At 41.6% G+C, this 47,187-nt stretch carries 39 protein-coding genes and 1 tRNA gene; 10 read left to right on the top strand and 30 right to left on the bottom strand.

Annotated features, from left to right (window positions below):
- The coding region (locus BLQ05_RS12155) for a PKD domain-containing protein (protein WP_143000952.1) at nt 1–2,228 on the bottom strand (2,228 nt) is incomplete at its 3' end.
- Between the two features lie 11 nt (nt 2,229–2,239).
- Nucleotides 2,240–2,515, bottom strand: coding sequence for a hypothetical protein (locus BLQ05_RS12150; RefSeq protein WP_143000951.1), 276 nt, complete (start codon nt 2,513–2,515; stop codon nt 2,240–2,242).
- A gap of 557 nt (nt 2,516–3,072) precedes the next feature.
- Between BLQ05_RS12150 and BLQ05_RS12145 the strand changes: the two genes are divergently transcribed.
- On the top strand, nt 3,073–3,831 hold the full coding sequence (locus tag BLQ05_RS12145) for a UDP-2,3-diacylglucosamine diphosphatase (RefSeq protein ID WP_023577510.1): 759 nt from the start codon (nt 3,073–3,075) through the stop codon (nt 3,829–3,831).
- On the opposite strand, the gene BLQ05_RS12140 is transcribed toward BLQ05_RS12145, so the two are convergent.
- The 3 genes from BLQ05_RS12140 to BLQ05_RS12130 form a co-directional block, all read right to left on the bottom strand.
- Nucleotides 3,832–4,287, bottom strand: coding sequence for a hypothetical protein (locus BLQ05_RS12140; protein WP_023577511.1), 456 nt, complete (start codon nt 4,285–4,287; stop codon nt 3,832–3,834). It abuts the gene before it with no gap.
- Between the two features lie 177 nt (nt 4,288–4,464).
- A complete protein-coding gene (locus tag BLQ05_RS12135; protein WP_035654994.1) occupies nt 4,465–5,766 on the bottom strand; it encodes an HTTM domain-containing protein in 1,302 nt (433 codons plus the stop codon).
- Nucleotides 5,756–6,700: a bifunctional riboflavin kinase/FAD synthetase gene (locus tag BLQ05_RS12130; protein WP_023577512.1), complete on the bottom strand. Its 945-nt coding sequence runs from the start codon at nt 6,698–6,700 to the stop codon at nt 5,756–5,758. Before BLQ05_RS12130 ends, BLQ05_RS12135 begins: the two co-directional genes overlap by 11 nt.
- 168 nt (nt 6,701–6,868) lie before the next feature.
- On the opposite strand from BLQ05_RS12130, the gene BLQ05_RS12125 reads away from it, so the two are divergent.
- Nucleotides 6,869–10,174, top strand: coding sequence for a zinc-dependent metalloprotease (locus BLQ05_RS12125; protein ID WP_023577513.1), 3,306 nt, complete (start codon nt 6,869–6,871; stop codon nt 10,172–10,174).
- Between the two features lie 352 nt (nt 10,175–10,526).
- On the opposite strand, the gene BLQ05_RS12120 is transcribed toward BLQ05_RS12125, so the two are convergent.
- The 23 genes from BLQ05_RS12120 to BLQ05_RS12010 all read right to left on the bottom strand — a co-directional run bounded on the left by BLQ05_RS12120 (nt 10,527) and on the right by BLQ05_RS12010 (nt 36,193).
- Nucleotides 10,527–12,578, bottom strand: a complete 2,052-nt coding sequence (locus BLQ05_RS12120; RefSeq protein ID WP_051365786.1) for a T9SS type A sorting domain-containing protein — start codon at nt 12,576–12,578, stop codon at nt 10,527–10,529.
- 267 nt (nt 12,579–12,845) lie between these two features.
- The gene (locus BLQ05_RS12115; RefSeq protein ID WP_023577515.1) at nt 12,846–15,689 is read right to left on the bottom strand and encodes a T9SS-dependent choice-of-anchor J family protein; all 2,844 of its coding nucleotides are present in this window, start codon (nt 15,687–15,689) and stop codon (nt 12,846–12,848) included.
- 308 nt (nt 15,690–15,997) lie between these two features.
- On the bottom strand, nt 15,998–16,279 hold the full coding sequence (locus BLQ05_RS12110) for a TM2 domain-containing protein (protein WP_023577516.1): 282 nt from the start codon (nt 16,277–16,279) through the stop codon (nt 15,998–16,000).
- Nucleotides 16,280–16,324: 45 nt separating this feature from the next.
- Nucleotides 16,325–16,723 (bottom strand): VOC family protein, encoded by a 399-nt coding sequence (locus BLQ05_RS12105; RefSeq protein ID WP_023577517.1) that lies wholly within the window; start codon nt 16,721–16,723, stop codon nt 16,325–16,327.
- Nucleotides 16,716–17,117 (bottom strand): hypothetical protein, encoded by a 402-nt coding sequence (locus BLQ05_RS12100; RefSeq protein ID WP_035654996.1) that lies wholly within the window; start codon nt 17,115–17,117, stop codon nt 16,716–16,718. The genes BLQ05_RS12105 and BLQ05_RS12100 overlap by 8 nt, the downstream gene beginning before the upstream one ends.
- Before the next feature lie 142 nt (nt 17,118–17,259).
- Entirely contained in the window at nt 17,260–17,733 is a 474-nt protein-coding gene (locus BLQ05_RS12095) for a hypothetical protein (RefSeq protein WP_023577518.1), read from the bottom strand.
- Between the two features lie 94 nt (nt 17,734–17,827).
- Complete coding sequence (locus BLQ05_RS12090) at nt 17,828–18,427, bottom strand: REP-associated tyrosine transposase (protein ID WP_023577519.1); 600 nt, start codon at nt 18,425–18,427, stop codon at nt 17,828–17,830.
- A gap of 219 nt (nt 18,428–18,646) precedes the next feature.
- On the bottom strand, nt 18,647–19,084 hold the full coding sequence (locus BLQ05_RS12085) for a VOC family protein (protein ID WP_023577520.1): 438 nt from the start codon (nt 19,082–19,084) through the stop codon (nt 18,647–18,649).
- 273 nt (nt 19,085–19,357) lie between these two features.
- Complete coding sequence (locus BLQ05_RS12080) at nt 19,358–20,161, bottom strand: hypothetical protein (protein WP_023577521.1); 804 nt, start codon at nt 20,159–20,161, stop codon at nt 19,358–19,360.
- 112 nt (nt 20,162–20,273) lie between these two features.
- Nucleotides 20,274–20,762, bottom strand: a complete 489-nt coding sequence (locus tag BLQ05_RS12075; RefSeq protein WP_035654999.1) for a hypothetical protein — start codon at nt 20,760–20,762, stop codon at nt 20,274–20,276.
- Nucleotides 20,759–21,667 (bottom strand): hypothetical protein, encoded by a 909-nt coding sequence (locus BLQ05_RS12070; RefSeq protein WP_023577522.1) that lies wholly within the window; start codon nt 21,665–21,667, stop codon nt 20,759–20,761. Before BLQ05_RS12070 ends, BLQ05_RS12075 begins: the two co-directional genes overlap by 4 nt.
- Before the next feature lie 506 nt (nt 21,668–22,173).
- On the bottom strand, nt 22,174–22,677 hold the full coding sequence (locus BLQ05_RS12065) for a hypothetical protein (protein ID WP_023577523.1): 504 nt from the start codon (nt 22,675–22,677) through the stop codon (nt 22,174–22,176).
- 159 nt (nt 22,678–22,836) lie between these two features.
- Nucleotides 22,837–23,811: a 2-hydroxyacid dehydrogenase gene (locus BLQ05_RS12060; protein ID WP_023577524.1), complete on the bottom strand. Its 975-nt coding sequence runs from the start codon at nt 23,809–23,811 to the stop codon at nt 22,837–22,839.
- Between the two features lie 499 nt (nt 23,812–24,310).
- Nucleotides 24,311–25,663 carry a magnesium transporter gene (mgtE, locus tag BLQ05_RS12055; RefSeq protein WP_035655002.1) on the bottom strand — a complete coding sequence of 451 codons (1,353 nt, stop codon included), beginning with the start codon at nt 25,661–25,663 and terminating at the stop codon, nt 24,311–24,313.
- Entirely contained in the window at nt 25,653–26,432 is a 780-nt protein-coding gene (gene rsmA, locus BLQ05_RS12050; protein WP_023577526.1) for a 16S rRNA (adenine(1518)-N(6)/adenine(1519)-N(6))-dimethyltransferase RsmA, read from the bottom strand. Before rsmA ends, mgtE begins: the two co-directional genes overlap by 11 nt.
- Before the next feature lies 1 nt (nt 26,433).
- Nucleotides 26,434–27,231, bottom strand: a complete 798-nt coding sequence (locus tag BLQ05_RS12045) for an NYN domain-containing protein (protein ID WP_023577527.1) — start codon at nt 27,229–27,231, stop codon at nt 26,434–26,436.
- 154 nt (nt 27,232–27,385) lie between these two features.
- Nucleotides 27,386–27,697, bottom strand: a complete 312-nt coding sequence (locus BLQ05_RS12040) for a DUF4286 family protein (RefSeq protein ID WP_023577528.1) — start codon at nt 27,695–27,697, stop codon at nt 27,386–27,388.
- A 135-nt stretch (nt 27,698–27,832) separates the two neighbouring features.
- Nucleotides 27,833–29,611 carry a tetratricopeptide repeat protein gene (locus BLQ05_RS12035; protein ID WP_023577529.1) on the bottom strand — a complete coding sequence of 593 codons (1,779 nt, stop codon included), beginning with the start codon at nt 29,609–29,611 and terminating at the stop codon, nt 27,833–27,835.
- Between the two features lie 176 nt (nt 29,612–29,787).
- Complete coding sequence (locus tag BLQ05_RS12030) at nt 29,788–30,069, bottom strand: F0F1 ATP synthase subunit delta/epsilon (RefSeq protein ID WP_023577530.1); 282 nt, start codon at nt 30,067–30,069, stop codon at nt 29,788–29,790.
- Between the two features lie 76 nt (nt 30,070–30,145).
- Nucleotides 30,146–31,657: a F0F1 ATP synthase subunit beta gene (atpD, locus tag BLQ05_RS12025; protein WP_023577531.1), complete on the bottom strand. Its 1,512-nt coding sequence runs from the start codon at nt 31,655–31,657 to the stop codon at nt 30,146–30,148.
- Between the two features lie 151 nt (nt 31,658–31,808).
- Nucleotides 31,809–33,656, bottom strand: a complete 1,848-nt coding sequence (glmS, locus tag BLQ05_RS12020) for a glutamine--fructose-6-phosphate transaminase (isomerizing) (RefSeq protein ID WP_023577532.1) — start codon at nt 33,654–33,656, stop codon at nt 31,809–31,811.
- A 2-nt stretch (nt 33,657–33,658) separates the two neighbouring features.
- Nucleotides 33,659–35,368 carry a BamH family beta-barrel-assembly machinery protein gene (bamH, locus tag BLQ05_RS12015; protein ID WP_023577533.1) on the bottom strand — a complete coding sequence of 570 codons (1,710 nt, stop codon included), beginning with the start codon at nt 35,366–35,368 and terminating at the stop codon, nt 33,659–33,661.
- 18 nt (nt 35,369–35,386) lie between these two features.
- Nucleotides 35,387–36,193: a glycogen/starch synthase gene (locus BLQ05_RS12010; protein WP_023577534.1), complete on the bottom strand. Its 807-nt coding sequence runs from the start codon at nt 36,191–36,193 to the stop codon at nt 35,387–35,389.
- 108 nt (nt 36,194–36,301) lie between these two features.
- On the opposite strand from BLQ05_RS12010, the gene panC reads away from it, so the two are divergent.
- From panC to radA, 5 genes are read left to right on the top strand one after another with little or no spacing between them, the layout of a single operon-like run.
- The gene (gene panC, locus BLQ05_RS12005; protein WP_023577535.1) at nt 36,302–37,150 is read left to right on the top strand and encodes a pantoate--beta-alanine ligase; all 849 of its coding nucleotides are present in this window, start codon (nt 36,302–36,304) and stop codon (nt 37,148–37,150) included.
- Nucleotides 37,151–37,164: 14 nt separating this feature from the next.
- Nucleotides 37,165–37,515: an aspartate 1-decarboxylase gene (gene panD, locus BLQ05_RS12000; protein WP_023577536.1), complete on the top strand. Its 351-nt coding sequence runs from the start codon at nt 37,165–37,167 to the stop codon at nt 37,513–37,515.
- 2 nt (nt 37,516–37,517) lie between these two features.
- On the top strand, nt 37,518–38,480 hold the full coding sequence (locus BLQ05_RS11995) for a lysylphosphatidylglycerol synthase transmembrane domain-containing protein (RefSeq protein ID WP_023577537.1): 963 nt from the start codon (nt 37,518–37,520) through the stop codon (nt 38,478–38,480).
- 46 nt (nt 38,481–38,526) lie between these two features.
- On the top strand, nt 38,527–39,792 hold the full coding sequence (locus BLQ05_RS11990) for an alpha/beta hydrolase (protein ID WP_023577538.1): 1,266 nt from the start codon (nt 38,527–38,529) through the stop codon (nt 39,790–39,792).
- Entirely contained in the window at nt 39,792–41,153 is a 1,362-nt protein-coding gene (radA, locus tag BLQ05_RS11985; RefSeq protein WP_035655005.1) for a DNA repair protein RadA, read from the top strand. Before BLQ05_RS11990 ends, radA begins: the two co-directional genes overlap by 1 nt.
- A gap of 66 nt (nt 41,154–41,219) precedes the next feature.
- Here the strand turns inward: radA and BLQ05_RS11980 are convergent, their stop codons facing one another.
- Complete coding sequence (locus BLQ05_RS11980) at nt 41,220–41,711, bottom strand: hypothetical protein (protein ID WP_023577540.1); 492 nt, start codon at nt 41,709–41,711, stop codon at nt 41,220–41,222.
- A gap of 151 nt (nt 41,712–41,862) precedes the next feature.
- The gene (gene serS, locus BLQ05_RS11975) at nt 41,863–43,134 is read right to left on the bottom strand and encodes a serine--tRNA ligase (RefSeq protein ID WP_035655008.1); all 1,272 of its coding nucleotides are present in this window, start codon (nt 43,132–43,134) and stop codon (nt 41,863–41,865) included.
- Between the two features lie 169 nt (nt 43,135–43,303).
- Here serS and BLQ05_RS11970 point away from each other — a divergent pair, with 169 nt between their 5' ends.
- The 3 genes from BLQ05_RS11970 (at nt 43,304) to BLQ05_RS11960 (ending at nt 47,041) form a co-directional block, all read left to right on the top strand.
- On the top strand, nt 43,304–45,226 hold the full coding sequence (locus BLQ05_RS11970) for a M1 family metallopeptidase (protein WP_023577542.1): 1,923 nt from the start codon (nt 43,304–43,306) through the stop codon (nt 45,224–45,226).
- A gap of 76 nt (nt 45,227–45,302) precedes the next feature.
- Complete coding sequence (locus tag BLQ05_RS11965; RefSeq protein WP_023577543.1) at nt 45,303–46,895, top strand: site-2 protease family protein; 1,593 nt, start codon at nt 45,303–45,305, stop codon at nt 46,893–46,895.
- Between the two features lie 72 nt (nt 46,896–46,967).
- Nucleotides 46,968–47,041, top strand: a tRNA-Asn gene (locus BLQ05_RS11960).
- The last annotated feature ends 146 nt before the right edge of the window (nt 47,042–47,187 follow it).

Genomic DNA, 47,187 nt, shown 5'->3' with positions numbered 1-47,187 from the left:
GTTGACGAATAAGTTCCACCCGTTGTGAAACCAGCTACTCCCGTTGGTGTCGGATTTGATCCGTTACTACAAACCGGTGTCGGATAACTGAATCCAGTTGTCGGTACTACACTGGAGTTAACCGTAATGGTCCCTGTAGCTGTAGCCGCAGGTGTACATCCTCCGGATGTTGTTACGGTATAATTAAATGTTCCGGCAACTGTAGGGGTCCCACTAATAGTAAAGACTCCTGCAGAATAACTTCCTGTAACACCCGTTGGCAATCCTGAGACGGAAGCTCCGGTAGCGCCTCCACCTACAGCATAAGTTATGGTAGAAATTGGATTGTTAACACAAACTACTTGATTTGTAGTTCCTGCCAATGACGTAAGGGTTAAGGTCGGCAACGATCCTATTGTAATGGGAACATTGTAAGTAGTGGAACATCCGAACAAATCAGTAGCAGTTAATGTATAAGTGGTGTTCGTCGTTGGTGAAACTGTTGGAGACAAAGTGGTACTGTTAACCATATTTGTTGTCGGACTCCATGAATAACCGGTAATGCTGTTAAAATCTCTCAGGGTAACCGCCCAGGAGACCAAACTTCCGGTTCCACCGCCACCTCCTCGGTTATCGGCAACTTTTAATGTCCAAGTAGTATTGGCATTTCCTCCAGCTGCATTTATGGCATCCAAAACCGTTTGCGGAAAACAATAAGTTGCCGTACCGCTAACAACAGGTAATGGAAGTGGTGTGAAATTATAGGTGTTACCGTTTACAGTAATCTGTACGGCTGTTGGGACAGGCCCTCTTCCAATATCACTGTGATCGGTATGGTTAATGGTAAAACAGATGGATTGTACCGAACCTGTTGTTAGCGTCGTATTGACCATTCCGGTTGAAGTTAGCGCATTTGTCAACCCCGTCGCATTATTATTGGGTATGGCTGTATTAACATTATTGGAAAACAATCGGTCATTATATGGTGTCCCTAAAGACAAGACCCCGTTCAAATTTACGCTATCCCCGGCACAAATAGTTGCCGAAGACGGATTAACGACAATTACAGGACCCGCATTCAGGTTTATCCTTTTTGACATTACACTTGTACATCCGTTTCCGGTTACAACAAGAGATATCAGATAATCTCCGGTACTGGTATAGGTATGGGTTCCCGGATTAGGACTTGTTGAAGTTGTACCATCACCAAAATTCCATAAATACGATGAAGCCCCTACAGAACTGTTCGTAATCGTTACCACTAAAGGCACAGAACAGGACGATGCCGGTGTAGCTGTAAAATTAGCCGTAGTCCCCATCTGAAAAGTACCTCCCCAATCCAATGTGAAACCATTGTTGGTCTGACTGTAATTGTCAATAAGCAAAGCATATGTTCTTCCGGCGGTAACCGTTATTGGCGCATTAAATTCGGCCGGACAGGGTTCGCCTGTGGTTGTGGCCAACATCCCAAAAGTAGATCCCGGAATACCACAACTGAAAGGGCCGGCTGAGGCATAATTATAGTTACAGGAAACCAATGTTCCCAAACAACCCGAAGTGACATCATATAATGCCCAATCGTATTCATCGGCAGCAATTGGAGTACCCAAAAACTCTAATGTTCCCGTTACCCCCACCGTAAATTTAACCCAAACGTCTTTTCGTACCGGAGCCGCAAAACATGCGGGTTGAACACCACTGGCACTGAATCCGCTAAGATCAGGATAACTCATACTCGATTTATCACAAACATTTGAAGCTGCACTACAGGTGTTCCCAGGACTGGCTGCCGGTGGTGTTGAATTGATACACACCTGAAAATCTCCAGTACTGGCTCCATTTGACTCAACTGAAACCCAAACCTGGGTACCGGGAACCAAACCTAATGTACTGGTTACGGCATTCGTTCCGGTTCCGGAATTACACATATCGTATGTTCCGGAGCCACAACCTGAAGCAATAAGGGTAACCACCACGTTGGAAAGCGGTGAAGCGCCATTAGGAGTTACCGTAACGCTGTTATTGGCATTGGTAGCGATAAACGTAAACCAAACCTCATTTCCGGGTCCGGCAGTGTCGCAGGTAATTATTCCATCACTGGTAGCGTTGGTATTGGACGAATTAAAACAAATACTACCCGAAGCAGGAAGTGCAACGGCCAACGCATTGCTACAAACATCGTTTGAAGGAGTCTGAGCCCAAGTTCCAAACGACACTAACAGTAAAAATATCAAGTATATTTTTTTCATGACAATTCAATCTAGTAGGTTGAAATTATATCTAATTTTCTTTTCTTTTGGATTTCACTTTTAGGCAAAACCATCAATCTGACTGCAGAACCCAATTGAACATAAGTAACTTGCGTTTCCGTTCTGTTGGCCTCTATGAGCTGATCTATGTTGTAAGGTATTGCCGGTTTGAGTCGGGGGTTTTTAACCTGAATCTGAAAAGTTCCTTCGTATTTTTTTAACTTTTCGGTAATCGTCAAATTGTCTTTTTTAGGCGTCTCCTGACCAAAAATTGTCACGGAAAGCATAAAAAAGCAAATAAGCAAAAACAATTTTTTCATTATAATTAGGAGTTAAAGGGTTGTTATCAGTGTAAAAATGACATGCGAATCCATCGGGTTGTCAAAAGATGACTTCCGAATAAACCGCATTTTTAAAATCTCGATGGAAATCAAAACAAGGATTGCTGTTTTGATCCTATTTTACAGGCTTTCATAGCTTATAAAATACACTAACGCTAAGGAATCTAAAGTAGTTTTGTTTCATGTATGTAGAATATTCATTATTAACTAATTGTTAAAAAATTTCAAATTTGAACAAAAATGATAAATTTTAACACATATTCAAATTTATTTCAAAAATTTTTCACATCATAAAACGTCTTTTGTTAAAAAAATCGACAAAAGCAAATAAAATCGATAAAAACCAGAATCAGCTGCTTTAAAGCATTTCTGTTCTCAATCTTAAATGAAGTGTTCTTCACATTGTACAACGAGGAGTGTTTATCGGATTAATCGCACTTTAAACGAATCCCAAGCGAAAAGTTATTTACATTTCATATATTTGGTTCCACATTTTTTCATTTATGAAACTCCCTAACGTAAAAAAAGCGTATTTCGCCTCCGATCAGCATTTTGGCGCACCCACCGCTGAATTGAGTTTTCCGCGAGAACAAAAATTCGTCGCCTGGCTCGATGAAATCAAGCACGATGCCGATGTTTTGTTTTTATTGGGTGACCTATTTGATTTTTGGTTTGAATATAAAACCGTTGTCCCAAAAGGATTCGTGAGAGTATTGGGAAAACTGGCCGAACTGCGCGACAGTGGCATTCCCGTCTATTTCTTTGTGGGAAACCACGACTTATGGATGTACGATTACTTTGAAAAAGAATTGAACATACCAGTATATCACAAGCCGAAACACTTCACTATCAATGGGAAGGAATTTTTCATAGGTCACGGAGACGGCTTAGGCCCTGGAGACGTAGGGTATAAAAGAATGAAAAGGGTCTTTACCAATCCGTTTTCGAAATGGCTTTTCCGATGGCTGCACCCCGACATTGGAGTGAAATTAGCCCAATACCTCTCCGTAAAAAACAAATTGATTTCGGGAGAAGAAGATGTTAAATATCTGGGAAAAGAGAACGAATGGCTCTACCAATATGCGCAGAAAAAACTGGAAACCAAACACTATGACTATTTCATCTTTGGCCACAGGCATCTGCCTCTTGAAATCTTATTAAAAGAAGAGTCCCACTACTTCAATCTGGGCGATTGGATAGGCTATTTTTCCTACGGTGTTTTTGACGGAACCACTTTCGAGTTGAAGCGTTTCAATCATTAATCATTCATGGGTTAAATGACCATCGCGTACCGTTTTTCCTTTCCAATACTGCATTAGGGTAAACGCTGCAATAGCAGAAGATGCCAACCCTTCAAAAAGTAAACCGGCACAATACTGGTAAACCGATGGGCTTCCTCCAAAAAGGAAAGCTTCAGACAGGGTTTTGATATACTCTTCCCCGCCTTGGATGTGAATGTAAATATTTAGGCCTATGATACTTAAAATTACACCTACAAAAGCCGTCAAGGCCCCTGAAGTGAGATTAAAAAGATAATCATTCTGTCCGCCATAAATATTAGCCTTGATGGTGCGGTTAATTCCGTAGAAAATAATGAATACATTCAGAATTCTCAGAAAGAAATTATCAGACAATCCCAACACCTCCATAAAGAGGAAGTAAATCCCGATTCCCACAAAAATGATAAACCCGTTTATAAATTCTCTTGACTTAAACATAGCATTCCATTTATTAGTTAAAAACCTAAGAACAAATTCGCAGCGAATACGTTAATTCACCGTTCTGACAATCAGACCTTTAACAAATTTATAAAATGTTTTTGAATAAATCACCCAAGACATTCACAATTAACCATTTAAGATAAAAAGAAGCGCAAACCAATCTTCCCTTCCTAATCAATGAAGCAAAATCCAATCGTTATGCCAAAAATAATCCCATTGGGCAGTCGCCAAATCGGTTTCGGGATCAATAAGGGTGATCAAAGGCTTTTGATTGACTGAAACCCTGCAGTCGGCATAAATACAGACTTCCCTACCTTGTCGAAGATAGTGGGATTTTATACGTTGTGCCATCTGCCAAATCATATCGGGTTTAGTGGACATTCCGTCAATCTGCCTGCGGGTCAAATGTTTTTCCAACGGATAATACAGCTGTTCCTTTGTGTGTTTATCAATGATTTTAAAAACAACAAACCCGCTTCGTTCCCGCAGCATCATGCGCCAGCTTAACCGGTGTCCTTCCTCGGTGAACAAAACATCGCCCTTAATAAACCAATGCCGAAGCGGCAAAAGCAACTGAAGAATAAAATAAGGCACGAACAACCAATAAAACAAGGTCTTTCGGGAGTTCATTGCGGAATCAGCCGTAACTACTGGCTTGCGTTTGAAGAAAAAAGCACGAATGGTTTCCGGAGAATAAAAGAACACCGCAAAACTTAAAGCAAAATATGGAAACACCCCAATTTTAAGAAAAACCGAATTAAAAAGATGAAACATCAAAGAGACAATAATTGCTAAAGTACGGGTACGTTTCCAAAGCAGCATCGGGATGATCAAACCATCGAAAGCAATCCCGGCATAGGCAATAAAAACATGAAACGAAGCGTTGGAAAACACCCCGTGCATCCATTGATAATCGCGGATTCCCGTAAAAAGTATTCTGGTATACGTGCCGTCGAGCCAATCGGGATAAAATTTTGCCACGGTGGCAAAGAAATAAACGATAGCCATCTGAAGAATCATCACCAACGAACACCAGGCCGGCATGGAAAGTCGCTTTATTTTTGGATTTAGCCGGGCATCCATCGAGGCGTATTCGTTAGCAGGAAGAAAAAACATAATAAATCCCACCAACATCAGCAGATAGTAATGATTGTTATAGGATGTTTTTTGCATGAAATAAGTTCCGGCCCACAACACCATAAGCCATCCCAAACTGAGACGGTACCTGTACCCCAACATGACCAACAACGACAAACACCCCATGATACCATAATAGAAATACATTCCGTATCCGGGCAACGGCTGCAACCATTCCATCCCAATATGGGAAAACGTAAACTCGGTAACGACAAAATTATTCCTCACCCAACCCGTTATAATCGCACCAAAGGTCTCACAGGCGAACAGGAATCCGAAAAAGATCCTGAACAGAACCAAAGGGGCGTTATCAATCGGTCGGAATAACTTAGAAACCATTCAGAAATCGGTTAGAAATATAAAGCTGTGCGGTCTGCTTATCGGTATCCAACTGCTGCTTCAAGGCATCAACGGAAGGAAACTTTTCTTCGTCTCTAATCTTTTCGTGTATGGACACCGTAATCATTTTGGTGTACAAATCCTGATTGAAATCAAAAAAATGCACTTCAATACTTTGAACATCTCCTCCTACCGTAGGATTAATTCCGATGTTCATCATCCCGTAAAACTTTAAACCGTCAATAACCGATGACACAATGTAAACACCGTTTTTCGGAATCAGCTTGTAAGTATGGTCAACGGCAATGTTTGCAGTCGGAAAACCAAGGGTACGACCAAGTTTTTTGCCTTCAATCACCGTTCCGGAGAAAAAATAATCATACCCCAGATACTGATTCGCCAAGAAAATGTTACCGGCGTCCAAAGCATTTCGGATTTTGGTGGAACTGACCGAAACATCGTCAATCTCCTCTGCGGAAATCTGCTCCACTTCAAAGCCGTAGCGTTCCCCAAACCGAATCAGATCATCGATACTGGCCGTACGGTTTTTCCCGAAACGATGATCGTAACCGATAATGATTTTTTTTATTTTGAATTTGTCGACCAAGATATTCTTAACAAATTCTTCCGCTGTTAGCTGTGAGAAAAGTTCATCAAAGGGATGAACCACCAAATTTCCGATTCCGAATTTCTCAAGAAGCACGGTTTTCTCTTCAATGGTATTCAGCAATTTGATTTCGGCATCCTGCTGCAACACCATTCGGGGATGTGGGAAAAAAGTAAGCACCAGACTTTCACAACCCAAAACCGAAGCGGAAGTCGTCAGCTTTTCCAGGATGCGCTGATGTCCGATATGCACCCCGTCAAAAGTACCGAGGGTAACCACGGTTGCTGAAGAAATGTCGAATTCCTGTATGGATGAAAATACTTTCAATAGTTTTTGTTTGCACAAAGGTAACCAATGCAATCATATTTCAAAAAAGATAAGCAAAAGTTTTTGAATTCATTTTCAATAGATTAGAAGTGTTTTTTTTATCAAAAACGAAAAAAAATGTGAAAAAAAATATATATTTGACACACTAACTAACAAAATAACTTAAAAATGAAAAAAAAACTACTATTTTTAGTCTTGGCTTTCTTTTCCGTTTTAAATTCACACGCACAGGAAAAAAAAGTGTGGCATTTGATTAAGGAAGAGACTGTCCGTCAGGAAGCAAAAGTACGAAGAAGTTCCTTTCCCGAACGTTATTCAATATGGAAACTGGACATGACGTCTTTAAAGAATCAATTGGCAAATTCACCGGTTCGAGGCGAATTTAAGGGAACTTCAAACGTTATCATTGAATTGCCGAACGCTAACGGTGAAATCGAAAAGTATTCCGTATTGGAAACTCCGATTATGGAACCCGAATTGGCAGCAAAATTTCCGATGATCAAATCCTATGTGGGAAAGGGAATCGATGACCCAACTGCAACGGCAAGGTTTTCAGTAACCCAGTTGGGACTGCACAGCATGGTACTTTCCGCCGGAAAAAGCACGGCCTACATTGATCCTTATACCGAAGATCGGAGACACTACATCGTTTACAACAGGGCCTCATTAATTGGAGACAACCAAACTTTTGAATGCCTTACGGATGAATCCAAACATTTGGCGTCATTGGAAAACGACCGCAGAGCAAACGCAAACGAACGGGAAGATACCAACGACAGAAAATTAAGAACCTATCGTTTAGCCCAATCCTGTACCGCAGAATACGGAAATCTTTTCGCGGGAACCGGCACCCTGGCCCAGCAAAAAGCAAACATTCAGGCGCAAATGGCGGTAACCATGACCCGCGTTAACGGGGTGTATGAAAACGACTTGGCCATTACAATGATTTTTGTTGCCAACAACGATGCCATCATTTATTTGGGCGCAACGAACTCCGACCCATGGAACGGTGAATTCAACACGCAAACCGGAATAACAATCGATGCCAACATTGGTTTTAACAACTACGACATCGGACATAACTTCAACACCAGCGGAGGTGGAAATGCGGGATGTATCGGCTGTGTTTGCGGACCGGACACAAATCCTACAGGTAATCACAAAGGAACTGGTATGACTGGAAGATCCAATCCTACCGGAGATGCTTTTGATATTGATTATGTGGCGCACGAAATGGGGCACCAGTTTGGAGGATTTCATACTCAGAGTAGTTCTGGTTGTCGCTCGGGAAGCGGCTTAACAGAAGTTGAACCGGGATCGGGTTCTACCATTATGGCCTATGCCGGAATTTGCAACACCAACGTTCAAAATAACAGTGATGCTTATTTCGCCTATGTGAACATCAGAGATATCATGGAAAATGTGAAATTCGGAATAAGTTCGTCTTGTCCCCAAATCACAAATTTCAGCAACAATCCACCTACCGCAAATGCCGGAAGGGATTACGTAATACCACGATCTACCGCATTTATGCTAATCGGTCAGGGTTCTGATCCGGATGGGGATCCCGTAACTTACAATTGGGAACAAAATGACCCCGGGAACCCTAATTCAACAGCGGCGCCAACAGCAACCAGAGCAGTGGGACCAATGTTCCGATCACTGTGGGGAACAACTTCTCCTATCCGTTACATGCCGAATAAAGCAACGGTTCTTGCCGGAAACACATCCAACACCTGGGAAGTGTGTCCTTCGGTTGGAAGGGATTTAAATTTCTCGCTAACCGTAAGAGACAACAACGCGGCGTTAGGACAAACCGCTACCGACTTAATGAAAGTTACCGTTAACGGAACTGCTGGGCCATTTGTCTTGAACATCCCCAACACAAACGTTTCCTGGCAAGCCGGAACAAATCAAACCGTGACCTGGAATGTGGCCGGCACCGACGTAAACGGAATCAATGCTAAATTTGTGGACATCTATCTGTCTACAGACGGCGGAAACAACTTTTCGACCTTATTGGCAAGCAAAGTTCCAAATGATGGAAGCGAAACCATTACGATTCCAAATACTCCCGGAACCACCAACAGAATAATGGTACAAGGATGGGATAACATCTTTTATGATGTATCCAACACCAATTTCACTATTACCGCACCAGCAACCACATTTGCAGTTGCATTCAATGGGGTTGCAGGAGAACAAAACAAGGCCGCATGTCAGGGTGCAAACGTTACCTACACCATAGACTATAAAGCTTTGGGTGGATTTAACGCTACCACAACATTCAGTGCGACAGGAAACCCTGCTGGTTCAACGGTTGCTTTCTCACCAACCTCGATGAGTGGCACAAACGGAAGCGTAACCATGACAATCAGTAACACCGCAGGAAACACTGCAGGTATGTACAACATTATCGTAACAGCAACTTCAGGGGCAACAACAAAAACGGTTCCTTATTATTTCGAATTGTTCAATTCAAATTTCGGAACAATGTCACTTACTTCACCAGTTAACAATGCCGTGGGACAAGGAACCAGCTTAAACTTGACTTGGGCTGCAAACGTCAATGCGACTTCGTATGATATACAGGTTGCAACAGACGTAGCTTTCACAAACATTATCAGCTCAGGAAATACAACTTCCACCACTTATTCTGTTTCCGGCCTATCACAAGCAACAGATTATTACTGGAGAGTTTTACCTAAAAACGTTTCTTGCAGCGGAACGTATAGTTCGGCCAATAAATTCACAACAGGCACAATTAACTGCGGCACAACGGCTTCAACCAATGTTCCGCTAACAATCGCAACCACTGCAAACGTAACAATCAATTCCACTTTAAACATTCCGGCCGGAGGAACGATTGGCGATGTTAACGTGACTATGAATGTAAGCCATACCTGGATTAACGATATGACCGCCACATTAATAAGTCCTTCCGGAACCCAGGTACAGTTGTTTGCACAACCTTGTACCAGTAACAGCATCCAGAATATCATTGCCACTTTTGACGATGACGGAGCAAACGTTGTTTGCGGTACCAATCCGGGTATTTCAGGAACCGTAAAATCCTCCCAGTTACTGTCTGCGTTCAACGGACAGTCATCTACCGGCACCTGGACATTGCGAATTTTTGATGCCTTTAATCAGGATGGAGGGTCGTTAAACAGCTGGAGTCTGAACATCTGCACCGTTCAAACTGCCGGAGTAGACGAAAACGCCCTTAAGAATTTCGTTATTTACCCGAATCCAAATAATGGTGATTTCAATATCCAATTCGAATCCGCTTCCGGAAATGAAATCAAAATAAATGTCCACGATATCAGCGGAAGAGTTATTTTTGAAAAAACGTATCAGAATACAGGCACCTTCAATCAGAATCTGCGATTAAATAATGTTCAGGCAGGAACTTATTTGGTAACCGTTCAGGATGGTGACAACAAAACAACAAAACGCATTATCATAAAATAATTCCTTTTAAAAAAATGAAAAGCCTCGTTAACGCGAGGCTTTTTTGTTTTTACAACACTACAATCCCATCTTCTTTCAGAGGAAACCATTCGGTATATAAACCAACTTAATGCGTTAAAAAAACAAACGGGAAGAAGGAAGAATACCGAAGACAACCACTATAGCTGTGTTTACACTCTATTCCATCGGGACACACTGAAAGCAATGCCCGCCAAAGCTCAAAATCAGCTTTAAAACTAACCGGAATTCAAAGAACCCCAACAACCTATACTGATAAGAAAACAACCCCAATAAAGCACAAAAAAAGAGGATTGAAAAATCAATCCTCTTTAATAATCCTATTTTAAAACTATTAGTTCTTGATAAAACGCAATGTTTTTGAAGAACCGTCTTTATCAATCTTAACAAAGTAAACACCGTTGGATAATCCGGAAGTATTAACCGTTAGATCCGATTGAGATACTTTTTCTTTAACCATTACCGTCTGACCGATGCTGTTAATGATTGTATAGCTATCCGGTAATCCTAGTTCACCCATATTGATGTTTAAAACACCGTTAGTTGGGTTCGGATACAAACTCACCGAATTATCGCTGTTGAAATCGGCAGCACTTAATACCGCAATCTTGAAGGATTTGGATTCGGATGTGCTAAACTCAGCGCCACTGGCAATCAGTTCATTTGTTGGAGTTCTTAACTCATAGAACCCGTTTCCGTAACTACAGCAAATACCATCACCATAAGAATCATTAATTGTAAAAGTATAACATTCGTTAGTTGCCAATGTCCACGTCTGATTGAAAACTGCAGGCATACTTGGATTCGCATCCGCAGTCGCTGCACCGGAATATAACGTTACGTTAGCACTGTTCTTTAATGTCCATGTAGTCTCGGAACCATAAGAATCTCTTTGCAACGTAAAGTTAACCTGTGTCGAACTGTAAATTGACACGGTAAAGTTAGCCGATTTAGTGTTATTTGCACCATTTTGGTCGGCCACACCATTAACTGTAGATATAGAGGTGTTAAATGTATGAGCACCGCTGGTCGTGGTTAATGTTGGCAATGTAATAACTGTTGAAGCTCCGTTAGCCAAACTTCCGTTCCAGTTATAGTTCTGTGGATTTACACCATCAATGTTATAGGTAATCACAGCACTAGTAAGAGTTGTAGTACCTATGTTCGTTAATGTTAAAGTAGGCGCAAAAGAGTTTTGGCACGCAGCTAAATTAAGATTTGTAATATCCAAAGACCCGTCAAATCCATACACCACAGGAGGGTTACATGCTGTGGAAGCTCCTAAAGTACTTCTTCTGGTGGCATTGGCCAAAACAGTAAGAATTCTCGTTTTCTGATTTTGGGTAAAGATATTCATACAGGTATCATCGGAATAATCCATATAGTTTTCAACCATATCGTTACCGGGAGCAGCCGGACAGGAATTATTTCCTGTTGCGCAACCAAAATTCGGATCGGCAGCCATTGGTGTGTCATTACAATAATCATCAGCCACACACGCTGCCCCGTCTTCTGCCCAAAGGTGACGTAAACCTAACCAGTGTCCTACCTCATGAGTTGTTGTTCTACCTCTGTCATATGGCGCGGCATAAGTTCCACCTGGGTATAATGCACTGGATCCAAAGGCATTGTAAGCCATAATAACCCCGTCTGTAGTAGCGGGACCACCATTAGCATTTAATCCTGTTAATCCTGAATTACTCGGGAATTGCGCATAACCTAACACACCGTTCAAATCACCACTGAAACGGGCGGTCCACATGTTAAGGTAACGGGTAGGATCCCAGATTGTGCTTGGTTTTAAAGTACCCTCAACACCGGACTGGGTCCAACTGGCTGTGTTTAAATTTACACGATTGATACCATTGGTAGCACCGCCGCTTGGGTTTTGCTGAGCCAAACAGAATTCCACTTCAACATCGGCACCAACAGGATTCGTATTGTAACCCGGTGTTCCCAACATTCTTCGGTAATCCTGATTCAAAACCGTAATTTGTGAAATAACCTGCTCGTCACGAATGTTTTCTCCCGCTCCATAAGCATCCCCATTGTGAATTACGTGAACGACAACGGGAATTCTGATAACAGCGTTAATCCCTCTTTTCCCGGCATTCTTTCTCTTAAACTCCTCAATTTTCGGAGCCAGCCAATTTTCGAATTGCTCGTTGGTAAGTCGGTTGGGAAATTTACTCTGCAACTGGTCTTCATATTCGGTCGACATACATCGTATATGCCCTGCATGAGGTTGTTGATTTCTTTCGGCAATAACCTGTCCGAAAGTTTTTGGCGCCTTACCTTGCTTTTGTTTGATTTGTCCCTGAGCAGAGACAGTCATCAAACCACTTAACAACAAGGCAAAAAAACCGCAATTGGTAATTTTTTTCATAGTGTAATACATATAGTTTTGTTAGTTCTAAAAAGTAAAAATAATCATTTTCAATAAATTAACTAAAATTTAACCTCAATTTTTGATAAATCAAATTTTTATTCACGGATTATTGCCAAAAAAAGGGGATTTCTCATAAAAACAAAATGTCCGATTATGACGTATTTAGGAACTTGACCACACTGTTTATTCGTGATTCTCTGCTTTGGTAAAAACAAAAAGAGGGTTGAAATACATCAACCCTCTTTTTCAATCGAATTAAAAAAACTATTTCTTGATAAACTGCAATGTTTTAACACTGCCTTCTTTTTCAATTTTAATAAAGTAAACTCCAACACTATAATTGGATGTATTGATACTTAAATCTTCTTGAGAATTCACGTTAACTTTATCGATTACCTGACCGATACTGTTGTATACGGTAAAGCTAGTAGATGTTCCGAATTCTCCTGCCATATTGATATTTAAAACATCTCTTGCAGGGTTTGGATACACCGTAACGGCATTAACCAATTCAAAGCTTGACGCACTCAAAGTGGTATCGCTACCAAAATAATATACGCCACCCAATCCGTTGGCCAGTGTAGCCGTTAAGGTAACATTAGGACCAAATGCCCCAACTGTAGCTGCATAAGGCACAGCAACACCGTCTTTAACAACTCTTAATTGTGTTCTTGTTTTTCCGGTTGCTGCTTCCCAAGCGGCAATTTCAGCTTCAGTGAAATAGAATTTCAATGTTACGTTTCCGGATGCATTGTTTGTTGTAGGTGTAACGGTAAATCGTTTTGCCATTACAAAGTTCGCAGGTACGTTATTACCGTTATAGGCAACTGCAGCTGCTCCGGCAGTAGCCTGATCTCTTGAAACCGCAACCGTTGTACAGCCGTAGTTGAAATTGTCGCTGGTTAAATCAGCCATAACTTTTCCTGTCGTATTATCTTTGGCATAAACAACCCCATTCGAAGGAATTGCCACCTGATATTGCGTTGCCGTATTTACCGCAACCTGAACATCGGTATTCACAGTAGCGGTTAAACTCATCGTATCCAACAACAACAACCCTGTTGCAGTCGCATTATTTATGTGTCTGAAAACAATGTATCCGGTCTGACCGGCAAAAGGAAGCAAACTATGCGTTTTCAACGTTGAAGCTGATGCCCCAATCGTAGCCGGAGCCTGCAATACAGTACCTGACGTGATATTAGCCGCAGATGAAACATTTGTCGTAAAATAAACCGCATAATCACCAGCAACTGCACCAGCACCAGCAATAATATAATTTAATGTTATAGCCGAAGCACCGGTTGGAATGGTAAATTGCGGGCTAATGATGAAATTGTTCGGATTAGCACTTCCTGTTCCTCCAATATAAGATAGATTTTTTGCAGAATAAGCACATCTTCCGGTAATCGTATTTGGCGCAGTACCGATACCATCAGCACCGTTAACAATACCCCAATTTCTTCCATCACCATCACCATCTAAAGCAGTCCAGCCAGTTGCGCTTTCGAAATCTGTAGAATACAAAGTATTAACCTGAGAAGCATTTGGAAGGACATCGTTATCCACAATTGTAATAACTATGGAAGAAGCTGCCGCATTTAAAACAGCATCCCCTCCGTTTGCATTTAGCGATAAGTTAACCGTAAACGTTTCAGCGGTTTCAACAAACCCGTCGTGGAACACACGAACTGTTAAGTTTTGTGTTGTAGTGGATCCGGCAACGAACGTTACGGACGGATTCACAATCTGATAATCCACCCCTTGAGTGGCAGTACCGCCTCCGGCTACGTTGAAAGTAACCACTGCGTTAGCTGTAGCAGCCTTACCGATGGTCACCGGAAAAGTAACATCCGTATAACTGCAATTGGTGTTTTCATTTATAGAACCTGTAGGATCATTAAAACGAATGATTGGCGTAGGAGTCTGACAAGCCGTAGAGGCGTTTAACGTATTTCTTCTCGGAGAATTCTGCATTACCGCCACCATTCTGGTTTTCTGATCGTTGGTGAAGGTATCCATACAAGCATCATTGGTATAGTCCATGTAATTCTGAATCATATCATTCCCTGGGGTTGCAGGACATGAGTTAACCAGAACACAGTCATAATTTGCATCACTTGCGGCCGGTGTATCGGCACAATAATCCTTATCCGCATTGGAGTTTGTAGCCGGACATGTGGCGTTGTCACCCCAGATATGGCGTAACCCCAACCAGTGACCTACCTCATGTGTCATGGTTCTTCCCAGATTGTAAGTACTGTTCATGATAAAAGTACCGTCATTTTCCGCGATGGTTCCAAACGCGTCGAAACTGGCCACAACACCATCCGTGTTGGCAGCCCCACCGCTGGCATTAAGACCTGCCAAACCGGAAGCGTCCGGAAACTGGGCATAACCCAACAAACCGTTTAAACCGGCCGGTAAATTAGCACCACCGGCTCTGATAGTCCACATGTTCAGATAATTGTTCGGATTCCATTGCGTAGCCGCTTTCATGGTTTCCACATCGGAACGCAACTCCCAGTCTGCTCCGCCCGCACCATTGGTCACGGCATTTGTATACGGAGCAATATTATGTCTAATGATACCGGTAGTAAGGTTACCGTTAGGGTCTGTTTGTGCCAGACAGAAGTTGATTTCCACATCAACAGCCAATCCCGTACTGTTCGCACCACCCGGAGTTCCAGCCAAACGGCGGTAATCCTGGTTCATCACATTAATCTGAGAACGTGCCTGAGCATCGGTAATGTTTTCCCCTGTTCCAATCGCATCGCCATTGTGCACGATGTGAATTACAACCGGAATGTTATAAACCACCTGCGTATTTCTTCCGGCAGCACGATCGGCTTTGATTTGTTCGATTTTGGGAGCTAACCAGGCTTCAAACTGTTCTGTGGTCGCTCTGTTCGGGTATTGTGCTTTTAAGAAAGCCTCATTTTCATTGGTATAACATCGGATGTGTCCGCTTGGGGTTAATTTCTGATTGGGAAGTTCTATTTTTTTCCCAAACTGAACCGGACCACCCTGTTGCAAAATTTGGCCCATCATCGCATTGGAAAACAATCCCAATAATGATAGCGCTAAAATTTTAGTAGTAGTTTTTTTCATAATTACATAAAAGTTAGTTAAGTTTCGCAAAATTAAGAATAATTTCTTGAAATGGACATATCAAAAATCTTAAAATAACATCGTCTCAAACCAAAACATACCGAAATAGTGTTAAAAAAACACCCTTTAAATCATTATATTCGCAGTAAAAATCAGCAAAATCAATAAAAACTGCAATAACCGCCGGATTAATTCCCCTTTAATAGACGTGCGGTACAGTTCGTCTTCCAAAACAACAAAAGCGCCTGTTAGGACGCTTTGTATCGTATAAAAATACTGATGTAACAGGCAATAAGTGACCGTATCAACTAGAACCAAGGCCGCTTGTTTTCCTGATAGGTCTGGTAAAACTCCTGATCGCTTTTGGTCAGGTAAATGATACCTTCGATAAAGCCGATTAAACTTCCGGCGCCACAGGTTACGAAGGTAATTACGATTTGAAGAATCCCTTCTTTGGAATACCCCAAAATGAATTTATGAATTCCTAATCCTCCAAAAAGAATTCCCATAATTCCTGCCAATACTTTTTTATTTTCCTGCTGAGGCTGTTGTGGCTGATTCCAGTCCTCTCTTGGTTTAGTAACTTCCATATTTTTGGTTTTGGTTAATTATTGCTGTGCTAAAATACCTTTTTTTTACAGAAATGCCTTATCAACAGGCTCCCATAGTTCTATTTTATTACCGTCAGGATCCAGAATCCAGCCGAATTTCCCGTAATCATACGATTCCATTTCCCCTACAACCGTTACGCCTTCTTCCTTTAAAACTTCCAGAAGCGCTTCCAGATTGTCGACCCGAAAGTTCATCATAAACTGTTTCCGGCTCGGCTCAAAATATTTGGTTTCGGCCGGAAAAGGCGACCATTGGGTGGAACAGTCGTTTCCGTCCTTATCTTTCCACCAAAACGTCCATCCGTATTGATCGGTAGGGATGCCCAAATGGTTTTTGTACCAGTCTTTGGTGGCATTCGGGTCGTCGCATTTGAAGAAAAAGCCGCCCAGTCCGGTGACTCTCTTGAGGTCTTTGTTACTCATGTTTATGGATTTTAAAGAAAACGGTTGTAGCCAGAAGCAACAGCACGCCTTCTATGGTAAAGAAAAACAAATGGTTGAACACTTCTTTGGCAATATAACTGCAGCCCAAACCGAAAAGAATCAAACCTAAAGACAATAACAACCCCTGAAGTCGTGCGTTATTGCTCCCGTTTTTTATGGATTTGGCGATAAAAAACATCCAGAACCCCGACAACAGCATCATGATTGACGAATACAGCCAGATCATTTGCATGCCCTGAGCAGCAGGTTCCTGAATTTCGCCTTTGGCAATATGGTCCAGTACGGCAGGAAACCCCATAAAGGCATGGGGAATAAACTGCAGGCAGGTAACGGTGCCCACAAAAAGGACGAGGTAATAGGCAATCTTATTCATGCTTTTTTTGGTTTTGGTTTATAAATATATTAAAATATTCACAAAACAAGGTTGCCTTCAAAAAAAACAAAACGTCCCCAGTTACATCGTTAGGAAGTTTTTGTGATGTGTTTGTATTGGCTGTAGCAGTAAGTGAAAGTGGTCATTTGCTTAAAACCGCCTGCCACACTATATAATTTTTCGGAATCCGGTAACTTGCCGCATACAAAAGCGGCTTTTCGTTACTTTCCTTAAACTCGGCAAAGGCTTTTCGGTACCATTTTGCGTCGCTGGGGTCTCCGCCATAATCTTCGGCCACTTTTACACCATACAAATCGCCGTTCAGCCAAGGCTCGATGCCCAGAATTCCGATGCCCAGTTTCTCCACCCGGTTGAGGACGGTTTCAAAATCGGCTTCCGAAAAATAATGTATGGCTTCCGAATCCATACCCTCATTTCTGTTTTGGAGTCCGGTAAACACGTTGGCTTTCAAATACGCTAATTTTTCGGCCTGTCGGGCTTTGCTTTCTTTTGTCCGATTGAATTCTTCAATATCGGCTTTGGCCTTTTCCGCATACTTACTTCCGTAGGCTGCTGCGACGATAATCACGATTAGAAATAGAATAATTTGTGTCATTTTTTGAAATAGCCCGATACCACTCCGGGCGTTTTGTTACCGGCAAGGATTCATTGGCACACCGCTGCGCAAAGTCTCCCGACTTTGCGTCAAACTAATAACTATCATGATACTTAAAAGCACTGTTTTTTAGCGCATCTATAACTGGGTTATCAGCTTTTTCGACAGTCAAAATACCTTCGCCATTTATGTAATTACTTGCGCTCGAGTAAATATATTCCGAAGTTTTTGCCACAATACCGGCACGAACAGGATTTAAATGGATGTAATCTAATTTTGACCACATGAATTTTTCCGAATATATCTCTTCAGCATGATTGCCATATTGCCAAAATTGGTAATTTTTGTTTCGGCTGTGAGATGTTGTAGCTATTCTGAACCGTTCAAGCATCCATTCTCTCCTACTCTCTGGTTCTGTTTGCATTTTATCTAAAATTGTTTTTGCGGTAAACTTTTTAAAATCTCTAATTAAATCCGATAATTTTCCATCTTTAGATTGTACAATTAAATGAATATGATTACTCATAATCACATAGCCATACAAAATCATTCCTTTATTTTTAATACAGAAATCCAAACAATCGATAATGCAATCACGATAACTTTTTCTGGAAAAAACATCAATCCAGTCTACTACCGTGGCTGTGATAAAGTGTGCGTTTTCTTGTTCTCTTATAACATATCCTTCTTTCATGGCGTGTAAATCGTTTTATCAAATATAATAAATTGCCTTATTTTAATGAAAAAGCCACAACGTTACTGCTGTAGCTTTTTGTTTATTAATGCGCAAAGTCGGGAGACTTTGCGCAGCGGGGTAGCAAAAAAAGCCACGACATCTCTGGAGTAGCTTTTTTGCTTAATTATAACTCAAAGTCGGGAGACTTTGCGCAGCGGGGTATTCGCTGTTTTCTGCTTATATTTTTCCATTATATTTCGGGTCAAAATCCACCATCCATTCAATACCGAATTTGTCTCTGAACATTCCAAAATAGGAACCCCAAGGACTGTCGCTAATAGGCACTTCAATAGTTCCGCCTGCGGAAAGCCTACTAAATAACCTGTCGGCTTCCTCACGGCTTTCTGCGCTTATCGATATTTTAGATCGGTTTTCGTTTTCATTTACCCGGCCCATACTTTCCGGGACGTCATTGCCCATTAAAATATTGTTGCCAATAGGCAACGCAATGTGCATTATTTTATTTGCATCGTTTTCTGCTACAGGAAATTCAGGGCTTGACAGGTCTTTTAAACGCATAACCATTGCAAACTCTCCGCCAAATGCCGATTTGTAAAAATTGAATGCTTCTTCGGCATTTCCGTTGAAGTTAATGTGTGGATTGATAAGTGCCATAATTTTAATTTTTTAAAGTTGTTGTTGTCCTTTCTTATTCCAAATACCTGAATGTTGCGTGTCGCACTACACAGACACCCAACTTAAAATACAGTTCTACTACCTAAAAGTAAGCAATATAAAGCTAAAACCGGCAAGACAACCCGTGCTATTCAGGAATACTTACCTTCACAGTATTTTGTGATGTTAACAAAAAAGCCACAACACTACTGCTGTGGCTCTTTGTTTAATTATCGCTCAAAGTCGGGAGACCTTGCGCTGTGGGGATTTTCATTAATTCCATTGTAAAGTCAGACGAATTTCCATTCCTTCATTTACTATTGTGACCGTTGTGGGCTGCAAACTTCTGTAAGGATTCAAGTCAAGTTTCAGACTGTTAATCTGATAATAGGGTTGTTGCACTAATCCCTGACTTTTGGCTGCATAAAAAATTATATCCGTGTGATAATATTCATGGTTATTGGGATAATAGTTTCCTGTGTTATATACTTTTACCTTATAATTTGCACTTGCGATATCCCAAACTTTAGGATAATACATGATACCTCCGTCTCCCCAATTATCATCATTTTCTGTTGCTACATATTTTATTGTTTCTGAACCTGATTCATCCAGCTCTCTTATGTCAAATTTCAATTTCACATAATAACCGAGATTGGTTACATAAAATTGACCGTCATAAGCATAGGATAACATTTCCACTTTTTTTATGGAAACGAGTTTTTTTGGTCTTTCAGCAACTGCAACTGTCTTTTGAATTGTTGTACTTTCGGTATTATTATAATCAATTTTTGCTTTTATCGTAAAACTGCCAAAAGAAGAAAATGCTTTTTCTAAATCGTATGAATTTGCGACTTGAGTATTGTTTACAAACCAAGTAATGTTATGGATATTCGCACTGTTTGGATTTCCAACACTAAATATAACATTGTCAAGTTCTTGAATATTTTGAACATTCTGAATTATTGTAAAAGTAGGAACTGTTGGAGAAGTATCAGCACCATCATCTGAATTACTCGAGCAAGAAAATAGCATCAGAATAATTGCGCACAAGAATGACTTTTTTATTGTTTTCATATTTATAGGTTTGATTTTTTTTGTTTTATTACTAAAGTCAAATATACAAAAAGAGGGTTCAATTTTGCCCTTTACGGCATTTATATAAATCGTTGTTAGTTGCAGGTTTGCTTTATTCCTCTATTCTTATTATTCGAAATAGTACAATCAAACTTCGTAGAGTACTTATTGAAATTACAACACTTAAACTAATAACAATTTTATGAATAGTTTCATTTGAAAAATTCTCACTTGAAATCCAAAAAAAGTATGCCAATATAAAGGTGAAAGTAAGTTCAATAATTGAACCTTGAAAAACTTCAACAATTCGTTTGTAATTTTTCGGCGAAAAAAATAATTCTAAAGGATTTTTAGCTGTTTCTGGAGCTTTATTAGAGATATTAGATTTGATTGCAGCAATAATGGTTAATGAAGCTAAAATAAATCCTGCAAGTGAAATAGATGCGGAAATCAAATCTGATAAAATTGAGAGATGAATTTCTTTAGAAGCAGGAATGAAGTCTATAATTCTAAGACAGCTATTTGCAATCCAAATTAAACCCACAATAAGGATGTCGGATTTTATAGCATTATTTAAATAGAAATCAATTAGCTTATTCATCGTAGTCTTAATTTATCCAGTTCCGCAAACATTTTCTCAAACATATCTTCGGAAATAATAGTTTTCTGTTTTCTCTTTCTTTGAACTTTTACAGGACTGTATATTTTGTCTAAAAGCAAATCAAATGTTTCTAATAAATTATTTTTCTCTTCATCTTCAGCTTTGACTTTGAGATAGTTAAAAATATGTCGGTCCGAAGGATTTTCACTTAAAAAATTAATAAGATTAAATAATGAATTTTTAATCATGGGTGTATCAGAAAATGTTCGATAATCGACTTTGAAATCCAATACAGCATATTGGTTTTCAAAATGATTTGTTGCTGCTTGAGCGGATTGAAAGATATTACCATCCATTTTTTTGAGTTTAGGAAGATTATCTTTATGAACTTTCATTGTCAGTTCAGAAATTCTGTTAATACGTGTTTTTAATCTTGTTAAATCACTATTTACTATAGGAGCATATCCAATTTTTTCAACTTCTCCCTGATCTATACCAATTCTTGTTAAGTACCCAACAATGTCGATAATTTTAGCACCTGGATGATTATACTCAACAGCAATAGTTGTTTTACTTTTTCTGCAATCCATAAGTATGTGTGTTGTCTCAACAATTCCATCATATTCATCACCTTCAATCTCAGTAACGACATCAGTATTCATATTGATTAATTCAGGAAACAGATCAAGTCTTACACACCGAACTTTTGCATTTATAATTCCATCTTTATTTGTTATTCCTTGAATAAAGATGTACTTGTCTCCAAATCTTTGATATCTAATTTTTGCTCTTGTTACCGCTAATCGTGTTACAGTGGCAAAAAAAGTAGAAATAGTTGTATTATCAATAAATGAGAAATCTAATTCATAATAATTTATGTATCGTTTTACTTTAATAATGTCCATATCTTGTTTTTTATAAATATAACTATTAATAAGTTAGTCATTCAAAACTTGCATACAACTCACAAATACATGAGATACTACCTACAATCCTGCAATATAGTTTAAAAACAAGCAACACACAATCCCCATATTCAGTGATTCTCCCCTCACCACATTTAGTGATGTCAAACCGGGATAAAAACGTCCCGAACCTATTAAAAGGGGTTGTTAGCGTATTTTAATACGTCCCACCACGTATTAAAATAGGTTCGGAGCGTATTATAATACGTCAACCAACGTATTAAAAAGGGTTTCGAACGTAGTATAATACGGTAACTAACGTAATAAAATAGGTCTCGAACGTAGTAAAAAGGGTTGACCAACCCATTAAAAGGGGTTCCGAACGTAGTATAATACGTTCGAGGACGTATTCTTTTTCGTTAAAACGCGCTAAACCTCAATGGAAAGCATAAAAAAAACCGACAGTAAACTGTCGGTTTTAGTGTTTTTTTAGAAAGCAATGAGTATTACACCACCACATTTTCATCGCCTTGCTTGGCGGTTTGCGTACTTCCGGCTGGTCTTCCGGCAAAGAACTGCCCCAACTCATTCACCTTAGTCTGATACCCTACGGCCTGTGTAGTCACTTTGTATTTGGCAAAATCATAATCCGACAACGCCGCCTGATAATTGTCCCAATCGTGCAGGATTTTGGCATTGTTCAAGCCGTCGATTAAACTCTGCAAACGTTGGATGTTGGTTTGCAAAAAAGCACGGGTGTCGAAATCGTTTAGGAATTCGGTCCAGTCCACATCCGGGCTGCTCAGGTTGGGCTGGCTGTCGCGGAAGTCTTTTACCTTGTTGATGATGAGTTTGTTTTGTTCGTTCACGCTTCCGTACTGTTGGCGTTCGTCGGCCGAAAGGTTGGCCAGTTTGGGTGCTAAAGCCGTTTCTAAAGCGGTAACGGCATTGTTCACGGTGGTTTTCTCTGCAGCGCTGAAATGTCTGCTGTCAAAATTCGTAAATGGCATTGTGTGTGTTTTATAGTTATTATCCCACAAATATGATGCGAAAAAGAATACTATAAAAATGTATCTATACTATTTTACTTACTTTTTATCAACACACTATCACATAATTGTTAATAAACGTAAGAAATACCACAATCCTCCGTAGGAAGGAACTAAAAATTACCGGTACAACTGCACAATCTTATCCGCAATGGTCTGTGCCAGTTTGATTTTGCTTTCCATCGTCCAGCCCGCTATGTGCGGGGTGAGCAGTACGTTATCGGCTTGCAGGAGGTAGTCGAAAGCGGGTGGTTTTTCGTGGTCAAACAAATGTTCGAAGGAGAGTTTTTCATATTCCAGCACGTCCAGTCCGGCACCGAGGATTTTTTTGGATTGCAGGGCGGCTACCAAATCGGCAGTGACCACGCTATTCCCCCGGGCGGTATTGAGGAACCAGAACGGTTTGGCAAAGGCATTGATAAAATGGGCATTGATCATTTTATCGGTTTCGGGTGTCCATGGGGTGTGCAGACTTACCACATCGACTTGCTGTAAAAATTCAGACAACTTTACCTGACGTGCATTTTCATCGCCAACGCCGTTTGCAATGTCATAACACAACACCTCCACGTCGAACCCGCGAAGTTTTTTTGCAAACGCTTTTCCCATGTTTCCGTACCCGATGATGCCCACGGTTTTCCCGTCGAGTTCGTGCCCGCGGTTGCTTTCCCGGTTCCAGTGCCCGCTGCGCACTTCCCTGTCGGCCTTGTTCAGGTTGTTGAAAAGCGACAACAGCATACCGAGTGCGTGTTCCCCCACCGCGTTGCGATTGCCTTCGGGAGCGGCGATTAGGGCAATGCCTTTGCTTTCGGCATAGTCGCAATCGATGCTCTCCAGTCCGGCGCCTACCCTTGCGATGAATTGCAGGTTGGTGGCCTTGTCGAGAAAATGGCGGTCGATTTTAAAACGGCTGCGAATGACGATCCCGTGGTAATCGTGGATTTCGGCTTCGATTTCGTGTTTGGTGGCTTTGAAGTCTTCGAAATTCTGAAATCCGGCTTGTTCCAACTGTTCCCACAACAACGGATGGTTGCTGTCGAGGTGCAGAATTTTGGTTTCGGTAACGGGTTGTAGGGTGCGGTTTGTATTGGCCATAGGTCGAAATAAAAAATAAAGATAGGGATTTCGGTGGCATCTAAAAAATCGAACGGGTTACAACGGCAAAATCTGAGACTTTCATTAACCTCTAAAGCGGTTGAAAAACTATAGGCTACACTATCTTTCGCTTTGACTTCTGAAAATTTTAAACCACAGATTACGCGGATTTCCACAGATTAATCATATTCTGGTACTGGTTTGCATCACAACTGAGACAAAAAAGGTTTCTTTTATAGCCCTGATGGTAGTGGAAATCCTGTTATTCTGAGATGGTGTAGCAAGCTCGCAATGACAGATTGGAGCGTCCCGAAAGCTATCGGGAAGCAGGAACAGGGATTGCTAAGAAGCCCGGACCATTCGCTCCGGATTCCGCCTTTCGTCGGAATGGACTAAATGCCATCGCTAGTGAGTTCCTCCAAAGGGAACACCCCTAAAGCCCCCACAAGGGGACACTTCCGATAACCCAATTAGTTTTTAAAAACAGGCATGGAATACCCTAAAATCCTAAAATGACTTTGGCAATGGAGAAGTAAATCAATATCCCGAGTATATCGTTACTGGTCGTGATAAAGGGTCCGGTAGCGAGTGCGGGATCAATCCCATATTTGTTAAGGATAATGGGAATAAAGGTTCCGATTAGGGAAGCGGTAATGATTACCGTGATTAGGGCAATGGCAACGACTTCGCCAATGGCAATTTCAAAGCCCAGCAGGAAATGACTGCCCAGGAACAGGATAACCGCCAGAATGAACCCATTTAGCAAACTCAGCGACAGTTCTTTGAACAAGCGCTGCGCCAAGGTTCCGGTAATGGTATTGTTGGCCAAACCCTGCACGATAATCGCCGAGGATTGCACGCCCACATTTCCGGCCATCGCGGCAATAAGCGGTGTGAAGAAAAACAGTTTGCCGTGCTCTTCCATGATGGCTTCGAAAAGACCCATCACGCGAACGGTGATAAAACCACCCAACAACGCCAAGACCAACCACGGCAAACGCGCGCGGGTGAGTTCCAGAATGCTGTCATCGGCTTCCACGTCCTGCGAGATACCGGCCGCTAACTGGTAATCCTTGTCGGCTTCTTCCTTAATCACGTCGATAATATCGTCAATGGTGATACGGCCCACCAATCGGCCCATTTCGTCCACCACGGGTATGGCTTCCAAGTCGTATTTTTGCATGATACGGGCTACTTCCACATCGGGGGTATCCACTTTCACGTAATCCACTTTTTTGATGTACACCTCACTGATGGGGGTTTTGGTGGAAGTGGTCAACAAGTCTTTCAACGACAAACGGCCTTTCAAACGGTCTTCGTCGTCCACCACATAAATCGAATGGACGCGGGTTACGTGTTCGGCCTGTTGGCGCATTTCCTTTACGCAGGTGAGTACGTTCCAGTTTTCGTTCACTTTCACCAACTCTTTCCCCATAAGACCTCCGGCGGTATCCTCGTCGTAACGCAACAAATCAACAATGTCTTTGGCGTGTTCGACGTCTTCCAGCTCGGAGATTACCTCTTCCATTTTGGACTGCGGCAATTCGGCAATAATGTCGGCCGCATCATCGGTATCCAACTCGTCCAGTTCTTCGGCAATTTCTTTGGCTGAAAGGCGTCGTAAGATGTTTTCCCTTAAATCGTCTTCCAGTTCCAACAGGATTTCCGCGGTTTTCTCGGAATCCAGGACTTTAAAAATATAGGTAGCCTCTTCGAAATCCAGTTCATCCAGAATTTCGGCTATATCAGCATGGTGCAAGTCATTCAGGAGGACTTCCAGTTGCTGGTCGTTCTTGCTTTGAATGAGTTGCTCTAATTGTTGAATTAGGTCTTTGCTGATTTTAAACTCCATCGGCTCCTATTTTTTGGGTCAGTTCTATAAATTGTTCCACCGAAAGTTGTTCCGGACGGAGGTCAAAGATACTATCTTCTCGTAACTTATCCGAAAGGTTCATCGATTTTAAGCTGTTGCGCATGGTTTTTCTGCGTTGGTTGAACGAAGTTTTCACCACGGTGAACAATAATTTCTCATCGCAGGGCAATTGGTAGTTTTCCTTACGGATCATGCGCATCACGCCCGATTTCACTTTGGGTGGTGGGGTAAACACGTGTTCGTCTACCGTGAAGAGATATTCCACATCGTAAAACGCCTGCGCCAAAACCGACAGGATACCGTAGACTTTGCTTCCTTTTTTGGAGCAGATACGTTCAGCCACTTCCTTTTGGAACATGCCTGAAAATTCCGGAATCTGGTCGCGCAGTTCCAGTGTTCGGAAAACGATTTGTGTCGAAATATTATACGGGAAGTTCCCGATGATGGCGAACGGTTCGTCTTTGAAAACCTCCTTAATGTTGTATTTCAGGAAATCTTTGGAGATGATTTTTCCGTGCAGTTTCGGATAATGTGCCTCGAGATAGGTTACGGATTCGGTATCGATTTCGATTACGTAGGTGTCGATGGGTTTTTCCAGTAAATATTTGGTAAGCACACCCATACCCGGACCGATTTCCAATACGTTTTTGTAGCCCTTCAATGTCAAAGCATCGGCTATGTTTTTGGCAATGCTTTCGTCGTTTAAGAAGTGCTGCCCGAGGTGTTTTTTTGCTTTTACTTTATCCATGTTATTTTTTGTGTCGGGTTACCGGAACCCGTTTTGTTTCTTTTATCCTTACGTAAATGTGTCGGATTTTGTTGTTTCCTGTTTCCCTTTCATCGATTTCGAATCTGTCCAGACTTCTGATCAAGGGCAACAATTTTTGGAAACCGTAATTTCTCGGATCAAAGTCAGTTTTATTTTTCAGAATAAAATTCCCTAATTCGCCTAAAAAGGTCCAGCCACTCTCGTCGGCCAAATCGGAAATGCTGTTTGTTAAGAGGGTCAGCAACGCTTTGTCCGGTTTGTTGAGCGGTTTGCTTTCCTTTTGGGGTCTGCTTTTTTGCGCAATGTCTTTTTCGGGGCTTGCCTCCTTGGCTACTTTCAGGATTTCTATGTAAATGAACTTGTCGCAAGCCGTGATAAAAGGGGTTGGTGTTTTTTGTTCCCCAATCCCGATGACTTTCATACCCGCTTCCCTTAATCGTGTGGCCAGTCGTGTAAAATCACTGTCGCTGGAAACGATGCAGAAACCCTCCACTTTATCTGCATACAGGATATCCATGGCGTCTATGATTAAGGCACTGTCGCTGGAATTTTTCCCGCTGGTGTAACTGTATTGCTGAATGGGTGTGATGGCATTTTCCAACAACACGTTTTTCCATCCGGTAACGGTGGGTTTGGTCCAGTCGGCATAAATTCTTTTGATTGTTGGCGTTCCGTTTTTGGCAATTTCCTCCAACATCTCTTTAATATTAGAATACGGAACATTATCAGCATCTATTAAAACGGCCAGCCGCAGTTCTTTTCTTGTAGTGTCGTCCATATTTTTTTAGCTATGTTAGATTTTTAGACTTCTTAGATTTTTAGACTTCTTGGAAAGTTGGATTATTAGATTTTTTAGATAAGTGCTATTTAAAACAGTTTAGATTAAAAAATCTAAGCAGTCTAAGTCAGTCTAAAAATCTAAATTGTCTGACTTAATGTTCCGAAATCAATTCCAGTTCCGTGCGGAACGCGAGCATTTTATCACCAAAAAGCTGCAATCCTTCTTCGCGGAGTCTTGGCGCGTCTTCCTTGTAATAGCGTTGTAAGGTTTCTTTAGAATCGGTAGTATACTGAATGGAATAGGTTACCCCGCCCATTTCTTCTTCCACCAACACTTTTACCATACGCGCCGAGGTGAATTTTCCGGTATTTAAAACGTCGCTAATGTGTTTTTCCTGCATCCATTGCATCCATTGGTCGTGCACGCTTTCGTGTATATTGATGGTTACGTTGTAGATTATCATTTTTTTTATATTGTTAGATCATTAGACTTCTTAGATTTTTGACTGCACTGAATTTTAGCTTTCTTCTAAAAGTACAAAACATCTGATTTTCTAAATGTTTAACTTTCTAAGAAGTCTAACCTTCTATGGTGTCTGTCATAAATTCGTATCGCCCCGCAGTTTCCGGTAATAGGTTCTCGCTTCGACAAAATGAATACTGTCCTGGTGGTTGAAAATCACTTTTTCGTAAAGCGTTTTGGCCTTTTCGCTATCCTGCAGCTGTTTTCGGTAAATTTCTGCGGAGAAAAATAAGGCTTCATCGGTATAGATACTTTCCTTGTGTTTGTCTAGAATTTGCTGGTAGAAACTTAAGGCCTGTTGGAAATCGTTTTGTTTTTCATACAGTTGTCCGATTTTTAACAACGTTTCGTCTTCGATGGTTTGCCCTTTATGTTGTTCCAAAACCAACTTGAACTGGTTTAATGCTTCAGTGGTTTTGTGTTGGTACATCAGGTAATCGGCACGGGAAAACTTTTTCAGGGCGACCTGCGTACTGTCTTCCACCGTATTGTCGCTGATGAGCAGAAACAATTCCAAGGCGTCGTTCGCAATCAACTGGGAAGAGGACGATTTCAGCACTTTAAACTGCTTTTGCGCCCATTCGAAGTCGCCTTTGAAATAACTTGCTTTGGCCATTTTCAAACTCGCCTGATGCCCGATTTCGTCGTTTTTGAGATCATCTTCTATCTGCGCGTAAAAAATGATGGCCTGATTGAATTTTTCATCCAACAGCAGGATATCGGCCAGTTCGTCTTTGACTTCGGCTTTTTGGTAATTGTTTAACGGCAATGCCAGCGCTTTGTTTAAAGTGGCTTTCGCCGAATCGAATTGCTTTAACTGAAACGCGTCAAAATGTGCCGAGAGGATTTGCAGGTGCAAAGAGTAAGGCGTTATTCCGTACTGTTTGAGCAACAGTTCCAGTTTTTGTTTGATTGCCGGATAATCTTTCGCGTCAGCATCATCGATTTCCATGGAAACGAGCTGATAATGGGCCTCCATTTGTAATTCCAAATCTTGGGTGTTTTGCAGAATGAAGTTCAGAATCTCCGTTGCTGTGGCCACTTCGTCGTCCTGCACCGCCAATTGCGCCAGGTTGATGATGTTATAGAAATTCTCGGGATTGCGTTTAAAGATGGCTTTTTCCTGAATGAAGGCTTTTCCGTACTCCTTCTGCTGAACGAAATACCAACTCAGAAACTGATTCCAAAAGATGTCCTGGGTCTTCTGGGTACGCAGCAATAAGGCTTTTCTCAGGTAATTGTTAAAGGTTTCGCTGGCGTCGTCGGTCATGAATCGGGTGAGTTGGTTTTGCACCATCGGAAGGTTCATCTGGTTGGTGAATGCGAAATCCAAAAGTTTATCGGTCATCAGCTCCATGTTGCCCATTTGTCCCTGCAGTAAGGCCAACTGGTAGTCGAAATTGAAATTCGGATTCAGCGATTTCCCCAACTCATAGGCCTGAATGGCTTTTTCCACAAGTACTTTCTGCTCGAAAGCATTCGCAACACCATACACGTTATTGGGGTTCTCTCTGATTTTATCTAACGCGATTTTATAATTTATTTCGGCTTTATCCTGCATTTTCTGCAACTGATAATTATAGCCCAGCTCGACATACAGGTTGTCTTGTTTTAACCTGTCGATACGACCTTGAATGAGTTTTTCGGCTTTGTCGTAGTGCTTTAACTGCTGGTAACAAAGTACTGCTTTTTGAAAGGCCCCATAATTGTAGGGTTGTGCCTTGATTACGTCTTCATACACTACGATGGCTTTTTCGAATTCGCCACGGTCAAAATAATTTTGCGCCAACTGTTCGTTTTGCGAGAAAACGGTTAGCGAAAACAGGAACAGAATATGGAAGAAAATTTTTTTCATCAGCGCAATTAAGCTATAAATTTAAACATTGAATTTGTATTTGACGCACATTCCTTTGTTAATTTACGGCTGCTGTCTTTTGGAAGGAGTTCCTACTATAAAAAAAGTCCCGATTTCTCGAGACTTTTTTCTTTTATTTTACAGCGTACACTTCGCTACGCTTGGGTCCAATTGTCTTAGTCGGCTAAAACAATTATCGTATTGTCATTCATTTCGATAGTTCCGGATTCGATTGGCAACCAAAAGGTCTGTTCGTTTACTTTGTTGAATTTATCGGCAAATTCCTTTGCGATTTTCAAACCCGAACCTACGATTTTTACGTTTCCTTTCCCTAACAACGACACGATTGGCGCGTGGTTGTTTAACATCTGGAACTCGCCGTTTACTCCAGGAACCGATACCGAAGTAACTTCTCCTTTGAATAATGTGGCTTCTGGTGATACTATTTCTAAAATCATAATTTTTAAGTTAGAAGTCAGAAGTTAGAAGTTAGAAGTAAATCTGAATACTGCCAACTGATAACTGCTAACCGATTTATGCTTCAGCTAACATTTTTTGTCCAGCCTCGATAACATCTTCGATGGTACCTTTCAAGTTGAACGCTGCTTCCGGCAAGTGGTCTAACTCCCCGTCGATAATCATGTTAAATCCTTTGATAGTATCTTTAATATCAACCAATACACCCGGTATACCTGTAAACTGCTCTGCTACGTGGAACGGCTGAGACAAGAAACGTTGTACACGACGTGCTCTTGATACAGACAATTTATCTTCTTCAGACAATTCTTCCATACCTAAGATCGCAATGATATCCTGTAATTGTTTGTATTTCTGTAAAATCTCTTTTACTCTTTGTGCACAGTCGTAATGCTCAGCACCCAAAATTTGCGGTGTAAGGATACGAGAAGTAGAATCCAATGGATCTACCGCAGGGTAAATACCTAACTCAGCAATTTTACGAGACAATACCGTTGTTGCATCTAAGTGCGCAAACGTTGTTGCCGGAGCCGGATCCGTTAAGTCATCCGCAGGTACGTAAACCGCCTGTACAGATGTAATAGATCCTGTTTTTGTTGATGTGATACGCTCTTGCATCGCACCCATTTCAGTAGCCAATGTTGGTTGGTACCCTACCGCAGATGGCATACGTCCTAAAAGTGCCGATACCTCAGAACCTGCCTGTGTAAAACGGAAGATATTATCCACGAAGAATAATACGTCTTTTCCTTGTCCTTCACCAGCTCCATCACGGAAATACTCAGCGATAGAAAGACCTGATAAAGCTACACGAGCACGTGCTCCTGGTGGCTCATTCATCTGACCGAATACGAAAGTAGCTTTTGACTCTCTCATTCCCGGTTTGTCTACTTTGGATAAATCCCATCCTCCATTTTCCATAGAGTGCATGAAATCTTCTCCGTATTTGATAATACCTGACTCTAACATCTCACGAAGCAAGTCATTTCCTTCACGTGTTCTTTCTCCTACTCCTGCGAATACAGAAAGACCACCGTGACCTTTTGCAATATTGTTGATCAACTCCTGAATCAATACCGTTTTACCTACACCGGCACCACCGAACAATCCGATTTTACCTCCTTTTGCATAAGGCTCAATCAAGTCGATTACTTTAATACCCGTGAATAAAACTTCCGATGAAGTTGATAAATCTTCGAACTTTGGAGCCTGACGGTGAATTGGCAAACCATTCTCACCTTCTTTTGGCAAATCTCCAAGACCATCAATAGCGTCTCCGATTACATTAAACAAACGTCCATAAATATCTTTTCCGATTGGCATTTGGATTGGGTTACCCGTTGAAAGCACTTCAGTACCTCTACTTAAACCATCCGTTGAATCCATGGAAATTGTACGAACGGTATCCTCACCAATGTGAGACTGCACCTCAAGTACTAATTTTGAACCATCTTTTTTAATGATTTCTAATGAATCATAAATCTTTGGAAGTTCGGCGTTTTGCGTGTTGAAAACCACGTCCACTACCGGTCCGATAATCTGTGCAACTTTTCCTGTAACTTTAGACATTGCTTATGTATTTATTAAACAGCTATTTACGTTTCTTGAAAAAACCTCTTTTTTCAGAGCGCAAAGATAGTTTTTTATCTGCTAAAAATGAAAATTAATTTTTGAATTTTTTGCAACAAAAAAGCGGATTGTAGAAAATCCGCCTTTGATATTACTCCACAGTAACTGATTTTGCTAGGTTTCTGGGCTGATCGACATTGCACTCGCGCAGTACCGCAATATGGTACGACAACAGTTGCAACGGAATGGTCGTTAACAACGGTGTCAAAGCCTCTGCAGTATCCGGAACTTCAATTACGTGATCGGCCAATGCGCGCACCTGGGTGTCGCCTTTGGTCACCACCGCAATGATTTTCCCGCTACGGGCTTTGATTTCCTGAATGTTACTTACCACTTTATCATAATGATTCTGCTTCGGCGCTATAACTACCACCGGCATGTGTTCGTCGATTAAAGCAATCGGACCGTGTTTCATTTCTGCAGCAGGGTACCCTTCTGCGTGAATATAGGATATCTCTTTTAATTTTAATGCCCCTTCTAAAGCTACCGGGAAATTGTAGCCGCGCCCCAAATACAAACAGTTAGGCGCGCTTTTATAAATAGCGGCAATGGTTTTTGCCACCTCATTGGTTTGCAATGCTTCTTCCACTTTCTCCGGAATCAATTCCAATTCCAGCAAATAACGCTGATAATCCGACGTGTTCATGGTGCCTTTTGCTTTCGCCAAACGCAATGCCATCATCGCCAATACCGTGATTTGCGTGGTGAACGCTTTGGTAGAGGCCACCCCAATCTCAGGTCCGGCATGAGTATAGGCTCCCGCATGCGTTTCACGCGAAATGGACGAACCTACCACATTACATACACCGAAAACAAACGCTCCTTTTTCCTTTGCCAGTTTAATCGCTGCCAAAGTATCAGCAGTTTCACCCGATTGCGAAATGGCAATTACCACATCGTCCGGATAAATGATTGGGTTTCGGTATCGGAATTCGGAAGCATATTCCACTTCAACAGGGATGCGCGCGAATTCTTCAAAAATATATTCTGCCACCAATCCGGCGTGCCATGATGTACCACAAGCTACAATCAGGATTCGGTTGGCGTTGGTGAATTTTTCAATATTATCTTCCACTCCTGCCATTTGAATCATGCCTTTATTAGCATGCAAACGACCTCGGTAAGTATCCTTAATGACATTAGGCTGTTCGTAAATCTCTTTCAGCATGAAATGATCGTAACCGCCTTTTTCAATCTGTTCCAGGTTCATCTGCAACTGCTGAATGTATGGATCCACTAACGAATCGTCTTTTATCTTTCTGACTTTCATCGGTTTATTCAAACGAACAATAGCCATTTCCTCATCTTCAAGATAAATTGCATTTGTAGTATATTCGATGAAAGGAGAAGCGTCGGAAGCAATGAAATATTCGCCTTCTCCGATTCCGATAGCCAATGGACTCCCCAAACGCGCCACAACGATTTCATCCTGTTTTTTGACATCCATCACTGCAATCGCATAGGCACCAACCACTTGGTTTAAGGCTACCTGAACGGCTTTCCCTAATTTAAGATTGTCTTTTTTCTGAACTTCCTCAATCAGGTTAATTAACACTTCCGTATCGGTATCCGATTTGAAAGTATAGCCACGATTGATTAATTCTTTTTTTAACGGCTCGTAATTTTCAATGATTCCGTTATGGATAATCACCAATTCTCCGGAGTTCGAAAAATGCGGATGCGAGTTGACATCGTTTGGCACCCCATGAGTAGCCCAACGCGTATGCCCCATACCCATCGTTCCCGTTAATGATATTTCTTTTTCGGCTTTTGCCTCGAGATCGGAAACTTTTCCTTTTGTTTTGGAAAGTTTGAATTTTCCGTCTTCACACAAAACCAAACCGGCACTGTCATACCCACGGTACTCGAGTCTTTTTAATCCTTTAATGATTACAGGATAAGCTTCTCTGTAACCTATATAGCCAACAATTCCACACATAATTAGTCAGGTTTTGTATAGTAAATCTCTAATTTAAGTCTTTTTTCCGGATCTGCACTGTTCGGACCGTGCAAAATCGTCCCCAAAGGATTGATAACCGACGAGAGCGGCACAATCTGTGAAGGCTGCTGACCTGCAGCAGGTTTCAGATAAGCATTGGTAATGGTATTGATATTTTCGGTTACCACCAATCCCAATCGGAAATTGGTCGAATCTTTTTCAATACAGCTTTTTAGGTAATCCGTGATTCTGATTTTATATTTTATCCCTTTGCCGTCAGCCCCTGGCTCCTTTTCAATAATACCTCCAAAACCTCTCTTATTGTACTTGGGATTGGATCCGTTTGTCGAACCGTCGGCATAAAAATCAATAATAGGCTTTTTATTATTGTAATCATACAGATAAATACGGTTGGGTTCCCTGGTCTTCTCCGCATCAGTGGACGGATACATTTCATCCTGATCAACATAAAAAGTAAGATTCGCTTCATTAATCAACCAATTGCTTGCTCTTAACGCATCCAACTGATCCGGGGTAGTACCTTCATCCAACCCATCTGCCCCGAAAAGATCGATATAAGCTGCCGATCCGTTACCGCCTTTTAAGTACAGTTTTTCACCCGCCGGACCGGAAGGCAAAGCATAATCCGTGTCAAAAAAGTTCACCGTGTTTCCGCCCAATTTGAGCGTTAGTGAACGTTTAAGTCGTACCGCTGTTGGGGTCGCCGGATTATTATCATCATCAGTAGCCGCATCCATTTTGTACGTCATTTTTATGTACCCTTTGGAAAAATCCAACAACGCCAAAGCTCCTTGCTTAGCAGCAATAGCCTCCGATTGGAAATACAATCCTCTGAAATACGACCTGAACGTATTGTTGTTGGTCAGTTCCTGAGCGTTCGCCTTTAAGATTCTTTCGTTAAAATAGTCTTTATTAAGATTCAACCATAATCCAGGTGCCAATCGCTCTTTAATGACACGCTTGGAAACATCACCCTGATCTGCATCCGGCAAAACCACCCCGGCCGCATCGACATACAATCCGTTCCCGTTCGTCTTATAAATGATTTTCTCTTCCGTTCTAAAATAAAACTGATCGTTTTCCGCAACCGGTCCATTGTTTAAAGGCAATCCGTTAACAACCGGTGTAGCGTTAACCGTTGAAGTGGCTCCTAACTTATAGGTTTCGATTTTATCCTTATCATCCGAATAAAAACGCTGAATACCGTTTTCATTATCCGGATTGTAATTCCCTAAATAGTATCCGTTTTCATATACTTTCAGCTTGAATTTATTGACCGTATTCTCATGAACCGAATCCAACTCAAACTGTCTTATTCCGTTAGCGTCGGTTCCTGTTTCCTGACCAATGAAATACGGCACATAAACCCAAACCGAATCCACTACCGGGTTCGTATTCACGGTAACATTGTCAAAAGGCAGTGACGCCTGTGTAACAAAATGAGCAGTGGTCGTTGTTCCTCCAAAAGCAGGATTGTAATATGTGCCCAAAGCATTTAAAGACAGGTTATTGGTTTGCACGGGACCTGTCGCAAAGTTTTCCGCCGTAACCGCCAGTTCCTCTTTGGTGAAGTTAAAGTAATCATTATCAACAATCTCTGAACCGATGGTGTTGAAATCTTTATCACAAGAAGCGAAAAACAGAACGGAAGTCAACAGCAGAAGCTTCTTCCCCAATGAAATTTTATTCATATTTTATATGTCAGTTTATTATAAAACCTGCGTTTTGTAGAAATTAGTATACATCTCCGCAAATTTTTCTTTCGGAACGAAAGGTAAAAAAGGTTTGTTTGATGTTTCTATAAATTTTGTTAAACTTGGAGAGACCTCTTCGGACGCAATAATCACCGCATCGGAATGCATAATCGAAGCGCGCATGATGTTTTCGAAATTCGGTGTTGCCAAATCACTTACGGCTTCTTCCGGAACGTTATCGAAAGTCACTTTCTTAAGCATTTCCATGTCTAAAGTGCCGTCGAAAGACTGGCTGTAAACGGAAGTCACGATTTTGGTATCGGCAAAAAGCGCTTCGTTTTTATAGAAATGTTTCATATATACCGGAAGCATGGCTGCCATCCATCCGTGCACATGAATGATGTCCGGCACCCAGTTGAGTTTTTTTACGGTTTCCACTACACCTTTAGCGAAGAAAATAGCACGCTCGTCGTTATCCGGATACAAAACCCCTTCCTCATCGGTAAAGGTCGCTTTGCGTTTGAAATATTCATCATTATCAATGAAATACACCTGAATGCGTTCTTTCGGAATCGAAGCAACTTTAATAATCAAAGGCATGTCCATATCATTCACCACCAAATTCATTCCTGACAATCGAATTACTTCATGCAATTGATGCCTGCGCTCATTAATATTTCCGTACCTGGGCATAAAAATGCGTATTTGTCCGCCCTGATCGTTAATCATTTTCGGCACGTCATACGACATTAAAGAAACCTCATTTTCAGCTAAGTACGGCACTACTTCGGATGATACATACAATATCCTCTTATCCTCCATTTGTATTTTATTTTTAAAAATTGGGTACAAAAAACAGGCAAAATTACAAAAATTTATGCAGTTATTTAACAAAATAGTAAGTTTGCAGTCAATTTAAACCCGAAGAAAATGTTTGTCTTCAATAAAAAGTCCGATTTAACGGCACATCTGAACGCCTTAAGTTCCCCAAAAACCAAAATCGGCTTTGTACCCACCATGGGCGCTTTACATCAGGGGCATTTGTCACTCCTGAAAGAATCCATAAAAAACAACACCCTAACCGTGGTAAGCATTTTTGTGAATCCGACGCAGTTCAACAATGCGGAAGATTTAACCAATTATCCAAGGACTTTAGAACGTGATGTCGAAAAAATAAAATCCGTTTCCAACGACATCCTTGTATATGCTCCGGCCGTGGAAGACATCTATGAAGGCAACACCAAATCCACCGCATTCAATTACGACGGGCTGGAGCTCCAGATGGAAGGCGCCCACCGTCCCGGTCACTTTGACGGTGTAGGCACCATCGTAAAAAAACTGTTTGAGATTGTACAGCCAACCAATGCCTATTTCGGTGAAAAAGATTTTCAGCAGTTACAGATTGTGAAAAAGATGACGGAAAAACACAAGATACCGGTAACGATTCACGGCTGCCCGATCCATCGCGAAGCCAACGGACTGGCGATGAGTTCCCGAAACGAACGCCTTTCGGAATCGGCACGGAACGAAGCGGCACTGATTTACAAAACCTTAAAAGAAGCCAAAACGAAATTCGAAAACCATTCGGCAAAAGAGGTTATTGCATTCGTGGAAAACACCTTCAGAAAACATCCGAATTTTCAACTGGAGTATTTTGAAATCGCCGACGAAGCCACCTTATTGCCCTGCAAAAGAAAAAGCAAAACCAAAAAATACCGCGGGTTCATCGCAATTTTCATAAACAACATCCGATTGATAGATAATATTTCACTAAATTGATATAACTTTGCACCATGCAAATTCACGTTGTTAAATCCAAGATTCACCGCGTAAAGGTGACTGGAGCCGATCTAAACTACATCGGTAGTATTACTATTGACGAAGCTTTAATGGAAGCTTCCAACATTTTTGAAGGCGAAAAAGTCTCCATCGTAAACCTCAACAATGGGGAACGTCTGGAAACCTATGCCATCACCGGACCCCGAAACAGTGGTGAAATCACCCTGAACGGACCGGCTGCCCGAAAAGTGCACAAAGGTGACATTATTATTATCATTGCTTACGGCATCCTGACCTGCGAAGAAGCCAAAGACTTCAAGCCGGCATTGGTGTTCCCTAACGAGCATGACAATTCACTGAAATAATTTTGAACGAAAAAATTAAGAAAGCACTTGGTGTCGGACTCCCACTTTTGTTGGGAGTTTTTTTGGTTTTTTACACCTACAATAAATTTACCGACCGACAATTGGAGGAAATGAAAGGTTACTTTCAGAACGCCAATTACGGATTTATTGCTATTTCTTCTGTTTTTTCAATTGTCAGTCTGGCTTCCCGAGGGTACCGCTGGCGTTACAGTCTGGAACACATGGGGTATTTTTCCCAATTCCGGAATAATTTCGCTGCTGTTTGCATCGGCTACCTGATGAATTATACCGTACCGCGTTCCGGAGAAGTTTCCCGCGCCCTGGTACTGAAAAAATACAATGACATCCCGTTTGACAAAGCGTTTGGAACTATCATTGCCGAACGCGTTATCGACCTTTTCATTCTGATTGGATTTATTTTGACCGCTTTGGTTTTGCAATTCGACCAACTGAAATCGTTTCTTACGGCAACCGTTCCGGTGGAAAAACTGATGTATCTGGGTTTTATTGGGATATTCGGCTTTATCGTGGTCGTTTTGCTGTTCATTTACTCCACCTGGAAACCAATTCTGTTCATAAAAGACAAAATATCCGGATTAATTGAAGGCCTTTTGAGCACTTTTAAAATGCCCAATCGTGTTCCGTTTCTCATTCATACGGGCATTATATGGATTTCCTACGTATTGACGTTTTATGCTGCCGTATTTGCCCTACCCGAAACCAGCGATATCGGTTTGGGAGTAATTGTCACCGCCTTTGTGGTGGGAAGTTTGGCAGTTACCTTTACCAACGGCGGTTTTGGTGCTTTCCCGCTGATGATTGCACAAATCTTGGTTTTATACAACATTCCGGAAACGGCCGGTACCACTTTCGGCTGGATTTTATGGACCTCTCAAACGGCCTTGGTGGTGCTTTTGGGCGGACTTTCTTTTTTACTTTTACCGATACTCAATCGCAAAAAATAATTTGCTATATTGCTGTTCTATTTTCAACAGCTTAATTAAGTAAATTATGAAATCGAAATTACTTCTGTTACTTGCATTTATATCAAGTTCCGTATTTGCACAGCGCTTCGATGAACCGTTCGAATCCCAAAAATTAGGAGGTGTTCGTGACATCAGTATCATCCTACCTCCGTCGTATGAATCCGCTAAGGATAAAAAATATCCGGTTTTCGTGGTTTTGGATAGCGAATATTTACTGGATCCTGTAATGGGAACCATGAAATACGGCGCCTATTGGGATGATCTTCCGGAAGTGATAATCGTGGGAATCAGTCAAAACAAAGCCAACGAACGGGAGTACGATTCGCAATTTGACGAAAACGGCCTTCCGGTAGAACAAGGCGCAAAATTCTTTGAATTCATCGGAATTGAACTGTTACCGTACATCGAAAAAAAATACCGCGTAGCGCCATACCGTCTGATAGCCGGACACGATTTGACGGCCGGATTCCTAAACGCTTACCTGTACAAGGACAACCCGGTTTTTAACGCCTATTTGTGTTTAAGTCCGGAATTACCTGAAGAAATGGAAATCCGTATCCCGGAACGACTGAAAATTGCCCAAAAACCGATTTTCTTTTATCTAGCTACTGCCGACGGGGATTTAAAACCGATGAGAGAACGCATCAAACTATTGGACGAAGGTGCTAAAGCCGTTAAAACCGATTTCGTAAAATATGGCTTCGACGATTTTAAAAACACCTCACATTACTCATTGGTTCCCAATGCCATCAACAACGCCATCTCGGCTATTTTTGAAGGCTACCAACCTATTTCCATGAATGAATTTCAGGAAAAGCTGGCCAAATTGGACAAAGGACACACCCAATATTTAGTGGACAAATACACGAACATCCAAAAGAAATTAGGCTTCATGCCGACGATTCGTCTGACGGATTTCAAAGCCATTGAAGCGGCCATCATGAAAAACAAAAATTATGAAGATTTCATGCCGTTATCCGAATTGGCCAAGAAAAACTATCCTAAAACCATGCTGAGTGAATACCACAAAGCGATGTTTTACGACAATACCGGTGAACCGGCCAAAGCACAAAAAGCCTTCATGAGCGCTTTCGGATTAACACCGATTCGTGATTTAACCAAAGACATGATGCTGGAACGTGCCGATGCCATTAAAGGACAGCTGAAAAAAGGCAAAGAACGCAACAAGAAAAACAGAGAAGAGACCGAGGAAGTTCCCGTTGAAACACCTGCAGAAACTCCTACCGAAACCCCTACTGAAACTCCAACAGAAGAACCGAAACCACAGTAATGTCCAAAATAAAAACCGCTTTTTTTTGTCAGAGTTGCGGAACACAATTTGCCAAATGGCAAGGCCAGTGTACCGCCTGCAAGGAATGGAATACCATTGTTGAAGAAGTAATACAAAAAGAGGAAAAAGCCGCCTGGAAAACCGAAACATCTTTGGTTAAAAAGGCCGCCAAACCTTTAAAAATAAACGAAATCGATTCTGCCGAAGAAATCCGGTTAGATACCACAGACGGTGAGCTGAACCGGGTTTTGGGCGGCGGTTTGGTTCCGGGATCGTTAACCCTTTTGGGTGGCGAACCGGGTATTGGAAAGAGTACGCTTTTATTGCAGATTTCACTGAAACTGCCGTACAAAACCCTATACGTTTCCGGAGAAGAAAGTCAGAAACAGATAAAAATGCGCGCTGAACGGATTACCCCAAGCGGTGACAATTGCTACATTCTGACCGAAACCAAAACGCAGAATATTTTCCGGCAGATTGAGGAAATCGAACCGGAAATCGTAATTATCGACTCCATTCAGACCTTGCATACCGATTACATCGAATCCTCGCCCGGAAGTATTTCGCAGATTCGCGAATGTACCGCCGAACTGATCAAATATGCCAAAGAAACCAACGTACCCGTGATTCTTATCGGACACATCACCAAAGATGGCAACATCGCCGGACCGAAGATTTTGGAACACATGGTCGATACCGTTTTACAGTTTGAAGGCGACCGGAATCATGTTTACAGAATCCTTCGCTCGCTCAAAAACCGTTTCGGTTCCACAGCCGAATTAGGGATTTATGAAATGCAGGGCTCCGGATTGCGGGAAGTGACGAATCCGTCTGAAATTCTGATTTCCCACAAAGACGAAGAACTTTCCGGCACAGCCATTGCGTCTACCCTGGAAGGTATGCGTCCGTTAATGATTGAAATTCAGGCATTGGTTTCCACCGCCGTTTACGGAACGCCACAAAGAAGCACCACGGGCTACAATGCCAAGCGACTGAACATGATTTTAGCCGTATTGGAAAAACGCGCCGGTTTTCATTTGGGTTCCAAAGACGTGTTTTTAAACGTGACCGGAGGGATTTCCGTTGACGATCCGGCGATTGATTTGGCTGTAGTGGCCGCGATTTTATCCTCTAACGAAGACATTCCGGTAGGGAAAAATTATTGTTTTGCCGGCGAAGTGGGGCTTTCCGGAGAAATCCGACCCGTAAACCGTGTGGAACAACGCATACAGGAAGCGGAAAAATTAGGCTTCTCGACGATTTTCGTTTCCAAATACAATAAAATTGCACTCAAAAACACCCTGATTGAGATTAAAATGGTCGCTAAGATTGAGGATGTGGTTGGAGAATTGTTTGGATAAGAGCAATTGTATTTAACATAAAAAGCAGGTCATTCGCCTGCTTTTACTTTCATTTTAACCTTTGGATTATTCGCTGTCCCTATATGTGACCGGACTGCATTGTGCAAACTGCTCGTTGGCGGTCACCGAAAAGCGGTAGTCCTTTACAAATGCATTCAGAAGTCGTTTGAATTCGGCTGCTTTGGCTTCCGAAATATTTTCTTCCGGCTTGTCCTTGTTCACCGAAAAATTGTAAATAAAATAATCTATCGCACCGCTCTTATTGATATAAATACGATTGAAACAACGGGTCGGTCGTTCCCATTTGAACTTATTCTCTTTCAGGTAGGTTGCAAAATCCTGCAGTAATTTGGTGTATGCCGCAATCAATTGTTCCTGTTCTGCTTCGGTTTTAAAAACGCCCGGGATGGTTTCCGTATGAAGAGCTCCCTTATATAACTTATCCAGTTTTTCCACCGGATTACCCATCGTTTTGGCCTCATTAAAAGTCATGGCTTTGTCCTGAGCAGACAAATGAGTTGAAAAAACAACAATAAGAAAAGTGTAGAAAAATCGCATGAAAAAAAAAAATTAAATGTGCATTCGTTTATAACTCCAAACCACTTCTTTTATTGCGCAACAATACCAAAATCTAAAATTAACAACGGTATAATCAGAACAAAAAAAGCAGACCTTTCGATCTGCTTTTCATTTATTAAATAAGATTGTCTTAATCGATAATATCAAAACCGGTGTACTTGCGCAACACTTCCGGAATCACGATACCTTCCGGTGTCTGGTAATTCTCCAGGATTCCCGCCAATACACGCGGTAATGCCAAAGAACTTCCGTTTAAGGTGTGTGCCAATTGTGTCTTACCGTCTTTTCCTTTGAAACGTAATTTCAGACGGTTGGCCTGGAACGTTTCGAAATTCGAGACCGAAGAAATTTCCAGCCAACGGTCCTGCGCCGTCGAGAACACTTCAAAATCATAGGTCAATGCCGATGTGAATCCCATATCGCCGCCACACAAACGTAAAATACGGTACGGTAATTTCAATTCCTGCAACAACACTTTAACATGTTCCACCATGCCTTCCAATGCTTCATAGGATTTATCGGGATGTTCGATACGCACGATTTCCACTTTATCAAACTGATGCAAACGGTTCAGACCGCGCACGTGAGCACCCCAAGAACCCGCTTCCCTTCGAAAACAAGGTGTATATCCGGTACATAAAACCGGTAATTCGTTCTCCTGTAAAATCACGTCCCTGAAGATGTTCGTTACCGGAACCTCTGCTGTCGGAATCAGATACAAATCGTCTTTGGCATCGTGGTACATCTGTCCTTCTTTGTCCGGCAGTTGTCCTGTTCCGTATCCGGAAGCTTCATTTATAAGATGCGGCACCTGATATTCCTGGTAACCGGCATCGGTATTCTTATCTAAGAAATACGAAATTAGGGCCCGTTGCAACTTCGCGCCTTTTCCTTTATAAACCGGAAAGCCCGGCGCGGTGATTTTCGTACCCAATTCGAAATCAACGATATCATATTTTTTAATCAGATCCCAATGTGGTAACGCACCCTCGTGCAATACCGGAATATCGCCTTCCTGAAAGACATTCACGTTATCATCCGCTGATTTTCCCTGCGGAACGATATCGGCCGGCGTATTGGGTAATTTGTATAATTCCTGTGTCAGTTCTTCCGAAACCGTATTCAATGCTTCGGTAAGTTCTTTTCCTTTTTCACGCAATTGGGTTGATTTTTCCTTTAAAATCTCCGCTTTGGCTTTTTCACCGCTTTTCATCAGTTCGCCAATGTCTTTCGACAACTTGTTCGATTCAGCCAAAATGGTATCCAATTCCACTTGGGTTGCACGACGTTTTTCGTCCAATGCCACCACGGTTGCCACCATTGCTTTGGCATCTAGGTTCCTTTTTGCCAATGCCTGAATGACTTTTTCCTGATTCTCTCTGATAAAAGCGATCTGTAACATACGTTTTGATTTTTTAAAGTGAGCAAATTTAAGGAATTGTTTGATTACAACTGTAGTAAAAAACAAACTTGTTTGGTCTGAAAAAGAGATTTCTCTATTGTTATAAAATCGTCTGAAAAAATATTCTATGTTAAATTAATTGCTACATTTGGGAAAATTTTTAAAGATTATGAAAAAGTTCGCCCTACTTTTTGCATTACTCGCAACCTGCACCGGATTTTCGCAAACACATGATGAGGACTATCACCGAATGATTGAAGCGGAAATGAAATCGGCTTCCAAAACCATGAATTTCCGGGTAAATCCCAATACGCAAAATTATGATGTGACCTATCACAAACTCGAATTTACTGTTGATCCGGCAGTATATAATATTGCAGGAATAGTAACAACGACATTTACCGCTTTGTCTGATATGACAACGGTTACCTTTGACTTAACAAATCAATTAACAGTAAGTAGCGTTATGCAAGGGGTTACGAACCTGAGTTTTGTCCAAAATGCAAATAATGAACTGGTAATAACCCTTCCTTCAACTCTAACTACAGGGAATTCGGCAACGGTTAAAATAACTTATTCGGGAGCTCCGGCATCCGGAGAACAAGCCTTTATTACAAGTTCACATGTAGGAACACCCATTTTATGGACATTATCCGAACCTTTCGGCGCCAGAGACTGGTGGCCGTGCAAACAGGACTTAAACGACAAAGTGGCAAGCATCGACGTACATATTACCGCACCGTCAACGTACACCAGCGTTTCAAACGGTTTGGAGCAATCGCAAGTTATCAATGGAGGCAATAAAACCACACATTTTCATCATGGCTACCCAATTCCGGCCTATCTGATAGCCATTGCCGTAACCAATTACCAGATTTATAACCAACAGGGCGGATTAGGAACAGTAGCCAGCCCGTTCTTCCCCATTGTAAATTACATCTATCCCGAAACGGCTGCCTCAACCCAGACCAGTTTAGCGGTTACCCCCAACATTATCAATCTGTTTGAAACGCTTGTGGGCCCGTACCCTTTCCGGAATGAAAAATACGGCCATGCCCAATTTGGTTGGGGTGGCGGAATGGAACACACTACCGTTTCCTTCATGGGCGGATGGAACCGCAGCCTTATTGCTCATGAAATGGCGCACCAATGGTTTGGCGACAAAGTAACCTGTGGCACCTGGAAAGACATTTGGTTAAACGAAGGACTTACTGAGTACATGTCGGGATTGGTAGTTGAAAATCTTGATGGAGTGCCAAACTTCGTAAGTTGGAAAAATAACAAAATAGGTAGTATCACTTCGCAAACCGGAGGAAATTTATACTTAACGGATGCTCAGGCCTTAAATGTCAATACCATATTCAGTTCCCGAATTTCCTATGACAAAGGCTCGATGGTAACCCATATGTTACGTCACAAAATGGGAGATGCCGCTTTCTTTCAGGGATTGCGAAACTACCTGAACGACCCTGCATTATCCTACGGTTATGCCGTAACCCCACAGTTTCAGAACCATATGGAAACGGTCTCAGGAATGGATTTGGATGAGTTTTTCAACGATTGGGTATACCAACAAGGCTACCCTACCTACACAGTGAATGCCCAACCTTGGGGCGCGGGTCAGGCAAAGATCACCATCAACCAAACCTCTTCTCATGTTTCCGTACCGTTTTTCGAAATGCCGGTACCTGTTCGCTTAACCGGAGCGGGAGGCTTAACCCATGATGTGGTTCTGGATCACACTTCAAACGGACAGGTATTTATAGTTCCGGTTCCGTTTACTCCGACAGGCGTTCAATTTGACCCGAACAGAAACATCATTTCAAGAAACAGCACCGCCACCTTGGGAACCGCCGCTTTCGAGTTGGAGCAAACTATCAGTTTGTACCCGAATCCGACCAATGATGTCATAACCGTTCAGCTGCCATCCGACATTCAGTTGGAAAAAGCGGAGATTTACAATACATTGGGTCAGTTAGTAGGAACAGAAACCAAAGCCGGTTTCAATGTAAGTAGTCTTTCTAATGGTATTCATATCGTGAGGATTACCACATCACAAGGGGTAATTCATAAAAATTTTATAAAAAAATAGGCAAACCAAAATAACATGATAAAAAGTAAGGTGAAAACCTTACTTTTGTCGTTTATAATAAAATTCACAGTTCAAAATGATACAATTAGGTCAAATCCTTTTCATACTATCCGTATTGGTAATTCTTCACGAATTCGGTCACTATATCACTGCCAGAATGTTCAAAGTACGGGTGGAAAAATTCTACCTGTTTATGGATGCCGGTTTTGCACTACTGAAGAAAAAAATCGGGGATACCGAATGGGGCATCGGATGGTTGCCAATCGGAGGGTATGTGAAACTTTCCGGAATGGTAGACGAAAGTATGGATATGGAGCAGATGAAACAGGAACCGCAACCGTGGGAATTCCGTTCCAAACCGGCCTGGCAACGTCTGATTATCATGTTGGGCGGTATCATTGTCAATGTCCTGTTGGCATGGGTTATCTATACGGTAGTGTATACGACTTACGGTCAGAAATACGTTTCCACCGAAAAAATTCAGGAAAACGGCTTGGCCTTCGGAGAAACAGGGATTAATGTTGGATTCCGAAACGGCGATAAAATCCTTTCGGTAGACGGTACACACCAACCGCGTTTCAACCGTATGGTTTTGGATGCCTTATTGGGTGACAACATCGAAATCGAAAGAAACGGTGAAAAGAAAACCATTGTTTTAACCGACGCACACAAAGCCGAAATTTTAGGCAAAGAAGGCAGGGATTTCGTAGGTGCCAGAAACCTGTTATCGCAAGTTATCATTGACAGCGTTACACCGATGAAAAACAAGCCGGCAATTTTCATGACGGGAGATCGTTTAACTGGCATTGAAAACAAATCGTTCACTTACTACGACGAATTGACAGACGAACTGAAAAATCATAAAAACAAAACGGTTCAACTGAATATCATAAGAAACAATCAACCCGCTACAATTGCCGTTAACGTTGACAAAGACGGAAAAATCGGTTTTGGCGACACTCTTTTCTTCGGTCCTTCCCTGGAAATGGCTGACTCCTTTGTAAACGAAGTATCCTCCGGTTCTGAAGCTGAAAATGCCGGTGTAAAGAAAAATGATGTTATTATAGGTTTTAACAACAAGGTATTCAAACAGTTTTTCGAATTCAAATCGGAATTAAAAAAACTGGCCGACAAAGACATTACCTTAAACGTACTGAGAGACGGTAAGGCCACAGCATTACAAGCCCATGTTGGAGCTAACGGTAAGCTTGGATTCGGATTGGAATCCAAAAAGCAACCTAGTTACGACATCGTAAACAAACTAAGCATCGGTGAAGCCTTCCCTGAGGCGGTAAAAGAATCATGGCAATTGCTTATTTACAACGTAAAACAATTCAAACTGATTTTACGTCCGAAAACCGAAGCCTACAAACACGTAAAAAGCCCTGTGGGAATTGCGCGTGCCTTACCGGACAGCTGGAACTGGGAATTCATTTGGAATTTCACGGCTCTATTCTCTATCGGATTGGCGTTCATGAACCTGTTACCGATTCCGGGATTGGATGGTGGACACGCCTTGTTTACCATAGCCGAAATGATTACAGGCCGAACATTGAGCGAAAAAGCGATGGGTCATGTGCAAACCGCCGGAATGATTATCTTGCTGACCTTAATGGCATTAACCTTCGGGAAGGATATCTACCAACTGGTTGCCGACAAACTTTTATAAAATTTTTTAATTTTTTATTTGCGAGTATAAAATTTCAGCTTATATTTGCACCGCATTAAAGGTAACACACCTTCCTCCTTAGCTCAGTTGGTTAGAGCATCTGACTGTTAATCAGAGGGTCCTTGGTTCGAGCCCAAGAGGGGGAGCAGAAAAACAAAAAGCCATTCGCAAGAGTGGCTTTTTATATCTTTAAAACGTTCTCACATAAAAATACAGTTTCCTCCTTAGCTCATCCCGATAGCTATCGGGAGGTTAGAGCAGAAATAAGTAATACAGTTTCCTCCTTAGCTCA

This window comes from Flavobacterium saliperosum (genome assembly GCF_900100625.1).
Lineage (GTDB): Bacteria > Bacteroidota > Bacteroidia > Flavobacteriales > Flavobacteriaceae > Flavobacterium > Flavobacterium saliperosum.
This window is presented reverse-complemented; position numbering and strand designations above follow the sequence as displayed.

Coding starts and splice junctions, on each gene's coding strand:
- BLQ05_RS12035 (WP_023577529.1), bottom strand. CDS start 29,611: ATGAAAAAAATTTTCTTCCATATTCTGTTCCTGTTTTCGCTAACCGTT.
- atpD (WP_023577531.1), bottom strand. CDS start 31,657: ATGTCTAAAGTTACAGGAAAAGTTGCACAGATTATCGGACCGGTAGTG.
- BLQ05_RS11990 (WP_023577538.1), top strand. CDS start 38,527: ATGAAATCGAAATTACTTCTGTTACTTGCATTTATATCAAGTTCCGTA.
- BLQ05_RS12100 (WP_035654996.1), bottom strand. CDS start 17,117: ATGAATAAGATTGCCTATTACCTCGTCCTTTTTGTGGGCACCGTTACC.
- BLQ05_RS11970 (WP_023577542.1), top strand. CDS start 43,304: ATGAAAAAGTTCGCCCTACTTTTTGCATTACTCGCAACCTGCACCGGA.
- BLQ05_RS12085 (WP_023577520.1), bottom strand. CDS start 19,084: ATGGCACTTATCAATCCACACATTAACTTCAACGGAAATGCCGAAGAA.
- BLQ05_RS12095 (WP_023577518.1), bottom strand. CDS start 17,733: ATGACACAAATTATTCTATTTCTAATCGTGATTATCGTCGCAGCAGCC.
- BLQ05_RS12030 (WP_023577530.1), bottom strand. CDS start 30,069: ATGATTTTAGAAATAGTATCACCAGAAGCCACATTATTCAAAGGAGAA.
- BLQ05_RS12065 (WP_023577523.1), bottom strand. CDS start 22,677: ATGCCATTTACGAATTTTGACAGCAGACATTTCAGCGCTGCAGAGAAA.
- BLQ05_RS12120 (WP_051365786.1), bottom strand. CDS start 12,578: ATGAAAAAAATTACCAATTGCGGTTTTTTTGCCTTGTTGTTAAGTGGT.
- BLQ05_RS12045 (WP_023577527.1), bottom strand. CDS start 27,231: ATGGACGACACTACAAGAAAAGAACTGCGGCTGGCCGTTTTAATAGAT.
- BLQ05_RS12075 (WP_035654999.1), bottom strand. CDS start 20,762: ATGAATAAGCTAATTGATTTCTATTTAAATAATGCTATAAAATCCGAC.
- BLQ05_RS12070 (WP_023577522.1), bottom strand. CDS start 21,667: ATGGACATTATTAAAGTAAAACGATACATAAATTATTATGAATTAGAT.
- BLQ05_RS12125 (WP_023577513.1), top strand. CDS start 6,869: ATGAAAAAAAAACTACTATTTTTAGTCTTGGCTTTCTTTTCCGTTTTA.
- bamH (WP_023577533.1), bottom strand. CDS start 35,368: ATGAATAAAATTTCATTGGGGAAGAAGCTTCTGCTGTTGACTTCCGTT.
- BLQ05_RS12110 (WP_023577516.1), bottom strand. CDS start 16,279: ATGGAAGTTACTAAACCAAGAGAGGACTGGAATCAGCCACAACAGCCT.
- BLQ05_RS12060 (WP_023577524.1), bottom strand. CDS start 23,811: ATGGCCAATACAAACCGCACCCTACAACCCGTTACCGAAACCAAAATT.
- serS (WP_035655008.1), bottom strand. CDS start 43,134: ATGTTACAGATCGCTTTTATCAGAGAGAATCAGGAAAAAGTCATTCAG.
- BLQ05_RS12145 (WP_023577510.1), top strand. CDS start 3,073: ATGAAACTCCCTAACGTAAAAAAAGCGTATTTCGCCTCCGATCAGCAT.
- BLQ05_RS12105 (WP_023577517.1), bottom strand. CDS start 16,723: ATGAGTAACAAAGACCTCAAGAGAGTCACCGGACTGGGCGGCTTTTTC.
- BLQ05_RS12040 (WP_023577528.1), bottom strand. CDS start 27,697: ATGATAATCTACAACGTAACCATCAATATACACGAAAGCGTGCACGAC.
- BLQ05_RS12090 (WP_023577519.1), bottom strand. CDS start 18,427: ATGAAAGAAGGATATGTTATAAGAGAACAAGAAAACGCACACTTTATC.
- BLQ05_RS12135 (WP_035654994.1), bottom strand. CDS start 5,766: ATGGTTTCTAAGTTATTCCGACCGATTGATAACGCCCCTTTGGTTCTG.
- glmS (WP_023577532.1), bottom strand. CDS start 33,656: ATGTGTGGAATTGTTGGCTATATAGGTTACAGAGAAGCTTATCCTGTA.
- BLQ05_RS11965 (WP_023577543.1), top strand. CDS start 45,303: ATGATACAATTAGGTCAAATCCTTTTCATACTATCCGTATTGGTAATT.
- BLQ05_RS12080 (WP_023577521.1), bottom strand. CDS start 20,161: ATGAAAACAATAAAAAAGTCATTCTTGTGCGCAATTATTCTGATGCTA.
- rsmA (WP_023577526.1), bottom strand. CDS start 26,432: ATGGATAAAGTAAAAGCAAAAAAACACCTCGGGCAGCACTTCTTAAAC.
- BLQ05_RS12140 (WP_023577511.1), bottom strand. CDS start 4,287: ATGTTTAAGTCAAGAGAATTTATAAACGGGTTTATCATTTTTGTGGGA.
- BLQ05_RS12010 (WP_023577534.1), bottom strand. CDS start 36,193: ATGGAGGATAAGAGGATATTGTATGTATCATCCGAAGTAGTGCCGTAC.
- BLQ05_RS12115 (WP_023577515.1), bottom strand. CDS start 15,689: ATGAAAAAAACTACTACTAAAATTTTAGCGCTATCATTATTGGGATTG.
- panD (WP_023577536.1), top strand. CDS start 37,165: ATGCAAATTCACGTTGTTAAATCCAAGATTCACCGCGTAAAGGTGACT.
- BLQ05_RS11980 (WP_023577540.1), bottom strand. CDS start 41,711: ATGCGATTTTTCTACACTTTTCTTATTGTTGTTTTTTCAACTCATTTG.
- mgtE (WP_035655002.1), bottom strand. CDS start 25,663: ATGGAGTTTAAAATCAGCAAAGACCTAATTCAACAATTAGAGCAACTC.
- radA (WP_035655005.1), top strand. CDS start 39,792: ATGTCCAAAATAAAAACCGCTTTTTTTTGTCAGAGTTGCGGAACACAA.
- panC (WP_023577535.1), top strand. CDS start 36,302: ATGTTTGTCTTCAATAAAAAGTCCGATTTAACGGCACATCTGAACGCC.
- BLQ05_RS12150 (WP_143000951.1), bottom strand. CDS start 2,515: ATGCTTTCCGTGACAATTTTTGGTCAGGAGACGCCTAAAAAAGACAAT.